Raw genomic sequence first — 55,484 nt, 5'->3', positions numbered from 1 at the left:
CCCGCATCGCGCATCCCCCTGTCAGACGCCAGTCGGCCAGAAGGGATACAGGAGTCGCGCACAAAAGTCACGGTGCGGCTTGCGCGCCGCGCTCACGTTGCAGCGAGCGCGGCGCGCCGGTCACAGGCCCTTGGCCTTGTAGCTTTTGGCGACCCGGTCCACCGCGACCAGAAAGGCGGCGGTGCGCAGGTCGGTGACGTCATTCCGCCCGTGCCAGACCTCGCGCATGGACTGATAGGCGGTGCGCATCGTGTCATCCAGACCCGAGCGCACCAGTTCCAGCTCGTCAGCGCCGCGCAGGTATTTTTCCTTGAACCGGGGATCAAGGCTCCAGCGGTCGCCCATCGCCACGTCGAGCCGTTCCAGCTCGTCCACCACAAGCTGGTGCCGCGACTCTTCCTGACGGCGCTGCATCCGGCCAAAGCGGATATGGCTCAGGTTCTTGACCCATTCGAAATAGCTGACCGTGACCCCGCCCGCATTGGCGTAAAGATCGGGGATGATGATGGTGCCGCGCGCCCGCAGCACCTCGTCCGCCCCGGCGGTGATCGGGCCATTCGCGGCCTCAAGGATCAGCGGCGCCTTGATGTGATGGGCATTGGTCAGGTTGATGACCCCTTCCATGGCGGCGGGGATCAGGATGTCGCAGTCTTCCTGCATCAGGCTGGCGCCATCGATGGAAAACTGCCCTTCGGGATAGCCCGACAGCCCGCCATGGCGCACCAGCCAGTCGCGCACCCGGTCCACATCCAGCCCGCGCGGATCGAACAGCGCGCCGTCGCGTTCGATGATGCCGGTGATCTTGGCGCCATCCTCCTCGGACAGGAAGCGGGCGGCGTGATAGCCGACATTGCCGAGCCCCTGCACGATGATGCGCTTGCCGTCGAGCTTGCCCGACAGCCCCGCCTTGGCCACATCCTCGGGGTGGCGGAAGAACTCGCGCAGCGCATATTGCACGCCGCGCCCCGTCGCCTCCACCCGGCCCGCGATGCCGCCCGCGTTCAGCGGCTTGCCGGTGACGCAGGCGCGGGAGTTGATGTCGGTGGTGTTCATCCGCGCATACTGGTCGGCGATCCACGCCATTTCCCGTTCGCCGGTGCCCATGTCGGGGGCGGGCACATTCTGGCTGGGGTTGATGAGGTCGCGCTTGATCAGCTCATAGGCGAAGCGGCGGGTGATCAGCTCCAGCTCGTGCTCCTCGTAAAGCCGGGGATCGACGCAGAGCCCGCCCTTCGATCCGCCGAACGGCGTTTCCACCAGCGCGCATTTATAGGTCATCAGCGCCGCCAGCGCCTCCACCTCGTCCTGATTGACCGCCAGCGAATAGCGGATGCCGCCCTTGACCGGCTCCATATGTTCGGAATGCACCGACCGGTAGCCGGTGAAGGTGTGGATGGTGCCGCGCAGCCGCACCCCGAAACGCACCGTATAGGTGGCGTTGCAGACGCGGATCTTCTCCTCCAGCCCGGGGGCCAGATCCATCAGCGCCGCAGCGCGGTTGAACATCAGATCCACGCTCTGGCGGAATGTCGGCTCGTTGGATGGTGCAGCGCTCATATGGTCCTCCGATCACGTCCGGCAAACGGCGCCGGCTTTCGGTCCGCGGCGGTCATCGGCCGCGCCCGCCCCCCGAGACAGAGCACGCCACCGCGCTCTGTCAAGCGGCGTGTCAGATCGAGTCGCATCGCGGTTTGGCCACAATCGCCGCGAGTCAAAGCCCGCAGTTCACCAACCTGACCCCTCATTGTTTCCAAATCCTTGCGATCTGCCCGCGCGCCCCGGCTTTTGTCCCGCAAATCCAGAAAGATAGCCGAAAATTCGATTAAACCGGCCCAAATTTGGCCATTTTGGGCGCCCATACAGGCTGCCATTGCACTGTAAATCTTGTGGGGCCTGTCCGGGAGTTTCTCCGGAAGAAAGGAATCGGGGAAATGAAAACGCAGTCTGACTTCGGAGACGCCTGTCCGCGCACCGAAACGGCCGCGTCCGCGCTTCTGTCCTACCTGCGGCGGTGGCGGCGCGACGAAAGCGGCTTTGTCTCCATCCTCGTGGTGGCGGTGATCATGGTCATGCTGGTCTTTGGCGGCATCGGCATCGACATGATGTATGCCGAACTGCAGCGCACGAAGCTGCAGAACACGCTCGACCGCGCCGTGCTGGCCGCCACCGATCTGGACCAGTCGCTGGATCCGGAAGCGGTGGTCACCGACTACATGGAACGGATGGCGCTTGGCGACGCGCTGGTGTCGGTCGATGTGGATGACGGCCTGAACTACCGCACCGTGACCGCCGAGGGCCGCATGACCGCCACCTCCAACGTGCTGCGCCTGCTGGGTGTCGACACGCTGCAGGTGGACGCGCTGGCGCAGGCCACCGAACGGTTCAACAAGGTCGAGATCTCGCTGGTGGTCGACATCTCCGGTTCCATGGATGATGGCGACAAGCTTGAAGAGCTGCAGGCCGCCGCCAAGGATTTTGTCGACACGCTGCTGGACGAGGGCAACGAGGATCTCGTCTCGATCTCGCTGGTGCCCTATTCCGAGCACGTCAATGCCGGGCCCGAAATCCTGAGCTACATGAACGTGAACTGGCGGCACGGCTATTCGCACTGCATCGAAATGCCCAACAGCGCCTTTGCCTCCACCACGCTGGATTACACCACCCGCTTTGACCAGATGCAGCATTTCCAGTGGAACTATAACGGTGCCAACAGCCGGTCAGACACGATCTGTCCGCGCTATGATTACGAACGCATCACCGCCTTCAGCCAGAACCGCACCGCGCTCAAGGCGCAGATCGACCAGCTGCAGCCCCGCGCCGGCACCTCGATCTTCATGGGGATGAAATGGGGCACGGCGCTGCTTGATCCCAGCGCACAGCGCATCGCCAGCGGCATGATCGCCAAGGGCAAGGTCGACCAGGTCTTTGAAGGCCGCCCCGTCGCCTATGACGACGAGGAAGTGCTCAAGACCGTGGTGCTGATGACCGACGGCCAGCATGACCGGTCCTACCGCATCCGCTCCGGCTATTACGACAGCGATTCCGAATATGCCCACTGGGACCGCTACAACCTTTGGTATTATCTGCAGAACTACGTCCGGTCGAGCAGCTGGGGCAACTTCTACTACCAGCGCTACGACTCCACGCTCGGCGACAGCCTGCTTGACGACATCTGCGACGCCGCGAAGCGGAAGGGCATCCTGATCTGGACCATCGGCTTCGAGGTGACGGATCACGGCGCCAATGTCATGCGCAACTGCGCCTCCTCGCCCTCGCATTTCTTCCGTGTCGAAGGGGTCGAGATCTCGGAGGCCTTCTCCACCATCGCCCACACGCTCAACCAGCTGAGGCTCACGCAATGACCGGATTTGTCAGAACCGCCCTCCGCCGTTTCTGCCGCAGCGAAGATGGCATGGCGCTGGTGCCCTTCGCGCTGTGGATGCCCTTCATCGTGGGCTTGACCCTTTCCGCCATCGAACTGGGCGCCAGCACCCTGCGCCAGAGCACGCTGGACCGGGCGCTGGACGAAAGCGTGCGCCATGTGAAGCTGGCCACCGGACGGCTTGTCACCCCGGAGCAGCTCAAGGCCGAAATCTGCGAACGCGCCCCCGTGCTGCTGAGCTGCGAAAGCATGCTGCAGCTGGAAATGGTGCGGCTGGACATGCGCGACTGGATCGTGCCCCCGGCACAGGTCGCCTGCGTGGATACCGGCCTGCCGGTCAACCCGCAGCGTTTCTTCGAGGCCGGACAGGGGCATGACGTGATGCTGCTGCGCGCCTGCTACAAATACCGCCCCATCGGCCCCGGGGGCTATCTGACGGCGGCGCTGTCCAAGGATGACGACGGCTATACCGCGCTGACCTCCACCACCGCCTTTGTGGCGGAACCGCTGTAAGGACAGAGGCCATGACCCTCAGACGCCCCATCGCCCGCCTCGCGCGCTTTGGCCGCGACAGCCGCGGCTATGTCACGCTGGAAATAATGATCTTTCTGCCGGTGGTCTTTCTGATCTTCGCCGCCTGCTGGGTCTTTTTCGACGTGTTCCGCCAGCAGTCCGTCAACCAGAAGGCCAATTACGCCATCGGTGACCTGCTGTCCCGCGAGACGCAGGAAATCGATGACACCTATATCGACAACACCTACCGCCTGCTGAAGCTGCTGACCCTGACCGATGACACGCTTTATTCGGCGGATCCGCTGGAGTCGCTGGCGCTGCCCGGTCTGGTGGGGGACACATGGTACAAGACCGATCTGCGGATCACCGTGGTCCGCTATGACGCCTCTGACAACCGCTACAATGTCGCTTGGTCGGCGGCGCGGGGCGATCATGCCTCGCTCAGCGGCAACCTGCCCGCTGACCTGACCCGGCTCATGCCGGAGATGACCGGCGGCACGCAGGTCATCCTCGTGGAAACGTGGGACGACTATCAGCCGACATTCTCTGTCGGGCTCGACCCGTTCGAGATTCACACCTTCAGCTTCACCCATCCGCGCTACGCTCCGCAGCTCGCTTGGGTGGGGGCTGCCAGCAGCGGCGGCGCGCCGCTGATCAGCACCGGCTGCAGCGGCAGTTGCACCAACGAAGATGGCAGCAACAACGTCGAACCCAGCATCAATTACCGCTGGGGCCGCGGCTGACGCCGCCACGCGCCCGCCATGACCGACGGGCGCGGCACAGCCTATTCGTCGGCGGGCGGCAGACGCCCGTCGCGGCGCATCAGCATCACGCTCAGGATGTCGGCCATGGGTTTGGTGTCGCGCGCAGCGGTCACGCCGCCAACCGCCACCCGGCGCCCGATCCGCCACCACAGGCCCGGAAACCACGCGCGCCGCCCCGGCACGCGCAGCGTCAGCGCAAAGCCGTTCGACGGTTTCAGCGCAAAGGCGCTGCGATCGACCTTCACCACATCGGCGACATGCGCGATCACCGCCCCCGAACTGTCGCTGAGCGTCTCTTCGGTCAGCAGGATCTCGCGCCCCGTGACCTGCCACATGCGCCACGCCATCACCAGCGCCACCACGCCCAGCACGATCAGGAAGACCTGCCAGATCACCTGCGCGGGCGGCTCGGTCACCGCAAGCCAGATCAGCAGCCCGCCCAGCCCGCCCAGCGTGCCCACGCCGATCAGCCGCCGCGGCGCGGTGGCCGCCGCGCGCGCCAGAACCTTGTCCTCGTTCAGCATCCGTCCCCCCTGCCCGGCGTCAGTCGCGCCGCGGATCGCGGGGATAGACGCCAAGGATTTCCAGTTTCTCGGTAAAATAGTCCAGCTCGTCCAGCGCGCGGCGCACCGCCGGATCCTCGGGATGGCCTTCGATGTCGGCATAGAACTGCGTCGCGGTGAACGACCCGTCCACCATGTAGCTTTCCAGCTTGGTCATGTTGACGCCATTGGTGGCAAAGCCGCCCATCGCCTTGTACAGCGCCGCCGGAATGTTGCGCACCTGAAAGATGAAGGTGGTCATCATGCCGTGATCGCCGCGCCGCGTCAGATCCGGCTCCTGCCCCATGATGAGAAAGCGCGTGGTGTTATGGGCGTGATCCTCGATATGGTGGGCGAGGATCTCGAGCCCGTAAGTCTCGGCGGCAAGATCGGAGGCCAGAACGCCGGTCTGGCGGCTGCCGCTGCGCGCCAGTTCGGCGGCGGCCCCCGCGCTGTCGGCGGCGGCTTCACCCTTGATGCCGTAGCTGGCAAGGAAGCTTGCCGCCTGCGGCAGCAGTACCAGATGCGCGCGCACCTTGCGCAGATCGGGCAGCGTCACGCCGGGCAGCGCCATCAGGCTGATATGCACCCGCACAAAAGCCTCGCCGACGATGCGCAGCCCGCTTTCCGGCAGCAGGCGGTGGATGTCGGCCACGCGGCCATAGGTGGTGTTTTCCACCGGCAGCATCGCCAGACGCGCCTCGCCGGAGCGCACCGCCGCGATCACCTCCTCGAAGGTGTGGCAGGGCAGCGCCTCCATGTCGGGACGGGCGTCCCGGCAGGCCTCGTGCGAATAGGCGCCGGGTTCTCCCTGAAAGGCGATGCGATCGGTCATGACAGTCTCACGATATTTTAGGCCCTTCGGGCTCTTGTGGGCGTTTCGTCGCGGGTAGTATACCTTGCCAGACATCAAGTGAAGCCGTAGATACCCCGCCAACGGATATCTTCAGGACACCCGAGCGACAGGATTAGCGACACATGTTCGACACGATGACGATGACGAAGGCCGTGGGTGGGTTCTGCGGCGCCTTCCTGATCTATCTTCTTGGGGGCTGGGCCGGCGAGTCACTTTACAGCGTGGGCGGACATGGCGGCGAAGAAGTGGCCTCCTACGTGATCGAGGTCGAGGATGCAGGCCCCGCCGAAGACGAGCCCGAGGTGGATTTCGCCACGCTGATGGCCTCCGCCGACGCCTCCGCCGGCGAGCGGGTGTTCGGCAAGTGCCGCGCCTGCCACAAGATCGATGGCTCCAACGCCACCGGCCCGCATCTGGACGGCGTCGTGGGCCGCGCCATCGATGCGGTCGACGGCTTCAGCTATTCCGGCGCGCTGCTGCAGGTGGGCGACACCTGGACCCCGGAAAACCTGTTCCACTTCCTTGAAAGCCCGCGCAACGCGGCCTCCGGCACGACGATGAGCTTTGCCGGTCTGCCCAAGCCGCAGGACCGCGTGGACCTGATCGCCTATCTGGACAGCCTCGACGGCTGACCCGTCCTTCCGGACCTCTGCATCAAGGGTCATGGCCGCAGGCCATGGCCCTTTTTCGTGCCGTTCCCGGGCAGGGCCGCGCGGGCTCGCGGGGAAATCGCGCGGGCTCACGCAAACGCCAGCAAGTTCGGCTTGAATGTGGTCTGCCCCGGCCCTTACCTTGGGCCAAATGTCAGGCAAACCGCCGACCACAGGGGAGAGCACATGAACCGGACGCCGCGCGCCGCAGCCCGAGCCACCAGTCTTCCGTCCTTCCGCCCGCTGATCTGTGCGCTGACCGCGCTGGGGCTTGCGCTGGCCGCCACCTCGCTCCGGGCGCAGGACACCGCAGCCCCCGCCACGCAGGAGGCAGAGGCGCAGCAGGTCATCACCTCGCACGGCTATTCCTATTTCGGCAATCTCGACTATCCCGCCGATTTCGACCATTTCCCCTTCGCCAATCCCGACGCGCCCAAGGGCGGCGAGCTGGTTCTGGGGGCGTCGGGCACCTTTGACAGCATGAACCCCTATTCCCGCAAGGGCCGGTCCGGGGCGCTGACCACCATCCAGTATGACCAGCTGATTCAGGACACCGAAGACTCGGTGGGCCAGTATTACGGCGTGCTGGCGGAACGCCTTGAATATCCCGAGGACCGGTCCTGGGTGATCTTCCATCTGCGCCCCGAGGCGACGTTCTGGGACGGAACCCCCGTCACCGCCGAAGATGTGGTCTATTCCCACAAGCTCTTCATCACGCAGGGCCTGCCCTCCTACGCTGCCGCCGTGTCTGAAATGGTCACCGGCGCCGAGGCGCTGGACGAGCATACGGTGAAATTCACCTTCAACCCCGAACTGACCAAACGCTCCCGGATCGAGACCGTGGGCGCGACGCCGGTCTTCAAGAAGGCATGGTTCGAGGAAGATCCCGAAAACCGCCGTCTGGACGAACCCCGGCTGGAGGTGGCGGTGGGGTCCGGCCCCTACATGCTCGACAGCTATGATGTGAACCGCCGCATCGTCTACAAGCGGCGCGACGATTACTGGGGCAAGGATCTGCCCTTCAACAAGGGCCGCTACAATTACGACCGCATCCGGGTCGAATATTTCGCCGACCAGACCGCGTCATTCGAGGCGTTCAAGGCGGGCGAATATACCTTCCGCGTCGAATCCGATCCGCGGCTCTGGGCCACGTCCTATGATTTCCCGCGCATTCAGGAAGGCACGGTGAAGAAGGAAGAGATTCTGGATGGCAGCCCGCCCAATCCCACCGGCTTCATCTTCAACCTTGCCCGCCCGCAACTGCAGGACAAGCGCGTGCGCGAAGCCATCGCCATGGCTTTCAATTTCGAATGGACCAATGAAAGCCTGCGCTACGGGCTTTATGCGCCGCGCAGTTCCTTTGTCGAAGGCACCCATGTGGAGGCGGAAGCCCTGCCCGAAGGCGCCGAGCTGGAGTTCCTGCAGTCGCTGGGCGACGTGGTGCCCGAGGAGATGCTGACCGAGGAGGTCTGGACCATGCATGAGTCCGATCCTTCCGATCTTCTGGGCCGCCGCACCCTGCGGCAGGCCATGGGCCTGCTGAACGAGGCGGGCTGGGAGGTGGATCAGGACGGGCTGGCGCGCAATGCCGAAGGCCAGACCCTGCGCCTGCGCATGATCATCCCCTCCAACATCGACAGCACGGTGGAGGCGATGCACGAGACCTATGTGCAGAACCTGCGCGGCATCGGCGTGGATGCGAGCTATACCAAGATCGATCCGGCGCAGTTCACCCTGCGCGAGCGCGACCGCGATTACGACATGATCTATTCCACCCGCTATGGCGCCTTCCTGTCCACCGGCGGCGGGCTCAGCCAGATGTATGGCTCGCGCGAGGCGGAGTTTTCGCTGTTCAACCCGGCGGGGCTGGCGAGCCCCTTGGTCGATGCCATCATCCGCGCCAGTTTCGAGGCGACCACGCAGGAAGAAACCGATGTGGCGCTGAAGGCGCTGGACCGCGCCCTGCGCTATGAATTCTTCATCGTGCCGGATGGCTATATCGCCGATCACTGGGTCGCCTATTACGACATGTATGAACATGCCGACATCCCGCCCTATGATCTGGGTTATCTCAGCCTGTGGTGGGTCAATCCCGACAAGGCACAGGCCCTGAAGGACACGGGCGTGCTGAACTGATATGGGCGCCTATATCCTACGCCGCCTGCTGCTGATCATTCCCACGCTGCTGGGGATCATGGTGGTCAATTTTACGCTGACGCAGTTCGTGCCCGGCGGCCCCATCGAACAGATCATCGCCCAGATCGAAGGTCAGGGCGATGTGTTCGGCGGCTTCTCCGGCGGGGCCGGCGATGGCGGCGTGTCGAATTACGGCATGGAAAGCGACAAATATGTCGGCGGGCGCGGCCTGCCGCCGGAATTCATCGAGAGTCTGGAAAAGGAATTCGGCTTCGACAAGCCGCCGCTGGAACGTTTCCTGACGATGATCTGGAATTACATGCGGCTGGATTTTGGCGAAAGCTATTTCCGCTCGATCTCGGTCGTCGATCTGGTGCTGGAAAAGATGCCGGTCTCGATCTCGCTGGGGCTGTGGTCCACGCTCATCGCCTATATCGTGTCGATCCCGCTGGGCATCCGCAAGGCGGTCAAGGACGGATCGGGCTTTGACACATGGACCTCCGGCGTCATCATCGTCGCCTATGCCATCCCCGGCTTCCTCTTCGCCATCGTGCTGCTGGTGCTGTTTGCGGGTGGATCCTTCTGGCAGATCTTTCCGCTGCGCGGCCTCACCTCCGACAACTGGGAGACGCTGAGCTGGCCGATGAAGATCGTGGATTACCTGTGGCATATCGCGCTGCCGGTCATCGCCTCCACCATTTCGGCCTTTGCCACGCTGACGCTGCTGACCAAGAACAGCTTTCTGGACGAGATCAAGAAACACTACGTGATGACTGCCCGCGCCAAGGGCCTGTCGGAAAGCCGCGTGCTTTATGGCCATATCTTCCGCAATGCCATGCTGATCGTCATTGCCGGTTTCCCGGCGGTGTTCATCGGTGTGTTCTTCTCCGGCAGCCTCATCATCGAGACGATCTTCTCGCTCGACGGGCTGGGGCGTCTGGGGTTCGAGGCGGCGGTGGCCCGCGATTATCCGGTGATCTTCGGCACGCTGTTCATCTTTGGCCTGATCGGGCTGGTGGTCGGAATCCTGTCCGACCTGATGTATGTGCTGGTCGATCCGCGCATCGACTTTGAAAAGCGCGAGGGCTGACATGACCCACATTCCCGATCCCGCGCAGCCCGGCCCCGGCCTGCAGCCCCAGCCGCAGCCCGGCAAACCCGTGGCGCCGCAGCCCGGACCGGGGCGCTTTGCGCTCAGCCCGCTGAACCAGCGCCGCTGGCGCAATTTCAAGCGCAACCGCCGCGCCTTCTGGTCGCTGTGGATCTTCGTGCTGCTTTTCGGGCTGTCGCTCTTTGCGGAATTCCTCGCCAATGACAAACCCATCCTCGTCAGCTACCGGGGCGAGCTGCGGATGCCGATCTTCAGCTTCTACCCCGAAACCGCCTATGGCGGCGATTTCCGCACCGAAGCCGCCTATCGCGACCCCGAGGTGCGCTGCCTGATCGCCACCGGCGGGCTGGAGACCTGTTTCGACGATCCCGACGGGCTGATCGAGACCGTGGAAGCGGGCGGCACGCCCGAGGGCGATTTTTCCAAGGGCTGGATGATCTGGCCGCCCATCCCCTACAGCTACACCACGCCGGTGGACCGGCCCGGTGCCGCCCCCCTGCCCCCCAGCGCGCAGAACTGGCTGGGCACCGACGACACCAAACGCGACGTGCTGGCACGGGTGATCTATGGCTTCCGGCTGTCGATCTTCTTCACGCTGGTGGTCACGCTGCTGTCTTCGGTGATCGGGGTGATCGCGGGGGCGCTGCAGGGCTTTTTCGGCGGCTGGCTGGATCTGATCTTCCAGCGCGTCATCGAGATCTGGAGCTCGACCCCGCAGCTTTACGTCATCATCATCCTCTTCGCGATCCTTGGCCGGGGCTTCTGGCTGCTGGTGGGGCTGATGGTGCTGTTCGGCTGGGTGGCGCTGGTGGGCGTGGTGCGGGCGGAATTCCTGCGCGCGCGCAATCTGGAATATGTCCGCGCCGCCCGGGCCCTGGGGGTGGGCAACATGACCATCATGTTCCGCCACATGCTGCCCAATGCCATGGTGGCCACGCTGACCATGCTGCCCTTCATCGTCACCGGCACGATTTCCACGCTGGCGGCGCTGGACTTCCTCGGCTTCGGCCTGCCCTCCTCTTCGCCCTCGCTGGGGGAGCTGACGCTGCAGGCCAAGCAGAACCTGCAGGCGCCATGGCTGGCCTTCACCGCCTTCACCGTGTTTGCCCTGATGCTGTCGCTGCTGGTCTTCATCTTTGAAGGGGTGCGCGACGCTTTCGACCCAAGAAAGACCTTTTCATGACGCCGCTTCTTACGGTCCGCGACCTGAAAGTCAGCTTCCGGCAGGACGGTGCGCTGACGCAGGCGGTCAAGGGCGTCAGCTTCACCCTGCACCGGGGCGAGACGCTGGCGCTGGTCGGAGAATCGGGATCGGGAAAATCGGTCACGGCGCTGTCCACCGTGTCGCTGCTGGGGGATGCGGCGCAGGTCGAAGGCTCGGTCGACTATGACGGGCAGGAGATGATCGGCGCCGATCTGGCGCGGCTGCGCAAGGTGCGCGGCAATGACATCAGTTTCATCTTTCAGGAGCCGATGACTTCGCTCAACCCGCTGCACACGCTGGAAAAGCAGATCGGCGAAAGCCTTGCGCTGCATCAGGGCCTGACCGGCGACGCGGCGCGGGCGCGCATCCTTGACCTGCTGACGCGGGTGGGCATCCGCGATCCCGAAAGCCGTCTTTCCGCCTATCCGCACCAGCTGTCCGGCGGGCAGCGGCAGCGGGTGATGATCGCCATGGCGCTGGCCAACGGGCCGGATCTGCTGATCGCGGACGAACCCACCACCGCGCTGGACGTGACCATCCAAGCGCAGATCCTCGACCTGCTCGCCGATCTGAAACAGGCCGAAGCCATGAGCCTGCTGTTCATCACCCATGACCTGACCATCGTGCGCAAGATCGCCGACCGGGTCTGCGTGATGAAGAATGGCGAGATCGTGGAACAGGGCCCCACCGCCGAGATTTTTGCCAACCCGCAGCATCCCTACACCCAGATGCTGCTGTCGGCGGAAAGCACCGGCCAGCCCGACCCCGTGGATCCGGACGCCGAAGAAGTGGCGCGGGCCGATCACCTCAAGGTCTGGTTTCCGATCCAGAAGGGGTTTCTGAAAAAGACGGTCGGCCATGTGCAGGCGGTGAACGACGCCTCCTTCGCGGTGCGGGCGGGTGAAACCGTGGGCATCGTCGGCGAAAGCGGCTCTGGCAAGACCACGCTGGCGCTGGCGGTGATGCGGCTCATCACCTCCGAAGGCGGCATCACCTTTCGCGGGCAGGACGTGCGGCGCTGGTCCACGCGGGATCTGCGGCGGCTGCGGTCCGAAATGCAGATCGTGTTTCAGGATCCGTTCGGCAGCCTGAGCCCGCGCATGACCTGCGAACAGATCATCGCCGAAGGGCTGGGCGTCCACGGATCCCCCGATGGCAAGCCGCACCGGCAGGCGGTGGAAGAGGTGATGACGGAGGTGGGGCTCGATCCTGCCACCATGCACCGCTACCCGCATGAATTTTCCGGCGGCCAGCGCCAGCGCATCGCCATCGCGCGGGCCATGGTGCTGCGGCCGCGGCTGGTGGTGCTGGACGAGCCGACCTCCGCGCTCGACATGACGGTGCAGGTGCAGATCGTCGATCTGCTGCGCGATCTGCAGCGGAAATACGATCTGGCCTATCTGTTCATCAGCCATGACCTGAAGGTGATCCGCGCCATGAGCCACAAGGTCATCGTGATGAAACAGGGCGATGTGGTGGAAATGGGCACGGCGGAGCAGATTTTTGCCGACCCGCAGAACGATTACACCCGCCGCCTGTTCGCGGCGGCCTTCGATCTGGCGGTCTGATCCGGCGGGTCCGGCGCGGCGTCAGATCGCCGCGCTGTGCCCCGCCTTGGACAGATCATAGGCATCGAAGCTGCGCGCGACGATGCGCGCCAGCGGTCGCGCCTCCTGCGGCAGATACAGCCCCGCCTCTGTCACCTGCGGCAGCCCCTCGAAAGCGCGGGACGTGTCCTCCAGCAGGCGGGCCAGCGCATCGGGGGTGATGGCGAAATCGCGCAGGATCTCTGCGGCATCGATGCGGAAATCGCACATGATCATTTCGATCATCCGCCCGCGCAGCCGGTCTTCGGGCGTGAAGACATGGCCGCGCGCCGTGGAAAACCGCCCCTCGCGGATGGCGGCGGTATGGGTCGAGGTGGCGGGGGCGTTCTGCGCATAGCCCTGCGGAAAGCGCGAGATCGACGAGGCGCCAAGCCCGATCAGCACATCGGAGGTGTCATCGGTATAGCCTTGGAAATTCCGCCGCAGCCGCCCCAGCTTCTGCGCCACCGCCAGCCCGTCATGGGCATGGGCGAAATGGTCGATGCCGATCTCGGCATAGCCGTCCCACAGGAACAGCCGCCGCGCGGTCTCGAACAGATCCAGCCGTTCGGCGGGGGTGGGCAGCGCGTCAGAGGGAATCATCTGCTGCCGCTTGGCCATCCACGGCACATGCGCATAGCCATAAAGCGCCACCCGGTCCGGCCCCAGCGACAGCAGCTTCTGCACCGTGTCGGTGATCCGCGCGCGGGACTGGTGCGGCAGGCCATACAGGATGTCGGCATTGAGGCTGGACACGCCGCGGTCGCGGATCATGTCCACCGCCGCACGGGTGATGTCATAGCTCTGGTCGCGGCCGATCGTGTGCTGGATCTGCGGGTCGAAATCCTGCACCCCCACCGAGGCGCGGTTCATACCCCCTTCTGCCAGCACGTCCAGCCGCGCGGCGTCGATCTCGTTGGGGTCGATTTCCACCGAAAACTCCGCGCCTTCGGCAAATTCCGCCAGCTCGCGGATCCGCGCGATCAGCCGCCGCATCAGGTCGGGCGACAGCAGCGTCGGCGTGCCCCCGCCCCAGTGCAGCCGCGACAGCTTTACCCCGCGCGGCAGGTGGCGGGCCAGCAGGTCAAGCTCTGCCAGCAGCGTGTCCACGTAGCTTTCCACCGGACCCAGCGTGGCGGTGCCCTGCGTGCGGCAGGCGCAGAACCAGCAGAGCCTGCGACAGAAAGGCACGTGCAGGTAGAGCGAAACCGTGCCATTCACGGGCACCGCTTCGATCCACGAGACAAAATCACCCGGTCTCACGGCATCGGAGAAATGCGGCGCCGTGGGATAGCTTGTGTAACGGGGCACCTTCGCGTCGAAAAGACCAAGGCGCGAGAGTTGTTTTCGTGTCATCATGCAGATACGCTTAAGGCAGGTATCGGATGCCGGGCCTTGACCCAGATCAACACGGTGCAGTTGTCATGCTGAATGAACGGAGCCTCGCGATCACGCAGGACTGCGAATCCTGCCCGATCCGACATCGCGCCGTGTGTGCACGCTGCGAGTCCGATGAACTGCTGCGGCTGGAAGAGATCAAGTATTACCGCAAGTTCGAAGCGGGCCAGACGGTGATCTGGTCCGGCGACCGCATGGATTTTGTGGGCTCGGTCGTCTCTGGCATCGCGACACTGACCCAGACCATGGAGGACGGGCGCACGCAGATGGTGGGCCTGCTGCTGCCTTCTGATTTTGTCGGGCGCCCCGGACGGTCCAGCGCCGCCTATGATGTGGTGGCCACCACAGATCTGGTGATGTGCTGTTTCCGCAAGGCGCCGTTCGAAGACATGATGAAACGCACGCCCCATATCGCGCAGCGTCTGCTGGAGATGACGCTGGACGAACTGGACGCGGCGCGCGAATGGATGCTGGTGCTGGGCCGCAAGACGGCGCGGGAAAAGATCGCCTCGCTGCTGTCGATCATCGCGCGGCGTGATTCGTCGGTGAACATGCGGCAGGTGACCGACCAGCTGACCTTTGATCTGCCGCTGACGCGCGAAGCGATGGCGGATTATCTGGGCCTGACGCTGGAAACCGTCAGCCGCCAGATCTCGGCGCTGCGCAAGGACGGGGTGATCGTGCTGGACGGCAAGCGCCATGTCACCGTGCCCGACATGGGCCGCCTGCTGGAAGAAGCGGGCGACGACGCCGACGGCGGCCTGTTCGACTGACCCCGGCGCGGCAGGGCGCGGCCCCCGCAGGGACCGCGCGGGCGATCAGGATTCGTAGACCGGCTCGAACCCGCCCCACATCATGCGCATGCCGTCAAACGGCATGTTGCGCATTTCGGCCCAGCGCGGATCGGTCTCGGTCGAGGCCCAGCAGCGGTCGGCGGTTTCCTTGTCGGGCCAGATCATCCAGCTGAACACGATGGCCTCGCCGTCCTTGCGCTTTACCGCCATGGGAAAGGACGTGACCTTGCCCTCCGGCACGTCGACCTCCCAGCATTCGTGAAGCGAGATCGCGCCATATTCCTTGAAGATCGCCCATGCCGCGCGGGCCATATCCACATAGGCCTGCTTGTTTTCCTGCGGCACGGGGGTCAGAAACCCGGAAACGTAGCTCATGACAGCAGCTCCTCTCTCTGCATCGGCAACCCGGTGTTGCTTGGCGGCAGGATAGGCGCAAGATTAAGTTGATATCAACGTGAATATGCCCATGGACCCCGAACTTCCGCTTGCCACCACGCTTGAGGTGCGCGACCGCTGCCTGTGCTTTCGGGCCCAGCGCGCCGCAAGGGCGCTGGGGCGGCGCTTTGACGCCGCGCTGAAACCGGTGGGGCTGACCAATGGGCAGTTTTCGCTTCTGATGTCGCTGAACCGGCCCGACCCGCCGCGCATTTCCGATCTGGCGCCGTTTCTGGCCATGGACCGCACCACGCTGACCGCCGCGCTGAAGGTGCTGGAACGGCGCGGGCTGGTGCTGCAGGGGACCGACAGCGGCGACCGCCGCAGCCGCCGCCTGCGGCTGAGCGACGACGGCAGGGCGCTGCTGAAGCAGGCGGTGCCGATCTGGCGGCGCACCCATGCCGAAATCGACGCGGCGCTGGACGGGCTTGATCTGGACCGGCTCCTGCGCGGTCTGGACGCGCTTGGCGAAATCTGAGGGGCCCAGACACAAGAGGGCGGCGCATCCCGCGCCGCCCTCCCGCCGGTCAGCCGGCCCCGTTTCCTCCCAGAACGCTCAGTGGGCCAGAAAGACCGGAACCGCAGCCTGTTCCAGCATGTGGCGGGTGGCCCCGCCCAGAATCGCCTCGCGGAAACGCGAATGGCCATAGGCGCCCATCACGATCATCTGCGCGTCCACGTCCCGCGCGTGCCGGTTCAGCACGTCCGACACGCGCGGCATGGTCTTTGACAGCACGTCGATTTCGGCGGCGACCCCGTGACGCGACAGGTATTGCGACAGCATCCCGCCCGGATCGGAGCGGTTGGCGCCATGCTGCGGCGGGTCGATCACCACCACATGCACCTGATCGGCGGCTTGCAGCAGCGGCAGCGCGGCCCGCACCGCGCGCAGCGCCTCGCTGCTTTCGTTCCATGCCACCACCACACGGGCGGGGCGGGCCACCGGTGTCGCACCATCTGGCACCACCAGCACCGGGGTCTGGCCGTCGAACAGCGCGCCCTCGACCACCGGCTCCAGCTCCACGCCGCGGCCTTCGCCATAGGGCTGCGGCAGCACCACCACATCGGCGAAGCGCGCGCGGCCCGCCACATGGCGCCCGATATCCACCAGCTGCGCCACGCCTTCTTCCACCGACCAGCGGGCGCTGGTGCGCTCCAGCGCGGTGCGGGCGGCAGCGGTCAGGCGCGAGGCGTCGGCGGTGGCGCGGTCCAGCGTTTCCTGCAGGATCATCGCATTGGCGCCTGCGTAGTAATAGCCGGTCTGGGTGCGGTCCACGCCGAAGCACAGCACCTCCAGATGCGCGTCCCAGTCAGAGGCGAGCGCTGCGGCATGGTCGATGGTGGACGGAACCAGCCCCTCGTCCGTCACAACGGTCAGAACGGTCTTGTAAGCCATGGGTGTCTCCTTGGTGGCGCCCGGTGCCCGGACCAGCGGCTGCCGGATCCGGGCTTTGGGCGACGTGTGATGATCAGACCATGCGCGGCACGACGCAGGCAAGCCTTGATGCAGATCAAGGAGCGCCACGCCCGAACCGTGGAAAAGCAGCTCAGTCTAGAACCGCTCGCGCGGCGACCGAATCGTGCGAGTCAGACGAAGGGACGAACAATGCTCAATTATATCAAGCTTCTGCTGCTTGGTGTGGTGGCGGTCTTCGCGCTGATCGCCGCCAATTACGCCCGCGACGTGGCCTATATGGTGCACGCGCTCATCATCTTTCTTGTGGCCTCGGGGCTTTTCCTCTGGACGCTGCGCAACACTGACGAACCGGTTCCCGCGCGGATACTGGAAACCTCCTATATGGATGACGTCATCCGGGCCGGGGTCATCGCCACCGCCTTCTGGGGCGTGGTGGGCTTCGCCGCGGGCACCTTCATCGCCGCGCAGCTGGCCTTTCCGGTGCTGAATTTCGACTGGGCGCAGGGCTACATGAACTTTGGCCGCCTGCGCCCGCTGCACACCTCGGCGGTGATCTTTGCCTTTGGCGGCAACGCGCTGATCTGCACCAGCTTTTATGTGGTGCAGCGCACCTCTGCCGCGCGGCTCTGGGGCGGCAACCTCGCATGGTGGGTGTTCTGGGGCTACCAGCTTGTCATCGTCCTTGCCGCCACCGGCTATCTGCTGGGCGCCACGCAGTCCAAGGAATATGCCGAACCCGAATGGCTGACCGACTGGCTGCTGACCGTGGTCTGGGTCGCCTATTTCGCCGTCTTCGTCGGCACGCTCGTGAAGCGCCGCGAGCCGCATATCTATGTGGCCAACTGGTTCTATCTTGCCTTCATCATCACCGTCGCCCTGCTGCACATCTTCAACAACCTCAGCATTCCGGTGTCGATCTGGGGATCGAAATCGGTGCAGGTCTTCTCCGGCGTGCAGGATGCCATGACGCAGTGGTGGTATGGCCACAACGCCGTGGGCTTCTTCCTGACCGCGGGCTTTCTGGGGATGATGTATTATTTCGTGCCCAAACAGGCCGAACGCCCGGTCTTCAGCTACAAGCTGTCCATCGTGCACTTCTGGGCACTGATCTTCATCTACATCTGGGCCGGTCCGCACCACCTGCATTACACCGCCCTGCCCGACTGGGCCTCGACCCTTGGCATGGTGTTCTCGATCATCCTGTGGATGCCCAGCTGGGGCGGCATGATCAACGGCCTGATGACGCTGTCGGGCGCATGGGACAAGCTGCGCACCGATCCGATCATGCGGATGCTGGTCATCTCCATCGGCTTTTACGGCATGTCGACCTTCGAAGGCCCGATGATGTCCATCCGCGCGGTGAACTCGCTGTCGCATTACACCGACTGGACCATCGGCCATGTGCATTCCGGCGCCTTGGGCTGGAACGGCATGATCACCTTTGGCGCGCTCTATTTCCTGACGCCGAAGCTGTGGAACCGCGAACGGCTCTATTCGCTGGGCCTTGTCAGCTGGCACTTCTGGCTCGCGACCATCGGCATCGTGCTCTACGCGGCCTCAATGTGGGTCACCGGCATCATGGAAGGCCTGATGTGGCGCGAGGTTGACGCCAACGGCTTCCTCGTCTGGAGCTTCGCCGACACCGTCTCTGCCAAGTTCCCCATGTATGTGGTCCGCGCTCTTGGCGGTGGCCTCTATATCGCTGGCGCAATCATCATGTGCTACAACCTGTGGATGACCGTGACGCGGGCCCCGGCTGTCGAAGCCAAGTCCCCCACGGCCAATGCCACGCCGGCCGAATAAGGAGGGCCGACCATGGGTATTCTCGACAAACACGGTGTCCTTGAAAAGAACGTCACCCTGCTGGCCACCTTCGCCTTTCTGGTGGTGACCGTGGGCGGCCTCGTGCAGATCGTGCCGCTGTTCTATCTGGAAAACACCATCGAGGATGTAGAGGGCATGCGCCCCTACACTCCGCTGGAACTGGCCGGGCGCGACATCTACCTGCGCGAAGGCTGCTATGTCTGCCACAGCCAGATGATCCGTCCGATGCGCGACGAGGTGGAACGCTACGGCCATTACAGCCTTGCGGCGGAATCGCAGTATGACCACCCGTTCCAGTGGGGATCGAAACGCACCGGGCCGGATCTGGCCCGGGTGGGCGGGCGCTATTCCGACGAATGGCATGTGGACCACCTGACCGATCCGCAATCGGTGGTGCCGGAATCGGTGATGCCGAAATACGGCTTCCTGTCGGCCCGCCTGATCGAGGGCGATCATATTCAGGATCTGCTGGCGACGCACCGCGTGGTCGGCGTGCCCTACACGCAGGAGATGATCGACAGCGCCGCCAGCGACTTTGCCGTGCAGGCCGATCCCAACAAGGATTACGACGGCCTGCTGGAGCGCTATGGCGAAAAGGTCAGCGTGCGCAATTTCGACGGGGCGCCGGGCATCACCGAAATGGATGCCCTGATCGCCTATCTGCAGATGCTGGGCACGCTGGTCGATTTTTCGACCTTCACGCCCGATGCCAGCCGCTGAGGAGACAGACATGGACACCTATTCCATCCTTCGGCATTTCGCGGACAGCTGGGGCCTGCTGGCGATGTTCGTCTTCTTTGTGGGCGTGATCCTCTGGGCCTTCCGCCCGGGCAGCCACAAGACCTACAGCGACGTGGCCGCAATCCCGTTCCGTTACGAAAACGCCCCGGCTGCCGCAGATCGCGGCACCACGCCACCCGCCGAGCAATGAGGAGGCGAGGATCATGAGCGACCCCAAGAAAAACGACGATTCTGACTACGAAACCACCGGCCATTCCTGGGACGGGATCAAGGAATACAACAAGCCGCTGCCAAGGTGGTGGGTGACGGTGTTCTACATCACCATCATCTGGGGCATCGGCTACAGCATCGCCTACCCCGCATGGCCGGGGATCCGCACCGCCACCGCTGGCGTGATGGGCTGGTCGACCCGCGCCAATGTCGCGGCAGAGATCGAGGCGCAGGAAGCCGCCCTTGCCCCGATCAATGACCGGCTGGCCTCGGTCGAGCTGAGCCAGATCGCCACCGATCCGGATCTGAACGGCTTTGCCCAGAACGCGGGCGGCGCCGTGTTCCGCACATGGTGCGCGCAGTGCCACGGCTCTGGCGCGGCGGGGGCCAAGGGCTATCCCAACCTGCTGGACGATGACTGGCTCTGGGGCGGCACGATGGAGGACATTCACACCACCATCACCCATGGCATCCGCAACACCGATGATCCCGACGCGCGCTATTCCGAAATGCCCGCCTTTGGCCGCGACGGCCTGCTGGAGCGGGACCAGATCGGACAGGTGGTGAATTACGTGCTCGATCTGGCGGGTGAGACGCCGCAGGATCCTTCGCAGGTCAGCGCGGGCGCCACGGTCTTTGCCGACAACTGCGCCGCCTGCCATGGCGAGGACGGCACCGGCGACCGCATGCAGGGTGCGCCCAACCTCACCGATGCCATCTGGCTTTACGGCGGCGATTACGCATCGCTGCACGAGACGGTGACCAATGCCCGGTTCGGGGTGATGCCCAACTGGAACACCCGCCTGTCGGAGGCCGAGATTCGCGCCGTGGCCAGCTATGTCCACGGGCTCGGCGGCGGCGAGATGTCCGAATAAGAGATACCTTCGGGCCGGAAGGTTCGAAGGTCTGACGCCGGTGCCCCACCTGTTCGCGCGTTTCCGGGGCACCGGCGTCTCTTTGTCTTCAGTGACGTGCCTGACACTTCCAACGAGGGATAGCTGTCAGTATGGCCCACGGCCGGGTGCCTTCAAGCCCGGTCTGCAAATATTTCCGGGAATTTACCTTCCGCGAGCGCCGCGGCGAGACGCCCCCAAGGCCCGCGACCTGCGGCGAGACGCCGCAAAGCTGAATAGCAGAGTCAGATTTGATGCAGGTCAAGGCCGCGCGCGGCCTGCGGCGCGACAAGTGCCCGGACAGGCAGTTCAGAACCGGAGAGTCTCCCGTGGCCGACACCAATCAAGGCGCCCCCTCGCTCTATGCGGCGCGCGAGCCGATCTTTCCCCGGCGCGTCAGCGGGAAATTCCGCAATCTCAAATGGATCCTGATGCTGGTCCTTCTGGGAATCTACTACATCACCCCGTGGATTCGCTGGGACCGGGGCCCCGCCCTGCCCGATCAGGCGGTGCTGGTCGATCTGGCCCACCGGCGGTTCTTCTTCTTCATGATCGAGATCTGGCCGCATGAATTCTACTTCGTCGCGGGCCTGCTGATCATGGCGGGGCTCGGGCTGTTCCTGTTCACCTCGGCGCTGGGGCGGGTCTGGTGCGGCTATGCCTGCCCGCAGACCGTCTGGACCGACCTTTTCATCCTTGTCGAACGCTGGATCGAAGGCGACCGCAACGCCCGGCTGCGCCTGCACCGGCAGAAACGCTGGGATCTGACCAAGCTGCGGCTGCGGCTGACCAAATGGCTGGCATGGCTGCTGATCGCCTTGGCCACCGGCGGCGCATGGGTGTTCTATTTCACCGATGCCCCCACGCTGCTGTCCGGCCTAGCCACCGGCACGGCGCATCCGGTCGCCTACACCACCATCGCGCTGCTGACCGCCACCACCTTTGTCTTCGGCGGCTTCGCCCGCGAACAGATCTGCATCTATGCCTGCCCGTGGCCCCGCATTCAGGCCGCGATGATGGACGAGGACACGCTGACCGTCGGCTATCGCGACTGGCGCGGCGAACCGCGCGGCAAGCACCGCAAGGCCGAAGGCGCCGGACAGCTGGGCGACTGCATCGACTGCCATGCCTGCGTCAATGTCTGCCCCATGGGGATCGACATCCGCGATGGCCAGCAGCTGGCCTGCATCACCTGCGCGCTCTGCATCGATGCCTGCGATGACGTGATGGACCGCGTCGGCAAGCCGCGCGGCCTGATCGACTATCTGGCCCTGTCGGACGAGGCGTCCGAACGCAGCGGCAAGCCCCCCCGCCCGATCTGGAAACACGTCTTCCGCCCGCGCGTGCTGGTCTATACCGCGCTCTGGGCGCTGGTCGGCGTGGGGCTGCTGGTGGCGCTGCTGCTGCGCCCGGAAATCGAGATGACCGTGGCGCCGGTGCGCAATCCCACCTTCGTGGTGCTGTCGGACGGATCGGTCCGCAACACCTATGACGTGCGCCTGCTCAACAAGCATGGCGAGGACCGGCCCTTCCGGCTGAGCCTTGTGGAGGGCGGCACGCTTGCCCTGACGCTGGAGGGCGAGCCCGCCACCACGGTGACGGTGACCGCCAACCAGACCCATCTGCAGCGCGTCTATGTCACCGCCCCGCAGGGCACAGCTCAGGCGCAGGCGGAACGCACCGCCGTGACCCTGCGGGTCGAGGACATGTCGAGCGGCGACATCGCCACCGAAGCCACGGTATTCAACGGACGGGACAACTGATGACACATCCCCGCAAACTCACCGGCTGGCATGTGCTGGCCATCTTCACCGCCGCCTTCGGCACCATCATCGCGGTGAACCTGACGCTGGCATGGAACGCCATCACCACCTTCCCCGGGCTGGAGGTGCCCAATTCCTACATCGCCAGCCAGACCTTCGATGCCCGCCGCGCCGCACAGACGGCGCTTGGCTGGACCGCCCATGCCGAGGCGGGCGATGGCCGGGTGATCCTGCGCCTGACCGACGCCACGGGCGCCCCGCTCCACCCCGCTGACCTGCGCGTGACCATTGGCCGGTCCACCAGCGTCCGCGACGACAGCGAACCCGCCTTCCTCTTCGACGGGCGGCAGTTCGTGGCCGATCTCAGCCTTGCCCCCGGCCACTGGAATTTCTGGGTCAAGGCCACCGCCCCCGATGGCACGCCGTTCGAACAGCGGCTGGAAACCTTTGTCAGGAACTGACCGATGACCGCCGCGCTGCATCCGCAGATCTCCGCCTGCCCCGCCTGCATGGCCGCCCCCGCCGCCGAGGCGCTGGCCACACCCCCCGCCCCCAAAGAGTCGCATGTGGTGCTGTCCCTGCCCACCATCCACTGCGCCGCCTGCATGGCGGGCGTCGAATCCGCGCTGCGCCAGCATCCCGGCGTGCGCGCCGCCCGCGTCAACCTCACCCGCAGGCGCGTCGCGATCGAGGCAGAGCCCGGCCTGACCGCCGCCGACCTGATCCCGGTGGTGGAGACGGCGGGCTATGAGGCGCATGAGCTTGACAGCACCGCGCTGTCGGCCCGCGCCAGCGACCGCGCCGGGCGTGACCTGCTGATGCGGCTCGCCGTCGCGGGCTTTGCCGCGATGAATGTCATGCTGCTGTCCATCGCGGTCTGGTCCGGCGCCGAAGGCCCGACGCGGGATCTGTTCCACTGGATTTCCGCCGCCATCGTGCTGCCCACCGTGGCCTTTTCCGCCCAGCCCTTCTTCCGCAACGCGGTCTCGGCGCTGCGGGCCGGGCGGCTGAACATGGATGTGCCGATCTCGCTGGCCATCCTGCTCGCCATCGTGACCTCGCTCTGGGAAACCTCGCTTTCGGGCGAACATGCCTATTTCGATGCCGCCGTGGCGCTGACCTTCTTCCTGCTCACCGGGCGCTATCTGGATCACCGCACCCGCGCCATCGCCCGCTCCGCCGCCGAAGAACTGACAGCACTGGAGGTGCCCCGCGCCACCCGCCTGACCGAGACGGGCGAGGAACAGGTGGCGACCATGGATCTGCGCATCGGTGATCTGGTGCTGGTCCGCCCCGGTGGCCGCATCCCCGTGGACGGAGAGATCACCCGCGGCCAGTCCGAGCTTGACCGCGCCCTGCTCACCGGCGAGACCCTGCCCGCCTATGCCGGGCCCGGCACGCGGGTCAGCGCGGGCGAGGTCAACCTGACCGGCCCGCTGACCCTGCGCGCCACCGCCGTGGGCCGCGATACCTCGCTCGCGCGCATGGCCGATCTGGTGGCGGTGGCGGAATCGGGGCGGGCCCGCTACACGCCGCTCGCCGACAAGGCGGCCAAGCTTTACGCCCCCGGCGTGCATATCCTGTCGGCGCTGGCCTTTCTGGGCTGGCTGCTCTGGACCGGTGATGTCCGGCTTGCGCTCAACATCGCGGCCGCCGTGCTCATCATCACCTGCCCCTGCGCGCTGGGGCTGGCCGTGCCCGCCGTGACCACCGCCGCCTCGGGGCGGCTCTTCCGGCAGGGGCTGCTGATCAAGGATGCCACCGCGCTCGAACGTCTGGCCGAGGTGGACACCGTGGTCTTCGACAAGACCGGCACGCTGACCACCGGCATGCCGGAGCCCACCAACACCGCCACCTTCTCCCGCCCGGAACTGGAGGTGGCGCTGGCGCTGGCGCAGGGCTCGGCGCATCCGCTGTCGCGCGCCCTGACTGCGACGCTGCGCGCGGATGGGATCACCCCCGCCACGGTCACCGAAATTGCCGAACGGCCGGGCCATGGCACGACAGGCCGCTGGCAGGGCCAGACCGTCCGGCTGGGCCGCTCCAGCTGGACCGGCGGCACCCCGCTCGCCCAGACCGCCACTTGGCTTAAGCTGGGGGAGGCGCCCTCCCGCGCCTTCACCTTCACCGACAGCCTGCGCGAAGGCGCTGCCGAAACCGTGACCACCCTGATTGCCAGCGGGCATCGGGTGATCCTGCTCTCGGGCGACAGCGCGCCCGCGGTGGACAGCATGGCGCGGCGGTTGGGGATCACCGACTGGCAGGCCGACTGCCTGCCGCAGGACAAGGCCGCCCGCATCCAGATCCTGCGCGAACAGGGGGCAAAGGTGCTGATGGTGGGCGACGGGCTCAACGACACTGCGGCACTGGCAGGCGCGCATGTGTCGATCTCGCCCGCCTCGGCGCTGGATGCGGCCCGCGTCGCCTCGGACATCGTGCTGCTGGGCCGCTCGCTGGCACCGCTGCCGCAGGCGCTTGCCACCGCGCGCACGGCCACGCGGCGCATCCGCCAGAACTTTGCCATCGCCACATGGTATAACGTGATCGCGGTGCCGCTTGCCGCCGCCGGGCTCTGCTCGCCGCTGATCGCGGCGCTGGCCATGTCCCTCTCCTCCATCACCGTGTCGCTCAACGCGCTCAGGCTCAGGTAATCCGATGAACGTGCTCGCCTTCCTGATTCCGATCTCGCTGCTGCTGGGCGGGCTTGGCCTCGTGTTCTTCATCTTCACCGTCAGATCGCGGCAATATGACGATCCCGATGGCGACGCGCAACGCATCCTGTCCGGCCAGTATGACAAGGCCCCGCCGCCGGATTGACAGCCCGGCCCGCCGCTTCATCTTGCCCCTGAACTCCGGGGGTGAATGCGGCAAAGCCGCAGAGGGGGCAGCGCCCCCTCTCTTGCCTCTCAGCCGCGCACGCGCTCGATCAGCGCGCCCGCCGGGCCGCCCGTGCCCAGATCGGTATAGGCGCGCAGCTCGGTCCGGGTCAGCCGCCCGTCGCCATTGGCGTCAAAGCTCATGATCGCCTCCCGCGCCGCAGGGCCAAAGGCCGCGCGGATCTCGGTGGGCTCCAGCACGTTGCTGCGGTTCACATCCATCACCGAAAACAGCTTCACCGGGCCGGTGACCCCGGCGGGCAGCGCGTCTTCATAGACCGTAAAACTGTCGGCAAGGGCCGGGCCCGCACAAAGCAGCAGGCCGCACAGGGGCAGGATTTTCATTCTCTCTCTCCGGTCAGGGCAGCATCAGGCTCAACCCGCGCCAGTCTATCAGGTTCCCGCGCCGGGATGCAGCATCATCTCCGCCGCCTTTTCGGCGATCATGATCGTCGGCGCGTTGGTGTTGCCCGACGGGATGCGCGGCATGACGCTGGCATCCACCACGCGCAGGCCGTCAACGCCACGCAGCCGCAGCGCCCCGTCCAGAGGGGCTGCCGCATCGGTGCCCATGCGCAGCGTGCCCACCGGGTGAAATATCGTGGTGCCCACCCGGCCCGCCGCCTGATGCAGCTCTGCCTCGGTCTGGAACTCCAGCCCCGGCGCCATCTCCTCGGGTCGGTAGCGCGCCATGGCGGGCTGACCCATGATCCGCCGCACCTGCCGGATCGCATCCGCCGCCACCCGCAGATCCCCCGGCGTCGACAGGTAATTGGGCGCGATCACCGGGGCCGCCCGCGGATCCGCCGAGGCCAGCCGCACCTCGCCCCGGCTTTCCGGGCGCAGATTGCAGACGCTGGCGGTCAGCGCGGGCCAGCGATGCAGCGGCGAGCCGAAGGCATCCAGCGACAGCGGCTGCACATGATATTCCAGATCCGGCGTCTCCAGCCCCTCGCGCGAGCGCGAGAAGGCCCCCAGCTGCGACGGCGCCATCGACATCGGCCCCCGGCGGCGCAACACATAATCCAGCCCGATCAGGCCCTTGCCCCAAAGCGAATTGGCCAGCGTGTTGAGCGTGCGCGCCCCCGTCAGCCGCCACGCGCAGCGCAGCTGCAGATGGTCCTGCAGGTTCTGGCCCACACCCGGCATGTCCTCAACCACCGCGATGCCCTGCGCGCGCAGATGCTCGGCAGGCCCGATGCCCGACAGCATCAGCAGATGCGGCGACTTGATCGCCCCCGCCGACAGGATCACCTCCGCCTCTGCCCGCACCTGATGGGTGACGCCGTCCTGCAGGTATTCCACGCCGACCACGCGCCGCCCCTCCAGCAGCAGGCGGGTGGCTTCGGCGTTCACCTCCACCTTGAGCCGGTCGCTGCGGGTGCTGCGGGTGCTGCGCAGGAACGCCTTGGCGGTGTTCAGCCGCCAGCCGTTGCGCTGGTTCACCCGGAAATAGCCGACGCCCTCGTTGTCGCCGGTGTTGAAATCGCGGGTCTTGGGCAGACCCTCCTGATGGGCGGCCTCGCGCCAGTCGTCCAGAACCTGCCAGCGCAGGCGCTGGTTCTCCACCCGCCACTCGCCGCCCGCGCCGTGAAACTCGCTCTCGCCCTCGACAAAATCCTCGGACCGGCGGAACAGCGGCAGCACGTCCTCCCAGCCCCAGCCGGTCAGGCCCATCTGCCGCCAGCCGTCATAATCCGCCGCCTGCCCGCGCAGATAGAGCATGCCGTTGATCGACGAACAGCCGCCCAGCACCTTGCCGCGCGGATAGAGCAGCGACCGCCCGCCCAGACCCGGCTCTGGCGCGGTGCGGAAACACCAGTCGGTGCGCGGGTTGTTGATGCAGTAAAGATAGCCCATGGGGATATGGATCCACGGATAGCTGTCGCGCCCGCCCGCCTCCAGCAGCAGCACCCGGCGCCCGCCTTCGGCCAGCCGCTTGGCCAGCACGCAGCCCGCGCTGCCCGCGCCGACGATGATGTGATCCCAGCTCATGTCCCCTCCTCCCGTGATGCGCTCAGACCGGCAGCGCCGTGGTCTTGAACACCGTGCGCAGCGCAAAGCTTGACTGCATCTGCGCCACGCCCGGCAGCCGGGTCAGATGCTGCCGGTGGATGCGGGCAAAATCCTCGGTATCCTCGGCCACCACCTTGAGGATGTAATCCGCCGTGCCCGCCATCAGGTGACATTCCAGCACGTCCGGCACCCGCGACACCGCCTTTTCAAAGGCGTCCAGCACCTCGTCCGCCTGCGCGCTCAGCGTGATTTCCACAAAGACCGTGGTGGGCAGGTTCAGCTTGCGCGCATCCAGCAGCGCGACATAATCGCGGATATAGCCTTCGCTTTCCAGCCGCTGCACCCGGCGGTGGCAGGCCGAGGCCGACAGGTTCACCTTGTCCGAAAGTTCGGCATTGGACATGCGCCCGCTCCGTTGCAGCGCGCGCAGGATGCGCAGGTCGGTTTCATCCAGCGTCATGACAGCTTCTTTCGTTCAAGGGACGGTCCATCGAAGATCCTTCGAGGAACCTCGCGCCCTACGCAGCAAATCCGCAAGGAAATTGCAAGCCACGCGGCGCATCCTGACAGGCACAACAGCCCCACGGGAGGAGAAACACCATGAAGATCGGATGTCCGGCAGAAATCAAGCCGCAGGAATACCGCGTCGGCCTGACGCCCCATGCCGCGCGCGAGGTGGTGGCCCATGGCCATCAGGTCATCGTGCAGGCGGGCGCCGGGCTTGGCGCGGGATTCACAGATGAAGATTACACCGCCGCAGGCGCGCAGATCGCCGACAGCGCCGCGCAGATCTGGGCCGAGGCCGAACTGATCGTCAAGGTCAAGGAGCCGCAGGCGCCAGAGCGCGCGCAGCTGTCCGAAGGCCAGCTGCTGTTCACCTATCTGCACCTTGCCCCCGATCCCGACCAGACCCGCGACCTGCTCGCCTCCGGCGCCACCTGCATCGCCTATGAGACGGTGACCGATGCCCGGGGCGGGCTGCCGCTGCTGGCGCCCATGTCCGAGGTGGCGGGGCGGCTTGCGCCGCAGATGGGCGCTTGGGCGCTGCAGAAGGCCAATGGCGGACGCGGCGTGCTGATGGGCGGCGTGCCCGGCGTCGGGCCTGCGCAGGTCGTGGTGCTGGGCGGCGGCGTGGTCGGCACCCATGCGGCGCGCATCGCCGCCGGAATGGGCGCGGATGTGACCGTGCTCGACCGGTCGCTGCCCCGGCTGCGGCAGCTTGACGAGGCCTTCGGCAGCCTGTTCAAGACCCGCTATTCCACCGAAGGCAGCACCGCAGAGCTGGTGTCGGGCGCGGATATGGTGATTGGCGCGGTGCTGATCCCCGGCGCCGCCGCCCCCAAGCTGGTGACCCGCGACGGGCTGCGCGACATGAAGCCGGGCGCGGTTCTGGTTGATGTGGCCATCGATCAGGGCGGCTGTTTCGAGACCTCGCGCGCCACCACCCATGACGATCCGGTCTATACCGTCGACGGCATCCAGCATTACTGCGTGGCCAACATGCCGGGCGCCGTGCCGCGCAGTTCGACCCTCGCACTGGGCAATGCCACCCTGCCCTTCCTGCTGGCCCTGGCCGACAAGGGCTGGCGCACCGCCTGCGCCGAGGATCCGCATCTGCGCGCGGGGCTGAACGTGCATGCGGGCCAGCTGACCAATGCCGCCGTGGCCGCGGCCCTGTCCCTGCCCGCGATCACGCCCGAGGAGGCGCTGGCCTGAGGCCGCCAAGGCCCCGCGGCGACGCGGGGCCACCCCCCGTCACGGCGTCTTCGGACGGCGCAGATGCGAAGGGCTGCGGCCATAAAGCCGCAGGAAGGCGGCGTTGAAGCTGCGGACGCTGCCGAACCCGGACTGAAAGGCGATGTCGGTCAGCGGCAGATCGGTGGCATCCAGCAGGCGCTTGGCCCGCCCGATGCGCAGCGTCAGGGCGGTCTGGACCGGCGACGCCCCGACATGCCGCAGGAACAGCCGCGACAGATGGCGGCTGCCGATCCCGAGCCGCAGCGCCAGCGCCTCGACCGACCCGCGGTCCAGCGCCCCCTCCTCGATCATCTTCAGCGCCCGCTCCACGGTGCTGCGCGTGCCCTTCCATGCCGGGCAGAACGGCGCGGTTTCCGGGCGGCAGCGCAGGCAGGGCCGATAGCCCGCGCGCTCGGCGGCGGCGGCGCTGGGAAAATAGCTGACATTCCGGGTCAGCGGCGGCTTTACCGGACAGACCGGACGGCAGTAGATGCCGGTGGTCCGGACGGCGGTGAAGAACACCCCGTCATAGGTCGGATCGCGCCGCAGCCGGGCCTCGTTGCAGGTGTCGAAATCAAGCATGGGTGCAGATTACGCCCGCCCCGCCGCGCTGACGAGCCATGCCGGAGGATGAGGTCCGAAAACGGCCAGACCACAGGCGGCAGAGCGGGTAAGCCCTGCGCAACGACACGGACGGGGACAGACAGGATGCGGATGGGACTACGGGACTGGGGGCTGCTGCTGCTGCTGTCCTTTCTCTGGGGGGGCGCGTTCTTTTTCGCCGCCGTTGCGGTGACGGAACTGCCGCCCCTGACGGTGGTGCTGGCCCGGACCGGGCTTGCGGCACTGGCGCTGGTGGGGGTGCTGCGGCTTGGCGGCGAGCGCTGGCCGTTCCGGGGCCGGACCATCCCCATCTTTCTAATCATGGGGCTGCTGAACAACCTCCTGCCCTTCAGCCTGCTGTTCTGGGCACAGACGGTGATTCCCAGCGGTCTTGCCTCGATCCTGAACGCGACCACGCCGATTTTTGCCATTCTCGCCGCGCATCTGCTGCTGGCCGACGAACGGATGGCCACGAACAAGGCGGCGGGCATCGGCTTCGGCTTTGCCGGGGTCGTGGTGCTGATGGGCGGCGGGCTGCTGGAGGGCACGGGCTTTGCACTGGCCGGGATGCTGGCCTGCCTTGGGGCGGCGCTGTCCTACGGGCTTGCCGCCACCTATGGCCGCAGGTTCCGGACCATGGGGCTGAGTGCGGCGCAGGTGGCGCTTGGCCAGCTTGTCGCGACAACGCTGATGATGGCCCCGGTGGCGGCGCTGGTCGACCGGCCATGGACCCTGCCCGCCCCCAGCCTTGCCGTGGTGCTGGCGGTGGCGGCGCTGGCCTTCGTGTCCACCGCGCTGGCTTATGTGATCTTCTTCCGGCTCTTGGCCTCGGCGGGGGCGGTCAACACGGCCCTTGTCACCCTGCTGATCCCGGCCAGCGCCATCCTGCTGGGGGCGCTGTTCTTGGGCGAAACCCTCGCCGGGCGGCACTATGCCGGGCTGGCGCTGATCGGTGCGGGGCTTCTGGCCATCGACGGGCGGCTTCTGGCCCGGCTCCGGCGGTAGCGCGCCAGACAGGCCAACGCCCCCGCAGCCGCTGCGGGGGCGTCAGATCTTGCCGGAAACCGGGGTCAGCCGCGGCCAATATAGGGCATGGCGCTGGCCATCACGGTGACGAACTGCACATTCGCCTCCAGCGGCAGCGAGGCCATGTGCATGACGGTGCTGGCCACGTGATCCGCGTCCATCACCGGCTCCACCGCGATGGAGCCATCGGCCTGCGGCACGCCTTGGGTCATCTTCACCGCCATGTCGGTCAGGGCGTTGCCGATGTCGATCTGGCCGCAGGCGATGTTGAAGGCGCGCCCGTCCAGCGACAGCGACCGGGTCAGGCCGGTGACCGCGTGTTTCGACGTGGTATAGGGCGCCGAGCCCCAGCGCGGCACCTGCGCGGAGACCGAGCCGTTGTTGATGATGCGGCCGCCCTGCGGATCCTGACGGCGCATCGCGCCAAACGCGGCGCGGGCACACAGGAACATGCCGGTGATGTTGATGGAACAGAGGTTCAGCCAGTCCTCCGCCGGCACCTCGTCGATCATGCCCGCCTTGACGTTGACGCCGGCATTGTTGAAGAGCGCGTCAATCCGGCCCCATGCCTGCACCGCCTGATCGAAGCCCGCCTCGACCGCTGCCGGATCGGAAACGTCGAAGGGCAGGATCAGCGCATTGTCATGGCCCTCTGCGGTCTCGGCCAGCGGCGCCTCGCGGCGGCCCACCAGACCGACCTTCCAGCCCTCGGCCAGAAACCGGCGGGCGGTCAGACGACCGATGCCGCTGCCCGCACCCGTGATAATGATGGTTTTCATTCAATCCTCCCAAAGGGTTGCGGGCTGGACAAGCCAGCCCGCATCACGTTCAGTGGTTGTCGCGCGGCAGCACGCGGGCGACTTTCTGATAGGCGGTCGCCAGTTCCAGACAGCCGCCATCCGACAGCTGGCCCACATGCTTGCGATAGATCTCCTGCCACGGCGTCTGGTTGACGATCTCGGGCGGGGTCCATGCGTCCTTGCGGGCCTGCCATTCGGCATCGTCCACCAGCGCGTTCATGGTGCTGGCGTTCAGATCCAGCCGCACGGTGTCGCCGGTTTTCAGATAGGCGAGACCACCGCCCACCACCGCCTCGGGCGAGGCGTTGAGGATCGACGGGCTTTCCGAAGTGCCCGACTGCCGCCCGTCGCCCACGGTGGGCATGTGGTTGATGCCCTGACGGATCAGCGCATCTGGCGGCTGCATGTTCACCACCTCGGCAGAGCCGGGATAGCCCACGCAGCCGACATTGCGGATGAACAGGATGCAGTGCTCGTCGATCTCCAGCGACGGGTCGTTGATCCGGTCGTGGTAATCCTCCGGCCCCTCGAAGACGATGGCGCGGGCTTCAAGGACGCCCTCCTGCCCCGGCTGCGACAGGAAGCGTTCCTGAAAGTCCTTGGAGATCACGCTGGTCTTCATCAGCGCGGAGTCGAACAGGTTGCCCGACAGCACCTTGAACCCGGAATTGAGCCGCATCGGCGCATCATAGGTCTTGATGACATCGGTGTCTTCGCTGTCCAGACCCCGGATGTTGTCGCCCATGGTCTTGCCGGTGGCGGTCATCGCCCCCTCATGGATGCGGCCCGCCTTGCGCAGCTCTTCCATCACCGCAGGCACGCCGCCCGCCCGATAGAAGGATTCGCCCAGATATTCGCCCGCAGGCTGCATGTTGACCAGCAGCGGCACGTCAAAGCCCACCGTCTCCCAGTCCTTCACGTTCAGCTCGACCCCGGCATGGCGCGCCACGGCCTGAAGATGCGGCGGGGCGTTGGTGGAGCCGCCGATGGCCGCGTTGACCACGATGGCGTTTTCGAACGCCTCGCGGGTCAGGATGTCGGAGGGTTTCAGATCCTCCAGCACCATGTCCACGATGCGCTTGCCGGTGTGATAGGCCATCGACATCCGCTCGCGGAACGGCGCCGGAATGGCGGAGTTGCCGGTCAGCGACATGCCAAGCGCCTCGGCCATGGCGTTCATCGTGGACGCGGTGCCCATGGTGTTGCAATGGCCCAGCGACGGCGCCGAGGAACAGACCCGGCTCATGAATTCTTCGTAGTCGATCTTGCCTTCGGACAGCAGGCGGCGCGATTCCCACACGATGGTGCCGGATCCGGCGCGCTTGCCCTTCCACCAGCCGTCCAGCATCGGACCGCCGTTCAGCGCGATGGCGGGAATGTCCACCGTGGCGGCCCCCATCAGCATGGCAGGCGTGGTCTTGTCGCAGCCGGTGGTCAGCACGACCCCGTCGATCGGATAGCCGTGCAGCACCTCGACAAGGCTCAGATAGGCAAGGTTGCGGTCCAGCGCTGCGGTGGGGCGCTTGCCGGTTTCCTGAATCGGGTGCACCGGGAATTCCATGGGAATCCCGCCCGCCTCGCGGATGCCCGCCTTGATCCGGTCCATGAGAAAGACGTGGATCTTGTTGCAGGGCGCGATGTCGGAGCCGGTATTGGCGATGCCGATGATCGGCTTTCCCCCCTGCAGTTCGTCGCGGGTGTATTCCTGATTCTGGTAGCGCTCGACATAGAGCGCGGTCATCCCCGGATTGTTGGGGTTGTCGAACCACTCCTGAGAGCGGAACCGCTTGTTGGCGCGTGTATCGGACACGATTGGCTTCCTCTGGCTAGGTCTCCTCCGCGCGCCCCTCCCGGCGCGCTCGTTCTTGCAGCAGCTTCCCAATTTGGTATACCAAATGCAAGAGCATTCGTGGGAGGGAGGCCAGCGCATGCAGGACCGCCAAAGACACAGGGCGTGCAACGCCCTGATCCAGAACAGTTTTGCCATTGAAAATACCACTCGCGACCGAAAGCGCCCCGCATGAGGCGGGCCGCGTTCTGGCAGGGCTATCGCGACTGCGCGCCCTTCATCGCGGTGGTCGTGCCATTTTCCATGCTGTTCGGCGTGGTGGCGCGCGATGCCGGGCTCGACATCCTGCAGGTCATGGCCATGTCGGTGCTGGTCATCGCGGGCGCGTCGCAGTTCACCGCGCTCGCCCTGCTGCAGGAACAGGCGCCGGTCTTCGTGGCGCTGGCCGCAGCGCTGGCGGTGAACCTGCGCATGGCGCTTTATTCCGCCGCACTGGTGCCGCATGTGGGCCACGCGCCCTTGGGAACGCGCGCGCTCATGGCCTATCTCATGGTGGATCAGGCCTATGCCGTGGCGGTCAAGACCTATGAGGACCAGCCGCGCATGAGCCGCGACGACAAGGTCGCGTATTATTTCGGCGTCATGGCGCTGATCTGCCCGTTCTGGTACGGCTGCACCCTGCTGGGCGCGGTGATCGGCGAGGCGATTCCGCCGCAACTGTCGCTCGATTTTGCCGCCCCCGTCTGCTTCATCGCCATCACGGCACCGCTGCTGCGCTCGCTGCCGCATATCCTTGCCGCCGCCGTCTCGGTGCTCTGCGCCATCCTCTTTGCGGGCTTTCCCTCGGGGCTGGGCCTGATCGCCGCCGCCATCGTGGCCATGCTGGTCGGCGCACAGGCCGAACTGGCGCTGCGCCGCCGCAATCTCCGGAGCGCCCCATGATCGACACCACCACCTTCTGGACCCTGACCGCCCTGCTGGGCATCGGCACCTTTCTGGTGCGGTTTTCCTTTCTGGGCTTTCTGGGCGGGCGGCAGCTGCCGGACTGGTTCGTGCTGCACCTGAAATATGTGGGCGTGGGGGTTCTGCCCGCCATGGTCACGCCGCTGGTGCTCTGGCCCGCCGCCACCGGGGGCGAAACCGACCCCGCCCGGATCATCGCGGCCCTCGCCACCTTCTTCGTCGCCTTCCGGCTGTCGGTGGCGGGTGCGCTGGTGGCGGGAATGGGCACGCTTTACCTGATGCAGTCGCTGTTCTGAGGAGAACCAAGATGATTGAAGAACCCCCCCTCCTGACCATCCGCCGCGATGCGCCGCGCCCGACGCCCGAGCAGATCGCAGCCTTTCAGGGGGTGCCCACCAGCTTCGTCTGCGACGCCATGGGCGGCGGCGGCGCGCTGTCCCCGGCGATCCAGCCGATCGGCTTCGGACGGGACATCGACTGCACCGCCGCGGGCCCCGCATGGTGCGCGGAAAATGGTGCGGCCGATCTTCTGGCCACGCTCGCGGCCCTGCAGACCATCACCCCCGGTGACATCCTCGTGGCAGGCGCGGACGGACACCAGACCTGCGCCGCCGCCGGGGACCGCGTCATGGGCATGCTGAAGAACCGCGGCGGCGCGGGCTTCGTGACCGATGGCCCGCTGCGCGATTACGCGGGCATCGTGAAGGTGGGCCTGCCCGCATGGTGCACGGGGCTGGTGCCCTCCTCGCCCTTCGGCAAGGGACCGGGCACCGTGGGTGGCACCGTCGCCATCGGCGGGCGCACGGTCTGCACCGGCGACATGATCGTGGCCGACCGCGATGGCGTGGTGGTGGTGCCCTTCGCCCGGCTCGACGAGGTCATCGCGCGGCTGGAAAAGGTCAAGGCCGCCGAATACGCGCTGGATGCCGAGGTGGAAAAAGGCTTCTGCAGCCCGCTCGACCTCGAGGCGATGCTGGCCGATGGCCGCGCGGTAGAAGCGGGCTGACCCGGCCCGGGGATCCCCTTAAAGGGGATCCCTCGCGCATAAAAAGGGGCCGGCTCCCTCCTCGAAGCCGACCCCGCGCAGGGTGCCACCGTAGTGAGGGCGGCGGCGCCCCGCGATCTCAGCGGAAGGCGCTTTTGGCGCCCGCCGATTCCTGCATCCGGAAGATCGACCCGGTATCGGGCGCGGGCGGCAGCGGCATGGTCACCGGCACGGGCTCCAGCCGCGGCGTCAGGCAGGGGCTGCCGGTGATGGTCCGCTCCTGCAGATCCTCCCAGAATTTCGCCTGCCCCAGCGCGTGGAAATAGGAATTGCTGCCAAGGATCGGCCAGGCGTCGCCCTTGGCGATCTCGTAGAACAGCAGAAGCCGCGCCCGGTCCGACACGTTCGGCGCCGAGCCGTGCAGGATGCGGGCATGATGCACCGTCATGCTGCCCGCGCGCCCGGTCAGCGTCACCGCCTTCTGCTTCTCGAACAGCGGATCCTCCGGATCGATCGCCCCGGCAAAGACGCCATTGGCCATATGGCTCAGCAGCGGTCCCTTATGGGTGCCGGGAATGACCATGAGCGGGCCGGTATCTTCCTGCACGTCCTCCAGCATGATGCCGAAGGCCAGAAGGTCGTCATTGGTATGCGGATAAAACGCCCAGTCCTGATGCCATTCCACCGCTGCGCCGCCGCCCGGCGCCTTGGTGTTGAGCTTGGAAGTCAGCAGCGTGGCATCCGGCCCCAGCAGATCACCCAGCACCTCGGTGATGCGCGAGTTGCGCAGGATCTCCCAGAAATAGGGATCGCGCTTGTGCGGCAGCTTGATCCGCGTCAGCTTCGGCGCCTCCGCCGAATGGCCGCGGTCAAGGTCATAGACCTCGTTGCTCTGGCTCACCTCGCGCGAGCCGTCGATCAGCCCATAGGTGATGTCCTGCAGACGCTTCAGCTCCTCCGGGCGCAGCACGTCCTCCACCATCAAATAGCCGTTCTCGGCGTAAAACGCCTTCTGGTCTTCCGTCAGCATCGCTTCTCCTCCTCGCGACTCGGGTTGGGGTCAGATGGTGGTATCGATACCATGATTGCATGGTATCGATACCACCATTATGCCGGAGAGGTCAACGGAGCACCGAGATGTCAGAGGCGCGGAAATGGGTCACCATGGGGGATGTGGCGGCGCGGGCGGGCGTCGGCACCATCACCGTCAGCCGCGCCCTGCGCACCCCCGGCAAGGTCAGCCAGACCACGCTCGCCAAGGTGCAGAAAGCCGTGGCGGAACTGGGCTATGTGCTGGACGAAACCGCGGGGGCGCTCAGTTCGCAGCGCTCGCGCATTGTCGGCGCGCTGGTTTCCACGCTGGAGGAATCGGTGTTCGCCACCACCCTGCGCGGTCTGTCGGAAGGGCTGGCGGAGGGCGGGCTGCAGCTTCTGCTCAGTGCCACGCAATATGACCCCGAAACCGAGGCGGCCCTGATCCCCACCCTTCTGGGCCGCAGGCCCGAGGCGCTGGTGCTGACTTCGGACCGGCACACGCCCGACGCGCGCGCCCTGCTGGAGCGGGCCGCCCTGCCGGTGCTGGAGCTTTGGGATCTGCCGGAACGGCCCGTGCATGTGGCGGTGGGGTTTTCCAACCGGGCCGCCGGATCGGCCATGACCCGCCACCTGATCGACACCGGGCGGCGGCGCATCGCCTTTGTCGGGCTGGACCGCGCGCATGACAGCCGTGGCCATCTGCGGCTGGCGGGCTATCGCGACTGCCTGCGCGAGTTGTCGGAGGAACGGGTGCTGCTGCTGCCGCCGCGCCGGGGCGCCACCGGCCCGGATTACGGCGCGCAGGGCCTGCGCGAGGTGCTGCGGCGTTGGCCGGACACGCAGGCGCTGATCTGCGTCAGCGACACGCTGGCCGCGGGCGCCTGGTGCGAGGCGATGCGCGCGGGCCTTTCGGTGCCGGACCGCATCGCCCTTACCGGCTTTGGCGATTTTGACATGGCAGGGTCAAGCGGGCTGGCGCTGACCACCATCCGCATCGACGGCGCGGCCATCGGGCGCCGCGCCGCCGAACTGATCCTCAGCGGCGACATGGAGCGTGGCACGCGGATCGATCTGGGCTTCAGCCTGATCCGCCGTGCCAGCAGCTAGGGCTCAGGCCCCCTTCGCCACCTCTGCCGCCAGATCGATGCCGCCGAACTCCGCCACACGGTCGGCAATGGTCGGCACATAGTCGCCGCCATGGCCCATGGCCTCGGCCATTGCGAAATACTGCCGCGTGGCAGAGGCGATGAAGGACGGCGCGTTCACCTCATTGGCCAGCGCATTGGCATAACGCACGTCCTTGCCGCCATTGGCGATGGCGAATTTATGCGCCTCGCGGTCGCGGTCCACGGCATAGGTCATGAAGGTCTCGAAGAACCCGTTGGACAGCCGGCTTGATCCGATCACCTGCCGCACCGTCTGCGGACTGATGCCGGACTTGGCCGCCAGCACCAGCGATTCCGCATAAAGCGCCGCATAGCTCATGGAGATGAGGTTCATCACCAGCTTCATCTTGTGCCCGGCGCCCACCGGACCCACGCGGTTGATGTTGCCCGCCCAGCACTGCAGCACCGGCAGCACCTTGGCAAAGCTCGCGTCATCGGCGCCGACCATGGCATCAAGCGTGCCCGCCTCGGCCTCTTTCGGGGTGCGCCCCAGCGGCGCATCCACAAGGCTTGCGCCCTTTTCCGCCAGTTCCGCCGCCAGCTTCAGGGTCGAGGCCGGATCGGCGGTGGAACTGTCCACCACCACCAGCCCCGGATGGGCGCCCGCGATCACGCCGTCGGGGCCGCGCATCACCGCCTCGATCTGCGGCGAGTTTGACAGGCACAGATGCAGGATGTCGCAGGCCTGCGCCATCTCGCGGGCCGATGTGGCCTCCTGCGCGCCCTGCGCCAGCAGATCCTCCACGGGGGCGCGGTTGGTGTTGCCCTTGACCCAGAGCGGATAGCCGCCCTTGAGGATGTTCTTGGCCATGCCGTGACCCATCAGGCCCACGCCGATGAAACCCACTACGGGGGTGTTGCTCATATCCGTTCCTCCCAGAGATTGCGCCGTCAGAGCGACGCGGTAATGCCGCCATCCACGAACAGCACATGGCCGTTCACAAAGCTGGACGCAGGCGCGCAGAGAAAGACGCAGGCCCCCACCAGTTCCTCGACCTCGCCCCAGCGGCCCGCCGGGGTGCGCTTTTCCAGCCATGCGCTGAAGTCGGGATCCGCCACCAGCGCGGCGTTGAGCGGCGTCTTGAAATAGCCCGGCGCGATGGCGTTGCAGTTGAGCCCGTGTTTGGCCCAGTCCGTCGCCATGCCCATGGTCAGGTTGCTGATCGCGCCCTTGGACGCGGTATAGGGCGCGATGCCGGGCCGCGCGAGCTTGCTCTGCACCGAGGCGATGTTGACGATCCGCCCCGCCTTGCGGGGGATCATGTGCCGCGCGCAGGCCTGCGCCACGTAGAAGGCGGAATAGACATTGGTGCGCATCAGCCGGTCAAAGGCCTCGGGGTCGAAATCTTCGAGCGGGCCGCGATGCTGCATGCCGGCATTGTTGATGAGGATGTCGATGGGCCCGTGCTCGGCCTCATGGCCGTCCACCGCCGCGCGCACCTCGGCCACGTCGGTCACGTCAAAGCCAAGCGCCGCTGCGGTGATGCCTTCGGCCTGCAGCCCTGCCACGGCCTCGGACAGCCGGTCGGGGTTGCGGCCATTGAGCAGCACGCTGGCCCCCGCCTGCCCCAGCCCGCGCGCCAGCGCCAGACCGATGCCCATGGTAGAGCCCGTCACCAGCGCGGTGCGGCCCGAAAGATCGAACAGTTCCATAAAGTCTTCCCTCTCCCTCCGCCCGTTGCGGGTCCGCGCAGGGCGCGCGAAACCATTGACAATCCGGGGCGGGACCGTATTCCTGAAAATGGTATACCAAACACGGACGGATGCAAGCGACAGCATCCGGGGCGGAGGACTGACGATGGCGCGGCGCGCGGCAGCAGGGGATGATCGGGGCGGATGCTGAGCTTTACCGCCGCCGTGATCCTTCTGCTTATCACGCCGGGGCCCGGCGTGCTGTCCATTGCGGGCGTGGGCGCCGCCTATGGCTGGCGCGACGGGCTGCGCTACGCCATCGGGCTGTTCCTTGGCACCAACATGGTGATGACCGCCGTGCTGACCGGGCTTGCCGCCATCGTGCTGTCGGTGCCTGCGGTGCGCACGGTGCTGATGGTGGCCTCGGTCGCCTATCTGCTCTATCTCGCCGCCCGCATCGCGCTGGCCGGAAGCCGCATCGCCTTCATCGAGGCGAAATCGGCCCCCGGCATCCGCGCGGGCCTGCTGCTGCAGGCGATCAACCCCAAGGCCTATGCGGTGAACACCGCGCTGATGACCGGGTTTTCCTATGCGCCCGGCAATCTGGCCTTTGAAACGCTGACCAAGATCCTGATCCTGAACGCCATCTGGATCCCCATCCACATGGGCTGGCTCTGGGCGGGGGTGACCCTGCACCGGCTGAACCTCAGCCACCGGACCCAGCGTCTGATCAATTTCGGCATGGCCACCGCCATGCTGGCCGTCGTCGCGCTGGCGCTTGTGTCGGCCTTCGGCGCCCCCTGACCCTGTCTCATCACTCCCGGGAGGATTATCCATGACCACTTACACCGGCTGCTGGCCCGTTGTTCCCACCCCGTTCCACGACGATGGCACGCTGGATCTGGAAGGCATGAAGCGCGTTCTGGACTGCACCATCGACATGGGCGTCGACGGCATCTGCATCCTTGCCAACTTCTCCGAACAGTTCCTGATCTCGGACGAGGAACGCGCCATCCTGACCAAGCTCTGTCTGGAGCATGTGGCGGGCCGGGTGCCGGTCATCGTCACCATCTCGCATTACGCGACACCCATCGTGGTCAAGCGCGCGCAGGAGGCCAAGGATCTGGGCGCCGCCATCGTCATGATGATGCCGCCCTATCACGGCGCCCTGCTGAAAGGCAGCGCCGAGCAGACCTTTGAACAGTTCCGTCAGGTCGGCGAGGTGGGCATTCCCATCATGCTGCAGGACGCGCCGCTGTCGGGCGTCGATCTGCCAGTGCCGCTGCTGGTCAAGATGGCGCAAGAGATCGAGATGCTGAAGCTCTTCAAGATCGAATGCCCGCAGGCCGCCGCCAAGCTGCGCAGCCTGATCGCCGAAGGCGGCGCCGCTATCGAGGCCCCCTTCGACGGCGAGGAAGGCATCACCCTGCTGGCCGATCTGGACGCGGGCGCCACCGGCTGCATGACCTCTGCCATGATCCCCGACCAGATCCGCCCGGTGGTGATGGATTTCCTTGCCGGTCACCGGCAGAAGGCGTTTGACGGTTATGCCCGCGTGCTGCCCGCCATCAACCACGAGAACCGTCAGTGCGGTTTCCGGTCGGCCAAACATGCGATGGTGGTGGGCGGGGTCATCAAGTCGGCCTTCTGCCGTCACCCCATTGCCCCCTTGCATCCCGACACCGCTTCGATGCTTATCGAGCTCATCAAACCGCTTGATCCGCTGGTCCTCAACTGGGGTAAATGATGGCTGCCTTCGACACGCTTGCGACGCTTCTTGGTCCCCGCTTCGCCACCAGCGACGCGGCCCGGGCGCAGAACGGGCGCAACGAGGCACATTTCCCCGAGGCCCTGCCCGATGCGGTGGCCTATCCACAGACCACGGCGGAGGTGGCGGCGATTGTCGCCGCCTGCGCGGCAGAAGGCATTCCCGTCACCGCCATCGGTGCCGGCACCTCGCTGGAGGGGCAGCATCTGGCGGTGCGGGGCGGCATCAGCCTTGATTTCTCGCGCATGGACCGGGTGCTGGCGGTCAATGCCGAGGATCTGAACGTGGTGATCCAGCCCGGCATCCCCCGCACCGCCCTCAACGAGGCGCTGCGGGCCACCGGGCTGTGGTTCCCCATCGACCCCGGCGCCGATGCCTCCCTCGGCGGCATGGCTGCCACCCGCGCCTCCGGCACCACGGCGGTGCGCTATGGCACCATGCGGGAAAACGTGCTGGCGCTGGAGGCGGTGATGTCCGACGGCACGGTGATCCGCACCGGCACGCAGGCGCGCAAATCCTCGGCGGGCTATGATCTGACCCATCTGCTGGTCGGATCCGAAGGCACGCTGGGGATCATCACCGAACTGACGCTGCGCCTGCATGGCCAGCCCGAAGGCGTGCTGGCCGCCATCTGCCGTTTCGACGATGTCGAGGCCGCGGTGAACTGCGTGATCCTCACCATCCAGAGCGGCCTGCCCATGGCCCGGATCGAGTTTCTGGACGAGATGATGGTGCGCGGCTTCAACCTGCATTCGGGCGGCACCCTGCCCGAGACGCCGCATCTGTTCGTGGAATTCCACGGCACCCCCGCCGGTGTCGCGGAACAGGCGCAGAGCTTCCGCGAGATTGCCGAGGATTTCGGCATGGCCGACTGGCAGGAAGCCACCACCACCGAGGACCGCAGCGCGCTGTGGAAGATGCGCCATTCCGCGCATTATGCCTCTGCCGCCCTGCGCCCCGGCGTGCGGACGCTGGCCACCGATGTCTGCGTGCCGATCTCGCGGCTGGTCGAGGCCATCACCAAGGCCAAGGCTCTGGCCACCGAAATGGGCATCATCGGCACCGTGGTGGGCCATGTGGGCGACGGCAACTTCCACTATGCCGTGCGCTTCGATCCTGCCGATCCGCAGGATCTGGCCCGGACCCATGATTTCGCCGGACGGCTGAACGAACTGGCGCTGGCGCTTGGCGGCACCGTCAGCGGCGAACATGGCATCGGGCTTGGCAAGCAGAAATACATGGGCGCCGAACATGGCGCCGCTCTTGACTGGATGCGCCGGGTGAAGGACGCGCTTGACCCGAAGGGCATTCTCAACCCCGGCAAAATGCTGCCGCCGGTCGCGTGACCGGCCAAGCGAAAGGACTGACCATGCTTCCCCATTCCAACCCTACCCCTGACGCCCTGTTCGTGGGCCGCGTCTGGCGCCCCGGCATCGGCCCGGCACTGGTGGCCCTGCGCGGCGACACGCTGGTGGACATCACCAGCAAGGCCCTGCCCACCATGCGCGACCTGCTGGAACGCGACGATCCCGCCGGCGCCCTGCGCGCCGCCGCCGGTGAAACCATCGGCACGCTGGCCGATCTGGTCGCCGGATCCGACGAGGCGGCGGGCGATGACGTGCTGCACCTGCTGGCCCCCTGCGACCTGCAGGCGGTGAAGGCCAGCGGCGTGACCTTCGCGCAGTCCATGGTCGAACGCGTGATCGAGGAACAGGCGGCGGGCGATCCCGACAAGGCCGAGGCGATCCGCGCCAAGGTGACTTCGGTCATCGGCACCTCGCTGTCGGGGATCGAGCCGGGCTCGGAAAAGGCCATGGAGGTCAAGCGCGTGCTGCAGGCCGAAGGCATGTGGTCGCAATATCTGGAAGTGGGCATCGGCCCCGATGCCGAGGTGTTCACCAAGGCGCAGCCCATGGCCGCAGTCGGCTGGGGTGCCACCGTGGGCCTGCATCCCATCAGCAAGTGGAACAACCCCGAACCCGAGATCGTGCTCGCCATCAATTCGCGCGGCGACATCGTGGGCGCGACGCTGGGCAATGACGTGAACCTGCGCGACGTCGAGGGCCGGTCGGCCCTGCTGCTGGGCAAGGCCAAGGACAACAACGCCTCCTGCGCCATCGGGCCGTTCCTGCGGCTGTTTGACGGCGAGTACACGCTGGATGACGTGCGCAAGGCCGAACTGACCATGACCGTCAAGGGCACGGACGGCTTCGTGCTGGATGGCGCCTCTTCGATGAGCCAGATCAGCCGCGATCCGGCCTCGATCGTGGCGCAGACCATCGGGCGGCATCACCAGTATCCTGACGGCTTCTTCCTGTTCCTTGGTACGCTCTTTGCCCCGACCAAGGACCGCGACGCGCCCGGTCAGGGCTTCACCCATCACGTCGGCGACACGGTGACCATTTCCGAGCCGACGCTGGGCGCGCTGCACAACACCGTGCGCCTGTCCACCGAAGCGCCGGAATGGACCTTCGGCACCTCTGCCCTGATGCGCAACCTCGCGGAGCGGGGCCTGCTGTGAGCGCGTTCCTGTCCCTTGGCGAATGTATGGTGGAACTGGCGCAGGCCGGGGACGAGATGTACCGCCGGGGCTTCGCGGGCGACACGTTCAACACCGCGTGGTATGCGCGCCGCCTGCTGCCCGATGACTGGACGGTAAGCTACGGCAGCTGCGTGGGCGAGGATGCGGTCAGCGCCGAAATGGTGGCGTTCATGGAGGCGCAGGGGGTGGACACCTCCACCCTGCGCCGCCTGCCCGACCGCACCGTGGGGCTCTACATGATCTCGCTCGACAAGGGCGAGCGCAGCTTCTCCTACTGGCGCGGACAGTCGGCGGCGCGGATGCTGGCCGATGACCTGAGCTGGCTTGATGGCATCCTCAAGGACCGGGAGATGATCCATTTCTCCGGCATCACGCTGGCGATCCTGCCGCCAGAACAGCGCGAGCTGTTCTGCGGGGCGGTGTCGCGGGCCCGCACCCGGGGCGCCATCGTCTCCTTCGACACCAACCTGCGCCCCCGGCTCTGGGGCAGCGCCGAGGCCATGCGCGAGGGCCTGACCATGGGCGCGCGCACCGCCGACATCGTGCTGCCAAGCTTTGACGAGGAAGAGCAGGTGTTCGGCGATGCCAGCCCCGAAGCGACGGTGGAACGCTATCGCGATCTTGGCGCCGATCTGGTCGCGGTGAAACAGGGCGGCGGCGCGCTGAAGCTCTGGCAGCGCGAGGCGGGCATGCACGAGGTGCCCGCCGTGAAGGTCGAGAACGTCGTCGACACCACCGCCGCGGGCGACAGCTTTGCCGCCGGTCTGCTGACCGGGCTCGCGCAGGGCAAATCCCCGCAGGATGCCGCAGCCGAGGCGATGCAGCTTGCCGCGAAGGTCATTCAGGCGCGCGGTGCGCTGGTGCCCGGCATCTTCGCCTGAGCCACGCCCATACCGGATGCAAAAGGCCCGGGGGACATCCTCCGGGCCTTTTTCGTGTCAGTTGACCGGGGTCAGCAGCGCCTCGCCCTTCAGGAAGGCGGCGATGTTGTCGCGCTGCAACTGGCCCATGGCGGTGCGGGTTTCCCGCGTGGCCGAGGCCTGATGCGGCTGCAGCACGGCATTGTCGAGCGTGCGGAAGCGCGGATCGATCTTCGGCTCGTTCAGGAACACGTCGAGCCCGGCACCGCCGATCTTCTTCTGCTCCAGCAGGTCCAGCAGCGCCGCCTCGTCCACCGTGGTGCCGCGCGAGATGTTGATGAGGATGCCATCCGGCCCCAGCGCCTCCAGCACCTCGCGGGTGACATAGCCCGCCGTCTCGGGGCCGCCCACCAGCGCCACGATCAGGAAATCCACCTCGCGCGCCAGCGCCACCGGATCGGCGTGATAGGTCCAGCCCGGCGTCTCCTTTTCAGAGCGCGAATGGTAATGCATCTCCATCTTGAAGGCGGCAAGCCGGTCGGCAATCTCGCGCCCGATGCGGCCCAGCCCCAGAATGCCGGTCTTGGCGCCGCTGACCTTGCGCTGCAGCGGATAGGCGCCCTGTTCCCCCCATGCGCCAGAGCGCACATGCGCCTCGGCGCCGCGGGTGTCGCGGCAGAAATCCAGCAGCATGGCCACGGCCAGATCGGCCACGTCATCGTTCAGCACGTCAGGCGTGTTGGTGACCTTGATGTTGCGCGGGCTCGCCTCGCTGACGTCGATGGCGTCATAGCCCACGCCAAAATTCGCGATCAGCCCCAGCGCCGGAAAGGCATCCATCGCCTCGCCGCCAAAGGGCGAATGGCCAAAAAACGCGATGGCCTTCACGCCCTTGCGGGTATCCTCGGGCAGTGCGCGCGCCTCGTCAAGCGTCGCACAGGCCGTCCAGCCAAGACCCGCAAGTGCGTCGCGGCTCATCTGGTCGGGTTTGCCGACCGCCAAAACTTCCGTCATTCCGTCTGTCCTTTTCCGTTCAGGTCAATGCCGCGCGCAGGGGCGCCAGCCAGCCAAGGCCCGCTTCCGTATCCCCGCCGCGCGGCTTGTATTCGGCCCCCACCGGCGCCTTCCAGCCTGCCGTGGCAAAGGCCGCCAGCAGACGCTCGAAACAGATCTCGCCGCCATCGGGTTCGCCCCGGTCGGGCACGGCGGCGATCTGCACATGGCCCACCAGCGGCAGATGCGTCTGGAACCGCCGGATCAGATCGCCCTGCATGATCTGCGTGTGATAGCAGTCGAACATGATGCGCAGGTTGTCGCGCCCCAGCGCCGCGATGGTCTCTGCCGCCTGTTCCACATGCGCCAGATGATAGCCCGCCACGTCGCGGCGGTTGATGGGCTCGATCAGCACGGTCATGCCCTTTTCGGCGGCAAGATCACAGGCCAGCCCCAAGGTCGCGCGATAGGCCTGCTCTGCCGCGGCACCGCCATCGGTGCGCCCGGCCATCACATGCACATTGGCCGCCCCCATGGCCGCGCCATACTCCACCGCCTGCCGCACCGCCGCCGCCGCCTCCTCCGCCCGGTCGGGAAGGGCGGCAAGGCCGAAATCCCCCGCCGCCGGATTGCCCGGCACGGTGTTCAGCCCCAGCATGGGCAGCCCCGTCTCGTCCAGCGCCGCGCGCATCTCGGCCACGGGCACGTCATAGGGGAAATGACATTCCACCGCGTCGAACCCCGCGCGCTTGGCGGCGCGGATGCGGTCGGGCAGCGGCAGGTCGGTGTAAAGAAAGCCGATATTGGCGGAAAACAGCATAGGTCAGTCCCATTCCACGTCGAATTTGCGCACCACCGCCTGCACCTGCCCCTGGGTCAGCATACGCGGCTGGCGTCCCTCCAGCAGAAGCGCCAGCTTCGCCGTCTCCTCCAGTTCCTCCATGGCATAGACGGCGGCCTCCAGATCCTTGGCCGCGACCACGGGGCCATGATTGGCCAGCACCACCGCCGACCGCCGACCCGCCAGACCGCGCACCGCATCGCCCATGGCCGGATCACCGGGCACGAAGAAGGGCAGCAGCTTGACCTTGCCAAGACGCATCACCGCATAGGGGGTCAGCGGCGGCAGCAGGTTGTCCGGTTCCACATCCGGCATCATCGACCACGCGACCGAATGGCTGGAATGCAGATGCACCACCGCACCGGTCTTGGTCCGCGTCTCGTAGAACGCCTCGTGCAGGGGCATTTCCTTGGTGGGCCGGTCGCCGGACAGGAACCGCCCCTCTGCATCGAATTTCGACAGGCGCGCCGGATCCAGCCGCCCAAGGCTCGATCCGGTCGGCGTGACCAGCAGCCCGCCATCCTCGGTGCGCACCGAGATATTGCCCGACGCCCCGCCGGTCAGCCCCCGGTCGAACAGCGAGGCGGCGTGATAGCACAGCTCCTCGCGCAGGCGGGTTTCGGTCATTGATCCCGCTCCATCACCCGCGCCGCCTTGGCAAAGAAATCCTCGGCGCCGAAATTGCCGGATTTCAGCGCCAGCACCATGTCGCCCGCGCGCATCACCGGCACGCCGGGATCGATCTCGGGCCCGATCTCCAGCGCGTCGGGCGCCAGCGCCTCCACCACCGCGCCAGAGGTCTCGCCCCCGGCGGAGATCAGGCGCCGGATGCCGCGCGCGGCCAGCACCCGCGCCGTGGCCCCGAACAGCCCCTCCAGCGCTGCGGCCACCTTTTCGCGGCCATGCGCCTTCTGCGCCGCCGCAACCGTCTCCGGATCGGCAGAGGAATAGATCAGCGGCAGCCCGTCCTGCGCCAGCGCCCAGTCGGCGAGTTCTTCGGGCGCAAGTCCCGCCAGCGCCTCCTCGGCGGTCACCTCGCGCTTGGGCCCGTCATGTGCGGCCACCTGTCGGCGCGTGGCGGTGGAACACGACCCCGACAGCGCCACGACGCGCCCGCCCTGCCCCGTCCATGCGCCCGCCTGACCCGACAGCGGGAAATTGCCGGGCAGACCAAGGGCGATGCCGGATCCGCCGGTGATCAGCCGCTGCCCGGCCAGCGCGCGGCCCCAGCTCAGCAGATCCTCGTCGCGGATCGCATCGGCGATGACAAAGCGGCGCCCGGCCTGCGCCTCTGCCGCAAGGGCTGCGCGGATCGCCTCCGGCCCCTGCCAGACGGTGGCGGCGGGCACATGGCCCACGCCGCCGCCGATCTGCGCCGCCAGCACCCGCCGCAGGTCGGGATCGGTCATCGGCGTCAGCGGATGGTGCTGCATGCCCGATTCGGACAGCAGATGGTCGCCCACGAACAGATGGCCCTGATAGATCGTCCGCCCCGTCGCCGGAAAGGCCGGGCAGAAGATCACGCTCTCCGCCCCCAGCGCCTCGGCCAGCGCTTCCGCCACCGGGCCGATATTGCCCTCTGCGGTGGAATCGAAGGTGGAGCAGTATTTGAACAGGAACTGCGTGCAGCCCTGATCGCGCAGCCAGTCCAGCGCGGCGAGCGACAGGCGCACCGCCTCGGAGGCCGGGATCGAGCGGGACTTGAGCGCGACCACCCCCGCCTCCACCGCCGGATCGGCAGGCCCCTGCGGCACGCCCACATATTGAACGGTGCGCATGCCCTGCTTGACCAGCGTGTTGCCCAGATCGCTGGAGCCGGTGAAATCGTCGCCGATACAGCCCAGATACATCAGCTTTCTCCCGGCAGCGACAGGCCCGCGGCGCGGGCATAGACCCGGATCACCGCCGCATCATCGATCTGGGCATCGCCCGCCTCCACCGCGGCGCGGAACTGCGCCAGCGCGGTCTCGGTCATCGGCACGGGCAGGCCCGCGCTGGCGGCGATGCCGCCGACGATGCCCAGATCCTTGGGCCAGATCGCCACGGCAGAGCGCGGGGTGTAATCCCCCTCCACCACATGCGGGGCGCGGTTCTCGAACATCCACGAGGTGCCCGCCGAGGCGGAGATCACCTGCACGATGCGCGCCGGATCCAGCCCCTGACTGATCCCCAGCGCCACCGCCTCGCCCATGGCCGCGATATGCACGCCGGCAAGCAGCTGGTTCACCGCCTTCATGGCGCTGCCCGCGCCGGGCTCCGCGCCCAGGTCGTGCACCGTGGCCGCCATCGCCTCCAGCGCGGGACGCGCCGCGGCAAAAGCCTCCGCCGCGCCCGAGGCCATGATCGACAGCTGCCCCTGCGCGGCCTTGGCCGCCCCGCCGGAGATCGGCGCATCAAGATAACGCAGGCCCCGCCCTGCCGCCGCTTCGGCAAACTCCCGCGCCTCGGCAGGGGCGATGGTGGCGCAGGACAGGATCACCGCGCCAGGGCGCAGATGCGCCGCCGCGCCGTCCGCGGCAAACAGCACCTCGCGCGTCTGCGCCGCGTTCAGCACCACGCAGACCAGCACGTCGCTTGCCGTCGCCGCCTCGGCCACGCTGCCCGCCGCGCCGCCCTCGGCCTGAAACGCCGCCATGCGCGCCTCGGAAATGTCGAGCCCATGCACCACATGCCCCGCCCGCAGCAGCGATTGTGCCATGCCCATGCCCATCGAGCCGAGCCCGATCACCGTGATCGTCGCCAAAGGAACTCCCCCCAGATTTGGTATACCAAATCAGGATGGAGCCTTGGCGCGCGCGTGTCAATGTATCGAGTGCGTCAGGACCAGCGCCCGTGTCGGCGGACGGCCAGCGAGGGGCCAGCCCCTCGCGCTCCCCGGGATATTTCCGCCAAGAAGAAAGAGCGGACCGGCCCCTTCTTCTTGGTAAAAATATCCCCGCCGGAGGCAGGCCGGACGCCGCGGATCAGTGCTGCGCCGGGGCAAGGGTGGACCCAAAGGGTCTGGCGGTCAGGTGTTGAACAGGAAGTGCAGCACGTCACCGTCCTGCACCACATAGGACTTGCCTTCGGCGCGCATCTTGCCCGCCTCCTTGGCCCCCTGTTCGCCGTTGCTGGCGATAAAATCGTCATAGGCGATGGTTTCGGCGCGGATGAAGCCGCGTTCGAAATCGCCATGGATGACGCCTGCGGCCTGCGGCGCCGAGGTGCCCTGACGGATCGTCCAGGCGCGCGCCTCTTTCGGACCCACGGTGAAGTAGGTCTCCAGATGCAGCAGCTCGTATCCGGCGCGGATCAGTCGGTCGAGCCCGGCTTCCTCGAGCCCGAGTTCCGACAGGAACATCTCGGCCTCTTCGGGGTCGAGCTGGCTGATCTCTTCCTCGATCTTGGCAGAGATCACCACATGCGAATTGCCCTGCGCCGCCGCCATCTCGGCCACCCGGGCCGAAAGCGCGTTGCCGGTGGCGGCCTCGTCCTCGGACACGTTGCAGACATAAAGCACCGGCTTCGAGGTCAGAAGCTGCATCATGCGCCATGCCTTGGCGTCTTCGGCATCGACCTTGACCAGACGCGCGGGCTTGCCCGCCTCCAGCATCTCCAGCGCGGCGCGCATCAGGCGTTCCTGCTGCACCGCTTCCTTGTCGCCGCCGCGCACCTTGCGCAGGATGTTCTGCAGCCGCTTTTCCAGCGATTCCATGTCGGCGATGATCAGTTCGGTCTCGATCGTCTCGGCATCGGCGACGGGATCGACGCGGCCATCCACATGGGTGACGTCGTCATCCTCGAAACAGCGCAGCACATGGGCGATGGCATCCGTCTCGCGGATATTGGCCAGAAACTGGTTGCCCAGCCCCTCGCCCTTGGAGGCGCCTTTGACCAGACCGGCGATGTCGACAAAGGTCATCCGGGTGGGGATGATCTGCTTTGACCCGGCAATGGCCGCCAGCCGGTCCAGCCGGGCATCGGGCACCGCCACCTCGCCCACATTGGGCTCGATGGTGCAGAAGGGGAAGTTGGCCGCCTGCGCTGCGGCGGTCTTTGTCAGCGCGTTGAACAGGGTCGACTTGCCCACGTTGGGCAGACCCACGATCCCCATGCGAAATCCCATATCCCGGTCCTTTCCTGTGCTCCCGCGCCTTCTAGGCAGAGCGGGGGCCAAGCGCAAGATGGCGGCTCAGCCCGGCTGCGCCATCGCGGGCACGGCGCGCGCCCAGAAGCGGCGCAGGAGCAGCAGCGCCGCCATGCCGAGCCCGATCACCAGCCCCGACCAGATGCCGACAGCGCCCCAGTCTGCCCAGAAGCCCAGACCCAGCGCCACCGGCAGGCCCAGCCCCCAGTAGGAGAAGCCCGCGATCAGCATCGGCACCCGCGTGTCCTGCAGCCCGCGCAGCAGGCCCAGCACCACCACCTGCGCCGCATCCACCAGCTGGAACACCGCCGCCACGATCAGAAGCTGGCTGCCCAGCCGCAGGATCGCCTCGCGCTGCGGCTCGTCGGGGGACAGGAACAGGGCCAGCAGCGGCTCCGGGATCAGCAGGAAGGCGGCGATGGTGGCGATGACCGCGACGCCGGACAGCGCCAGCACCGCCCACGAGCCGCGCACCAGATAGGTGACATCGCCGCGCCCGCGCGCCTGCCCGGCCCGCACCGTGGCCACGTTGGAAAAGCCCAGATGCACCATGAAGGTGGCCGCCGACAGCTGCAGCGCGATGCCATGGGCGGCCAGCGGCACGGTGCCGATCCAGCCCATCAGCACGGCGGTGGCGGCAAACAGCCCTACCTCGGCCAGCGTGGTGAGCCCGATGGGCCAGCCCAGCGCGAAGACCTCGCGCAGCATTTCGGTATCGGGGCGCCAGAAGCGCTGCCAGAGCGGGTATTGCGGCAGCTTCATCCGCGCATAGACGATGACCCCCGCCAGCGCGCTGAGATGCGCCGCGACCGAGGCCAGCGCCGCGCCGCGGATACCCAGTTCCGGCGCGCCCCATTCCCCGAAGATCAGCGCGTAATTGGCGACGGCGTTGATGATGGCGGCCAGCACGGTCAGCCAGAGCACGGCGCGGGTATGTTCCAGTGCTGCAAGGTAGCTTTTGAACACCATGACGCCCAGCGCGGGCAGCAGCCCCACGCCTGCGATCCGCAGATAAAGCTGCGCGTCCAGCGCCACCTGCGGCGTCTGCCCCAGCGCCTGCAGCAGCGTGCCCGACCACCAGAACAGCGGCAGGCACAGCAGGAAAAACGCGGTGGACAGCCACAGCCCCATGCGGGTGGCGCGGCGGATATGGGTCAGATCGCCCTGCGCCGCGAACTGCGCCACCATGGGCATGACCGCGAAGGCGAAGCCCGAGCCGAAAAGGAACAGCACCATGAACAGCGTGGAGGCGAGCGTCAGCGCCGCCAGTTCCGGCACGCCATAGCGCCCCATCATCAGCGTGTCGGTCAGCCCGATGGTGAGCTGCGCCAGATGGCCACCGATCAGCGGCAGGCCCATTACCAGAACGGCGCGGAAATGGGCAGAATAGGTCATCGACTGGGTCATAATCGGGCTTTAGGCGGAGCCTGCGGCAGAGGCAAGATCAGAGCGCGCGCAGCAGCAACTGAGAGGCGAGCACAGTGACCAGAATACCCGCCCCGGCCTCTATCGCCGCCAGAGCGCGCGGCGCGCCGGGACCGGAGGCCAGCCGGGTCAGCGCGCCTTCGCGCAGCGTGACCGAGGCCAGCGCCACCGCCAGCGTCACCGAGGCGGTGCCAAGCCCTATGGCGAAGGCGCCAAGGATGCCCGCCGCATCGATCCCCATGCGCCATGTCAGGATCAGCAGGAACAGCGCGCCGGTGCAGGGCCGGATCGCGATGGCCCCCACCAGCAGCAGCCCGTCGCGCAGGCTGTGCACCTGCGCCGCCTGTTCCGGGCTGGGGCCATGGGCATGGCCGCATTGCGCACAGGTGGCGGGATCATGGGCGTCGTGGGGGTGGTGGTGGTGGTCATCCCGGGCGGCCCGCAGATCCCGCCAAAGTTTGCGCCCGCCGCGCCAGACCAGCCACAGCCCGATGGCGGCGATGGCGGCGTAGCTGGCCGGCTCGAACACCGCTTCGGCGGCGCCGGTCATCTGCTCGCGGCTCCAGCCGAGGATCCAGACCCCGGCATAGACCAGCAGCACGGCGGCGGCGGATTGCGCAAGGCTGGAAACCAGCGCCAGCAGCGACAGCCGCCCCAGTGCCACCCGCCGCCCCAGCCCGTAGCCGCCGATCAGCAGCTTGCCATGCCCCGGCCCCACCGCGTGAAAGAACCCATAGGCGAAACAGACCCCCATCAGCGCCAGCAGTGCCCCCGGCTCGCCCGCCCGCAGCGCCCGCAGCCCGCGCGCCATGGCCTGCTGCGCCGAACGCTGGCCTTCGGCGGCAGCCTGCACCACCTGCGCCTCGCCGCCGAACCCCCAGAGCCAGACCGCCAGCGCCAGCACCAGCGCGGCACCGGTCAGGGCAAGGGCGCGCATGTCACGTCGATCCGGTCGGCGAAGGTCTCGCCCATCTCGATGACCTCGAACTGGTCCTCGGGCACCTTGGCAAGCTCGGCCTGCAGGGCGCGGTCCGCCGCGTCGAGATCGGGCTTGGTCACGCGGGCGCTGCAGCGCTCGGGCAGCGTGACGGGCAGGTTTGCGGTGAAGGCGATGTAATAGGTGGGATCGTAAGGCCGGATCACCAGCCCGTGGGCGGGGGCGGGATCGACGCTGCGGCGATGCACGGATTCGATCTGTCCGCCCACCATGCGCACGTCCACGAAATCGGGCGCGCCCAGATCCAGCTTCTGGCCGCCGGAATACAGGTAAAGGTCGCCCTCGAATCCCTCATACCAGTTGTCGAGATCGAAGCGCGCCAGCTGGTCCAGTTCCGCCCCGGTCAGCACCCCGTCGCCATCGGGATCAAGCCCCATATCCTCGAGGATCAGCAGCGAGAAGAAATCGTCATAGCGCCATGTCACGTCCACCGACACGACACGGTCGCGCGCATCCAGCGTCAGCGCCAGCCCCACATCGCCGAAGACATGCGGATGGGCGCCTGCCGGAAGGGCGGGCAGCAGGGCCAGAACAAGGGCGGTCAGGCGTGTCATGACGGCGGACCCTACCCGGTTTCGCGCAGGGGGCAAGCGGGAGCACGCGACTTTCGGCGGGTTCGCGCTAGGTCTGCGTCACCACGCATGAGATCGGGAGACGTTGATGCCCAGCAAGATCGACCTGACCGGATTCGCCTCTCGGGGGCGCGCCTTTCTTGCCGATCTGGCAGACCATAACGACCGCGGCTGGTTCCGCGCCCAGAAGGGCCGTTATGACGCGGAGGTGAAGCGCCCCGCGGAACGTCTGATCGAACAGGTCACCCCCCAGCTTGAGGCGCGGCGCGGCGAGGCGCTGCGCGCCAAGCTGTTCCGCCCGCATCGCGACGTGCGCCACAGCGAGGACAAGACCCCCTATCACACCCATCTGCACGCGCTCTGGTCCGCAGGTGACGGGCGGGCGTGGTTTTTCGGGCTGGCGCCCGATTACGCCACCGCCGGGGCGGGCATCATGTCCTTTGATCCCGGCCAGCGCGCCGCATGGGCGCGGGCCGTGGCGGGGCCTGCGGGCGCGGATCTGCTGGACCGGCTGGCAGCCCCCGGGCTGCGCCCCGCGCCGCCGCTGGACCGCGACTCCTCCGGCGGGCCGCTGGCGGATCGCGTCGGGCTGGTGGTCTGGATCGACGGGCTGGAGGAGGCGCTGGACGCCGATCCGGTGGCGGCGCTGCTTGAGGCCTATGCCCGGCTTGACCCGGTGCAGGACTGGCTCGCCACGCATCTTTGACCGCCCGCGCCGCAGCGCCTGTCACGGATTGATTTTCCCCCGCCGTTCCGGCAGACCGACCGGGACCAAGGGAAAGGGACGCCATGACTCGCATCGACGCCAAATTCGCCGACCTCCGCGCTGCGGGGAAAAAGGCTTTCGTGTCCTATGTGATGGCGGGGGATCCCGACTATGACGCCTCGCTGGCGGTGGTCAAAGGCCTGCCCGGCGCCGGGGTCGACATCATCGAACTGGGCCTGCCCTTCACCGATCCCATGGCGGATGGCGAAACCATCCAGCTTGCCGGGCAGCGCGCGCTGGCGGGCGGCATGACGCTGGAGCGCACGCTGCAGCTGGTGCGGGATTTCCGCGCGGGCGACGACACCACCCCCATCGTGCTGATGGGCTATTACAACCCGATCTACAGCCGCGGCGTCGACAAGTTTCTGGCCGATGCGCGCGAGGCGGGGATCGACGGGCTGATCGTGGTCGACCTGCCCCCCGAAGAGGATGACGAACTGTGCATCCCCGCGCAGAAGGCGGGGCTGAACTTCATCCGGCTCGCCACCCCCACCACCGATGACAAGCGCCTGCCCAAGGTGCTGCAGAACACCTCGGGCTTTGTCTATTACGTCTCCATCACCGGGATCACCGGGGCTGCGGCGGCGGAGGCGGGCGATGTCGCCCCCGAAGTGGCGCGGATCAAGGCGCAGACCGACCTGCCGATCATCGTGGGCTTCGGCGTGCGCACCCCCGAGACGGCAGAGGCCATCGCCTCGGTCGCGGATGGCTGCGTGGTGGGCTCGGCCATCGTCGGCGCCATCGCCTCGGGCAAGCCGGTGGACGAGGTGCTGGCCTTCGTGAAATCGCTGTCGGACGGCGCGCACCGCGCCTGACCGCTGTCATGGCGGTGTCATCCGTGGCGGGTAGCTGCGCGGGCAGACATGCCCGCTGCACCCGACACAGGAGCCTCCGCCATGACCGACCTTCCCCTGCTGGGAGCGGCGATGCCGCTCGACACGCTGGACAGCCTGCGCGACTGGATCCTTGCCGATCACCGCGATCTGGAACTGCAGGATTTTATCGATGCCGAGGTGCTGAACGGCGACTGGCAGCCGCAGGTGGCCCGCGCCCGCGCCCTGCTGGACGGCTATGAAGGACGGCTTGGCATCCACGGGCCGTTCTGGGGCCTGAGCCTTGCCAATCCCGATCCCGACCTGCGCGCGCTGGTGACCCGGCGCATGGGTCAGGGCCTGTCGGTCTGCGCCGCGCTTGGCGCCACGCAGATGGTCATCCACAGCCCCTACAGCACATGGGATTACAACAACCTCGACAATTACCCCGATGCCCGCGACCGCATGGTGGCGCTGGTGCATGACACGCTGGATCCGGTGATCGCGCAGGCCGAAGATGCGGGCGTGACCATGGTGCTGGAGAATATCGAGGACAAGGATCCCGATGCCCGCTGCCTGCTGGCCGACAGTTTCAGCAGCCCCGCCGTGGCGGTGTCCATCGACACAGGCCACGCGCAGTACGCCCATGGCAGCACCGGCGCGCCGCCCGTGGATTATTACGTGCACCGCGCGGGCAACCGGCTGCGGCACATCCACCTGCAGGATGCCGATGGCTATGCCGACCGGCACTGGGCCATCGGTCAGGGCACGGTGAACTGGCACGCGGTGTTTGCGGCCCTCGCCCCGCTCACCTCGCGCCCGCGTCTGATCATGGAACTGCGCGATCCGGCGGGCATCCTGCCCTCGCGCGACTGGCTGGAGGCGCAGGGCCTCGCCCGATAGGCGGCACGGGCGGGCGCCGGGATCCGGCGCCC

Annotated in this window: 56 protein-coding genes; 32 read left to right on the top strand and 24 right to left on the bottom strand. The window is 66.8% G+C overall.

Annotated features, from left to right (window positions below):
• Positions 1-120: 120 nt before the first annotated feature.
• Positions 121-1,557, bottom strand: a complete 1,437-nt coding sequence (locus tag VK682_RS13875; protein WP_089846886.1) for a Glu/Leu/Phe/Val family dehydrogenase — start codon at positions 1,555-1,557, stop codon at positions 121-123.
• 374 nt (positions 1,558-1,931) lie between these two features.
• Here VK682_RS13875 and VK682_RS13870 point away from each other — a divergent pair, with 374 nt between their 5' ends.
• The 3 genes from VK682_RS13870 to VK682_RS13860 are packed head-to-tail and all read left to right on the top strand — an operon-like array spanning position 1,932 to position 4,638.
• The gene (locus VK682_RS13870) at positions 1,932-3,362 is read left to right on the top strand and encodes a TadE/TadG family type IV pilus assembly protein (RefSeq protein WP_089846884.1); all 1,431 of its coding nucleotides are present in this window, start codon (positions 1,932-1,934) and stop codon (positions 3,360-3,362) included.
• Positions 3,359-3,895, top strand: a complete 537-nt coding sequence (locus VK682_RS13865) for a TadE/TadG family type IV pilus assembly protein (protein ID WP_230795160.1) — start codon at positions 3,359-3,361, stop codon at positions 3,893-3,895. The genes VK682_RS13870 and VK682_RS13865 overlap by 4 nt, the downstream gene beginning before the upstream one ends.
• An 11-nt stretch (positions 3,896-3,906) precedes the next feature.
• Positions 3,907-4,638, top strand: coding sequence for a TadE/TadG family type IV pilus assembly protein (locus VK682_RS13860; protein WP_230795162.1), 732 nt, complete (start codon positions 3,907-3,909; stop codon positions 4,636-4,638).
• A 41-nt stretch (positions 4,639-4,679) separates the two neighbouring features.
• On the opposite strand, the gene VK682_RS13855 is transcribed toward VK682_RS13860, so the two are convergent.
• Positions 4,680-5,183: a hypothetical protein gene (locus tag VK682_RS13855; protein WP_230795163.1), complete on the bottom strand. Its 504-nt coding sequence runs from the start codon at positions 5,181-5,183 to the stop codon at positions 4,680-4,682.
• Positions 5,184-5,202: 19 nt separating this feature from the next.
• Positions 5,203-6,036 carry a prephenate dehydratase gene (locus tag VK682_RS13850; protein ID WP_230795164.1) on the bottom strand — a complete coding sequence of 278 codons (834 nt, stop codon included), beginning with the start codon at positions 6,034-6,036 and terminating at the stop codon, positions 5,203-5,205.
• Positions 6,037-6,179: 143 nt separating this feature from the next.
• Between VK682_RS13850 and VK682_RS13845 the strand changes: the two genes are divergently transcribed.
• From VK682_RS13845 to VK682_RS13825, 5 genes are all read left to right on the top strand, one after another.
• Entirely contained in the window at positions 6,180-6,689 is a 510-nt protein-coding gene (locus VK682_RS13845) for a c-type cytochrome (RefSeq protein WP_230795166.1), read from the top strand.
• 204 nt (positions 6,690-6,893) lie between these two features.
• Complete coding sequence (locus tag VK682_RS13840) at positions 6,894-8,843, top strand: extracellular solute-binding protein (RefSeq protein WP_230795167.1); 1,950 nt, start codon at positions 6,894-6,896, stop codon at positions 8,841-8,843.
• Position 8,844: 1 nt separating this feature from the next.
• Positions 8,845-9,933 (top strand): microcin C ABC transporter permease YejB, encoded by a 1,089-nt coding sequence (locus tag VK682_RS13835; protein WP_230795168.1) that lies wholly within the window; start codon positions 8,845-8,847, stop codon positions 9,931-9,933.
• A gap of 1 nt (position 9,934) precedes the next feature.
• Positions 9,935-11,137: an ABC transporter permease gene (locus VK682_RS13830; RefSeq protein WP_230795169.1), complete on the top strand. Its 1,203-nt coding sequence runs from the start codon at positions 9,935-9,937 to the stop codon at positions 11,135-11,137.
• Entirely contained in the window at positions 11,134-12,726 is a 1,593-nt protein-coding gene (locus VK682_RS13825) for an ABC transporter ATP-binding protein (protein ID WP_089846869.1), read from the top strand. Before VK682_RS13830 ends, VK682_RS13825 begins: the two co-directional genes overlap by 4 nt.
• Before the next feature lie 21 nt (positions 12,727-12,747).
• Here the strand turns inward: VK682_RS13825 and hemN are convergent, their stop codons facing one another.
• Positions 12,748-14,103: an oxygen-independent coproporphyrinogen III oxidase gene (hemN, locus tag VK682_RS13820; RefSeq protein ID WP_230795171.1), complete on the bottom strand. Its 1,356-nt coding sequence runs from the start codon at positions 14,101-14,103 to the stop codon at positions 12,748-12,750.
• Positions 14,104-14,168: 65 nt separating this feature from the next.
• On the opposite strand from hemN, the gene fnrL reads away from it, so the two are divergent.
• Positions 14,169-14,915 (top strand): transcriptional regulator FnrL, encoded by a 747-nt coding sequence (fnrL, locus tag VK682_RS13815; protein WP_089846865.1) that lies wholly within the window; start codon positions 14,169-14,171, stop codon positions 14,913-14,915.
• Between the two features lie 45 nt (positions 14,916-14,960).
• On the opposite strand, the gene VK682_RS13810 is transcribed toward fnrL, so the two are convergent.
• A complete protein-coding gene (locus VK682_RS13810; RefSeq protein ID WP_230795172.1) occupies positions 14,961-15,311 on the bottom strand; it encodes a DUF1428 domain-containing protein in 351 nt (116 codons plus the stop codon).
• A gap of 91 nt (positions 15,312-15,402) precedes the next feature.
• Here VK682_RS13810 and VK682_RS13805 point away from each other — a divergent pair, with 91 nt between their 5' ends.
• Positions 15,403-15,849, top strand: a complete 447-nt coding sequence (locus VK682_RS13805; RefSeq protein ID WP_230795173.1) for a MarR family winged helix-turn-helix transcriptional regulator — start codon at positions 15,403-15,405, stop codon at positions 15,847-15,849.
• Positions 15,850-15,927: 78 nt separating this feature from the next.
• Here the strand turns inward: VK682_RS13805 and VK682_RS13800 are convergent, their stop codons facing one another.
• Positions 15,928-16,767: a universal stress protein gene (locus tag VK682_RS13800; RefSeq protein ID WP_089846859.1), complete on the bottom strand. Its 840-nt coding sequence runs from the start codon at positions 16,765-16,767 to the stop codon at positions 15,928-15,930.
• A 210-nt stretch (positions 16,768-16,977) separates the two neighbouring features.
• On the opposite strand from VK682_RS13800, the gene ccoN reads away from it, so the two are divergent.
• From ccoN to ccoS, 8 genes are all read left to right on the top strand, one after another.
• Positions 16,978-18,591 (top strand): cytochrome-c oxidase, cbb3-type subunit I, encoded by a 1,614-nt coding sequence (gene ccoN, locus VK682_RS13795; RefSeq protein ID WP_089846857.1) that lies wholly within the window; start codon positions 16,978-16,980, stop codon positions 18,589-18,591.
• A gap of 12 nt (positions 18,592-18,603) precedes the next feature.
• A complete protein-coding gene (gene ccoO, locus VK682_RS13790) occupies positions 18,604-19,332 on the top strand; it encodes a cytochrome-c oxidase, cbb3-type subunit II (protein ID WP_089846855.1) in 729 nt (242 codons plus the stop codon).
• A 10-nt stretch (positions 19,333-19,342) separates the two neighbouring features.
• Positions 19,343-19,543 (top strand): cbb3-type cytochrome c oxidase subunit 3, encoded by a 201-nt coding sequence (locus VK682_RS13785; RefSeq protein ID WP_089846853.1) that lies wholly within the window; start codon positions 19,343-19,345, stop codon positions 19,541-19,543.
• A 13-nt stretch (positions 19,544-19,556) separates the two neighbouring features.
• A complete protein-coding gene (gene ccoP / locus VK682_RS13780; RefSeq protein WP_230795174.1) occupies positions 19,557-20,438 on the top strand; it encodes a cytochrome-c oxidase, cbb3-type subunit III in 882 nt (293 codons plus the stop codon).
• Positions 20,439-20,785: 347 nt separating this feature from the next.
• Complete coding sequence (ccoG, locus tag VK682_RS13775; protein WP_230795175.1) at positions 20,786-22,219, top strand: cytochrome c oxidase accessory protein CcoG; 1,434 nt, start codon at positions 20,786-20,788, stop codon at positions 22,217-22,219.
• A complete protein-coding gene (locus VK682_RS13770; protein WP_324782068.1) occupies positions 22,219-22,680 on the top strand; it encodes a FixH family protein in 462 nt (153 codons plus the stop codon). The genes ccoG and VK682_RS13770 overlap by 1 nt, the downstream gene beginning before the upstream one ends.
• 3 nt (positions 22,681-22,683) lie before the next feature.
• The gene (locus tag VK682_RS13765) at positions 22,684-24,870 is read left to right on the top strand and encodes a heavy metal translocating P-type ATPase (RefSeq protein ID WP_324782067.1); all 2,187 of its coding nucleotides are present in this window, start codon (positions 22,684-22,686) and stop codon (positions 24,868-24,870) included.
• Between the two features lie 4 nt (positions 24,871-24,874).
• The gene (gene ccoS, locus VK682_RS13760) at positions 24,875-25,036 is read left to right on the top strand and encodes a cbb3-type cytochrome oxidase assembly protein CcoS (RefSeq protein WP_089846844.1); all 162 of its coding nucleotides are present in this window, start codon (positions 24,875-24,877) and stop codon (positions 25,034-25,036) included.
• Positions 25,037-25,125: 89 nt separating this feature from the next.
• Here the strand turns inward: ccoS and VK682_RS13755 are convergent, their stop codons facing one another.
• The 3 genes from VK682_RS13755 to VK682_RS13745 are packed head-to-tail and all read right to left on the bottom strand — an operon-like array spanning position 25,126 to position 27,571.
• Positions 25,126-25,440, bottom strand: coding sequence for an EF-hand domain-containing protein (locus VK682_RS13755; protein WP_230795178.1), 315 nt, complete (start codon positions 25,438-25,440; stop codon positions 25,126-25,128).
• Positions 25,441-25,488: 48 nt separating this feature from the next.
• Positions 25,489-27,090, bottom strand: coding sequence for a GMC family oxidoreductase (locus VK682_RS13750; protein ID WP_324782066.1), 1,602 nt, complete (start codon positions 27,088-27,090; stop codon positions 25,489-25,491).
• 22 nt (positions 27,091-27,112) lie between these two features.
• On the bottom strand, positions 27,113-27,571 hold the full coding sequence (locus VK682_RS13745) for an Lrp/AsnC family transcriptional regulator (protein ID WP_089846838.1): 459 nt from the start codon (positions 27,569-27,571) through the stop codon (positions 27,113-27,115).
• Between the two features lie 140 nt (positions 27,572-27,711).
• On the opposite strand from VK682_RS13745, the gene ald reads away from it, so the two are divergent.
• Positions 27,712-28,827, top strand: coding sequence for an alanine dehydrogenase (gene ald, locus VK682_RS13740; RefSeq protein ID WP_230795180.1), 1,116 nt, complete (start codon positions 27,712-27,714; stop codon positions 28,825-28,827).
• 39 nt (positions 28,828-28,866) lie between these two features.
• Here the strand turns inward: ald and VK682_RS13735 are convergent, their stop codons facing one another.
• On the bottom strand, positions 28,867-29,430 hold the full coding sequence (locus VK682_RS13735; RefSeq protein ID WP_230795181.1) for a bifunctional transcriptional activator/DNA repair enzyme AdaA: 564 nt from the start codon (positions 29,428-29,430) through the stop codon (positions 28,867-28,869).
• A 132-nt stretch (positions 29,431-29,562) separates the two neighbouring features.
• Between VK682_RS13735 and VK682_RS13730 the strand changes: the two genes are divergently transcribed.
• On the top strand, positions 29,563-30,456 hold the full coding sequence (locus VK682_RS13730) for a DMT family transporter (protein WP_324782065.1): 894 nt from the start codon (positions 29,563-29,565) through the stop codon (positions 30,454-30,456).
• Between the two features lie 65 nt (positions 30,457-30,521).
• On the opposite strand, the gene VK682_RS13725 is transcribed toward VK682_RS13730, so the two are convergent.
• Positions 30,522-31,256, bottom strand: coding sequence for an SDR family oxidoreductase (locus VK682_RS13725; RefSeq protein ID WP_324782064.1), 735 nt, complete (start codon positions 31,254-31,256; stop codon positions 30,522-30,524).
• A gap of 49 nt (positions 31,257-31,305) precedes the next feature.
• Positions 31,306-33,087 (bottom strand): IlvD/Edd family dehydratase, encoded by a 1,782-nt coding sequence (locus VK682_RS13720; protein ID WP_230795184.1) that lies wholly within the window; start codon positions 33,085-33,087, stop codon positions 31,306-31,308.
• A gap of 210 nt (positions 33,088-33,297) precedes the next feature.
• Between VK682_RS13720 and VK682_RS13715 the strand changes: the two genes are divergently transcribed.
• Genes VK682_RS13715 through VK682_RS13705 form a run of 3 tightly spaced genes read left to right on the top strand, consistent with a single transcriptional unit; the run spans position 33,298 to position 35,035 of the window.
• The gene (locus VK682_RS13715; RefSeq protein WP_089846826.1) at positions 33,298-34,008 is read left to right on the top strand and encodes an AzlC family ABC transporter permease; all 711 of its coding nucleotides are present in this window, start codon (positions 33,298-33,300) and stop codon (positions 34,006-34,008) included.
• A complete protein-coding gene (locus VK682_RS13710; RefSeq protein ID WP_324782063.1) occupies positions 34,005-34,325 on the top strand; it encodes a branched-chain amino acid transport AzlD family protein in 321 nt (106 codons plus the stop codon). The genes VK682_RS13715 and VK682_RS13710 overlap by 4 nt, the downstream gene beginning before the upstream one ends.
• Positions 34,326-34,336: 11 nt before the next feature.
• Positions 34,337-35,035: an RraA family protein gene (locus VK682_RS13705; RefSeq protein WP_324782062.1), complete on the top strand. Its 699-nt coding sequence runs from the start codon at positions 34,337-34,339 to the stop codon at positions 35,033-35,035.
• A 118-nt stretch (positions 35,036-35,153) separates the two neighbouring features.
• On the opposite strand, the gene VK682_RS13700 is transcribed toward VK682_RS13705, so the two are convergent.
• Complete coding sequence (locus VK682_RS13700; protein ID WP_230795188.1) at positions 35,154-36,044, bottom strand: phytanoyl-CoA dioxygenase family protein; 891 nt, start codon at positions 36,042-36,044, stop codon at positions 35,154-35,156.
• Between the two features lie 107 nt (positions 36,045-36,151).
• Here VK682_RS13700 and VK682_RS13695 point away from each other — a divergent pair, with 107 nt between their 5' ends.
• On the top strand, positions 36,152-37,156 hold the full coding sequence (locus tag VK682_RS13695) for a LacI family DNA-binding transcriptional regulator (protein ID WP_230795189.1): 1,005 nt from the start codon (positions 36,152-36,154) through the stop codon (positions 37,154-37,156).
• A gap of 3 nt (positions 37,157-37,159) precedes the next feature.
• Here VK682_RS13695 and VK682_RS13690 read toward each other — a convergent pair whose 3' ends face one another.
• Together VK682_RS13690 and VK682_RS13685 are read right to left on the bottom strand one after the other, a co-directional pair.
• Entirely contained in the window at positions 37,160-38,080 is a 921-nt protein-coding gene (locus tag VK682_RS13690; RefSeq protein ID WP_230795191.1) for an NAD(P)-dependent oxidoreductase, read from the bottom strand.
• A 26-nt stretch (positions 38,081-38,106) separates the two neighbouring features.
• Positions 38,107-38,868 (bottom strand): SDR family oxidoreductase, encoded by a 762-nt coding sequence (locus VK682_RS13685; RefSeq protein ID WP_230795192.1) that lies wholly within the window; start codon positions 38,866-38,868, stop codon positions 38,107-38,109.
• 183 nt (positions 38,869-39,051) lie between these two features.
• Between VK682_RS13685 and VK682_RS13680 the strand changes: the two genes are divergently transcribed.
• From VK682_RS13680 to VK682_RS13660, 5 genes are read left to right on the top strand one after another with little or no spacing between them, the layout of a single operon-like run.
• The gene (locus tag VK682_RS13680; protein ID WP_089846814.1) at positions 39,052-39,651 is read left to right on the top strand and encodes a LysE family translocator; all 600 of its coding nucleotides are present in this window, start codon (positions 39,052-39,054) and stop codon (positions 39,649-39,651) included.
• A 31-nt stretch (positions 39,652-39,682) separates the two neighbouring features.
• The gene (locus VK682_RS13675; RefSeq protein ID WP_089846812.1) at positions 39,683-40,594 is read left to right on the top strand and encodes a dihydrodipicolinate synthase family protein; all 912 of its coding nucleotides are present in this window, start codon (positions 39,683-39,685) and stop codon (positions 40,592-40,594) included.
• The gene (locus VK682_RS13670; protein WP_230795194.1) at positions 40,594-41,961 is read left to right on the top strand and encodes an FAD-binding oxidoreductase; all 1,368 of its coding nucleotides are present in this window, start codon (positions 40,594-40,596) and stop codon (positions 41,959-41,961) included. The genes VK682_RS13675 and VK682_RS13670 overlap by 1 nt, the downstream gene beginning before the upstream one ends.
• A 23-nt stretch (positions 41,962-41,984) precedes the next feature.
• Complete coding sequence (locus tag VK682_RS13665) at positions 41,985-43,136, top strand: fumarylacetoacetate hydrolase family protein (RefSeq protein ID WP_089846808.1); 1,152 nt, start codon at positions 41,985-41,987, stop codon at positions 43,134-43,136.
• The gene (locus VK682_RS13660) at positions 43,133-44,038 is read left to right on the top strand and encodes a sugar kinase (protein WP_324782061.1); all 906 of its coding nucleotides are present in this window, start codon (positions 43,133-43,135) and stop codon (positions 44,036-44,038) included. Before VK682_RS13665 ends, VK682_RS13660 begins: the two co-directional genes overlap by 4 nt.
• A gap of 57 nt (positions 44,039-44,095) precedes the next feature.
• On the opposite strand, the gene VK682_RS13655 is transcribed toward VK682_RS13660, so the two are convergent.
• The 9 genes from VK682_RS13655 to VK682_RS13615 form a co-directional block, all read right to left on the bottom strand.
• Entirely contained in the window at positions 44,096-45,031 is a 936-nt protein-coding gene (locus VK682_RS13655) for a 2-hydroxyacid dehydrogenase (RefSeq protein ID WP_230795197.1), read from the bottom strand.
• Between the two features lie 19 nt (positions 45,032-45,050).
• On the bottom strand, positions 45,051-45,830 hold the full coding sequence (locus VK682_RS13650; protein ID WP_230795198.1) for a hydroxypyruvate isomerase family protein: 780 nt from the start codon (positions 45,828-45,830) through the stop codon (positions 45,051-45,053).
• Between the two features lie 3 nt (positions 45,831-45,833).
• The gene (otnC, locus tag VK682_RS13645; protein ID WP_230795199.1) at positions 45,834-46,478 is read right to left on the bottom strand and encodes a 3-oxo-tetronate 4-phosphate decarboxylase; all 645 of its coding nucleotides are present in this window, start codon (positions 46,476-46,478) and stop codon (positions 45,834-45,836) included.
• A complete protein-coding gene (otnK, locus tag VK682_RS13640; protein WP_230795201.1) occupies positions 46,475-47,701 on the bottom strand; it encodes a 3-oxo-tetronate kinase in 1,227 nt (408 codons plus the stop codon). Before otnK ends, otnC begins: the two co-directional genes overlap by 4 nt.
• Positions 47,701-48,594, bottom strand: a complete 894-nt coding sequence (gene ltnD / locus VK682_RS13635) for an L-threonate dehydrogenase (protein ID WP_230795203.1) — start codon at positions 48,592-48,594, stop codon at positions 47,701-47,703. The genes otnK and ltnD overlap by 1 nt, the downstream gene beginning before the upstream one ends.
• Before the next feature lie 264 nt (positions 48,595-48,858).
• Positions 48,859-49,956 (bottom strand): redox-regulated ATPase YchF, encoded by a 1,098-nt coding sequence (gene ychF / locus VK682_RS13630; RefSeq protein WP_089846794.1) that lies wholly within the window; start codon positions 49,954-49,956, stop codon positions 48,859-48,861.
• Between the two features lie 66 nt (positions 49,957-50,022).
• Positions 50,023-51,384, bottom strand: coding sequence for an MATE family efflux transporter (locus VK682_RS13625; protein ID WP_324782060.1), 1,362 nt, complete (start codon positions 51,382-51,384; stop codon positions 50,023-50,025).
• 37 nt (positions 51,385-51,421) lie between these two features.
• Entirely contained in the window at positions 51,422-52,339 is a 918-nt protein-coding gene (locus VK682_RS13620; RefSeq protein WP_324782059.1) for a nickel/cobalt transporter, read from the bottom strand.
• Complete coding sequence (locus VK682_RS13615) at positions 52,321-52,953, bottom strand: DUF1007 family protein (protein ID WP_230795206.1); 633 nt, start codon at positions 52,951-52,953, stop codon at positions 52,321-52,323. The genes VK682_RS13620 and VK682_RS13615 overlap by 19 nt, the downstream gene beginning before the upstream one ends.
• 106 nt (positions 52,954-53,059) lie before the next feature.
• Between VK682_RS13615 and VK682_RS13610 the strand changes: the two genes are divergently transcribed.
• The 3 genes from VK682_RS13610 to VK682_RS13600 all read left to right on the top strand — a co-directional run bounded on the left by VK682_RS13610 (position 53,060) and on the right by VK682_RS13600 (position 55,452).
• Complete coding sequence (locus VK682_RS13610; protein ID WP_230795207.1) at positions 53,060-53,677, top strand: DUF2461 family protein; 618 nt, start codon at positions 53,060-53,062, stop codon at positions 53,675-53,677.
• Between the two features lie 83 nt (positions 53,678-53,760).
• Positions 53,761-54,552: a tryptophan synthase subunit alpha gene (gene trpA / locus VK682_RS13605; protein WP_089846784.1), complete on the top strand. Its 792-nt coding sequence runs from the start codon at positions 53,761-53,763 to the stop codon at positions 54,550-54,552.
• An 81-nt stretch (positions 54,553-54,633) separates the two neighbouring features.
• The gene (locus VK682_RS13600; RefSeq protein WP_230795208.1) at positions 54,634-55,452 is read left to right on the top strand and encodes a sugar phosphate isomerase/epimerase family protein; all 819 of its coding nucleotides are present in this window, start codon (positions 54,634-54,636) and stop codon (positions 55,450-55,452) included.
• Positions 55,453-55,484: the final 32 nt, after the last annotated feature.

The organism is Salipiger marinus (assembly GCF_035481585.1).
GTDB classification, from domain to species: Bacteria; Pseudomonadota; Alphaproteobacteria; order Rhodobacterales; family Rhodobacteraceae; genus Salipiger; species Salipiger marinus.
The sequence above is the reverse complement of the archived record's forward strand: the minus strand, read 5'-3'. Positions and strand labels throughout refer to the sequence as shown.

Coding starts and splice junctions, on each gene's coding strand:
- VK682_RS13875 (WP_089846886.1), bottom strand. CDS start 1,557: ATGAGCGCTGCACCATCCAACGAGCCGACATTCCGCCAGAGCGTGGAT.
- VK682_RS13870 (WP_089846884.1), top strand. CDS start 1,932: ATGAAAACGCAGTCTGACTTCGGAGACGCCTGTCCGCGCACCGAAACG.
- VK682_RS13865 (WP_230795160.1), top strand. CDS start 3,359: ATGACCGGATTTGTCAGAACCGCCCTCCGCCGTTTCTGCCGCAGCGAA.
- VK682_RS13860 (WP_230795162.1), top strand. CDS start 3,907: ATGACCCTCAGACGCCCCATCGCCCGCCTCGCGCGCTTTGGCCGCGAC.
- VK682_RS13855 (WP_230795163.1), bottom strand. CDS start 5,183: ATGCTGAACGAGGACAAGGTTCTGGCGCGCGCGGCGGCCACCGCGCCG.
- VK682_RS13850 (WP_230795164.1), bottom strand. CDS start 6,036: ATGACCGATCGCATCGCCTTTCAGGGAGAACCCGGCGCCTATTCGCAC.
- VK682_RS13845 (WP_230795166.1), top strand. CDS start 6,180: ATGTTCGACACGATGACGATGACGAAGGCCGTGGGTGGGTTCTGCGGC.
- VK682_RS13840 (WP_230795167.1), top strand. CDS start 6,894: ATGAACCGGACGCCGCGCGCCGCAGCCCGAGCCACCAGTCTTCCGTCC.
- VK682_RS13835 (WP_230795168.1), top strand. CDS start 8,845: ATGGGCGCCTATATCCTACGCCGCCTGCTGCTGATCATTCCCACGCTG.
- VK682_RS13830 (WP_230795169.1), top strand. CDS start 9,935: ATGACCCACATTCCCGATCCCGCGCAGCCCGGCCCCGGCCTGCAGCCC.
- VK682_RS13825 (WP_089846869.1), top strand. CDS start 11,134: ATGACGCCGCTTCTTACGGTCCGCGACCTGAAAGTCAGCTTCCGGCAG.
- hemN (WP_230795171.1), bottom strand. CDS start 14,103: ATGATGACACGAAAACAACTCTCGCGCCTTGGTCTTTTCGACGCGAAG.
- fnrL (WP_089846865.1), top strand. CDS start 14,169: ATGCTGAATGAACGGAGCCTCGCGATCACGCAGGACTGCGAATCCTGC.
- VK682_RS13810 (WP_230795172.1), bottom strand. CDS start 15,311: ATGAGCTACGTTTCCGGGTTTCTGACCCCCGTGCCGCAGGAAAACAAG.
- VK682_RS13805 (WP_230795173.1), top strand. CDS start 15,403: ATGGACCCCGAACTTCCGCTTGCCACCACGCTTGAGGTGCGCGACCGC.
- VK682_RS13800 (WP_089846859.1), bottom strand. CDS start 16,767: ATGGCTTACAAGACCGTTCTGACCGTTGTGACGGACGAGGGGCTGGTT.
- ccoN (WP_089846857.1), top strand. CDS start 16,978: ATGCTCAATTATATCAAGCTTCTGCTGCTTGGTGTGGTGGCGGTCTTC.
- ccoO (WP_089846855.1), top strand. CDS start 18,604: ATGGGTATTCTCGACAAACACGGTGTCCTTGAAAAGAACGTCACCCTG.
- VK682_RS13785 (WP_089846853.1), top strand. CDS start 19,343: ATGGACACCTATTCCATCCTTCGGCATTTCGCGGACAGCTGGGGCCTG.
- ccoP (WP_230795174.1), top strand. CDS start 19,557: ATGAGCGACCCCAAGAAAAACGACGATTCTGACTACGAAACCACCGGC.
- VK682_RS13770 (WP_324782068.1), top strand. CDS start 22,219: ATGACACATCCCCGCAAACTCACCGGCTGGCATGTGCTGGCCATCTTC.
- VK682_RS13765 (WP_324782067.1), top strand. CDS start 22,684: ATGACCGCCGCGCTGCATCCGCAGATCTCCGCCTGCCCCGCCTGCATG.
- ccoS (WP_089846844.1), top strand. CDS start 24,875: ATGAACGTGCTCGCCTTCCTGATTCCGATCTCGCTGCTGCTGGGCGGG.
- VK682_RS13755 (WP_230795178.1), bottom strand. CDS start 25,440: ATGAAAATCCTGCCCCTGTGCGGCCTGCTGCTTTGTGCGGGCCCGGCC.
- VK682_RS13750 (WP_324782066.1), bottom strand. CDS start 27,090: ATGAGCTGGGATCACATCATCGTCGGCGCGGGCAGCGCGGGCTGCGTG.
- VK682_RS13745 (WP_089846838.1), bottom strand. CDS start 27,571: ATGACGCTGGATGAAACCGACCTGCGCATCCTGCGCGCGCTGCAACGG.
- ald (WP_230795180.1), top strand. CDS start 27,712: ATGAAGATCGGATGTCCGGCAGAAATCAAGCCGCAGGAATACCGCGTC.
- VK682_RS13735 (WP_230795181.1), bottom strand. CDS start 29,430: ATGCTTGATTTCGACACCTGCAACGAGGCCCGGCTGCGGCGCGATCCG.
- VK682_RS13730 (WP_324782065.1), top strand. CDS start 29,563: ATGGGACTACGGGACTGGGGGCTGCTGCTGCTGCTGTCCTTTCTCTGG.
- VK682_RS13725 (WP_324782064.1), bottom strand. CDS start 31,256: ATGAAAACCATCATTATCACGGGTGCGGGCAGCGGCATCGGTCGTCTG.
- VK682_RS13715 (WP_089846826.1), top strand. CDS start 33,298: ATGAGGCGGGCCGCGTTCTGGCAGGGCTATCGCGACTGCGCGCCCTTC.
- VK682_RS13710 (WP_324782063.1), top strand. CDS start 34,005: ATGATCGACACCACCACCTTCTGGACCCTGACCGCCCTGCTGGGCATC.
- VK682_RS13705 (WP_324782062.1), top strand. CDS start 34,337: ATGATTGAAGAACCCCCCCTCCTGACCATCCGCCGCGATGCGCCGCGC.
- VK682_RS13700 (WP_230795188.1), bottom strand. CDS start 36,044: ATGCTGACGGAAGACCAGAAGGCGTTTTACGCCGAGAACGGCTATTTG.
- VK682_RS13695 (WP_230795189.1), top strand. CDS start 36,152: ATGTCAGAGGCGCGGAAATGGGTCACCATGGGGGATGTGGCGGCGCGG.
- VK682_RS13690 (WP_230795191.1), bottom strand. CDS start 38,080: ATGAGCAACACCCCCGTAGTGGGTTTCATCGGCGTGGGCCTGATGGGT.
- VK682_RS13685 (WP_230795192.1), bottom strand. CDS start 38,868: ATGGAACTGTTCGATCTTTCGGGCCGCACCGCGCTGGTGACGGGCTCT.
- VK682_RS13680 (WP_089846814.1), top strand. CDS start 39,052: ATGCTGAGCTTTACCGCCGCCGTGATCCTTCTGCTTATCACGCCGGGG.
- VK682_RS13675 (WP_089846812.1), top strand. CDS start 39,683: ATGACCACTTACACCGGCTGCTGGCCCGTTGTTCCCACCCCGTTCCAC.
- VK682_RS13670 (WP_230795194.1), top strand. CDS start 40,594: ATGGCTGCCTTCGACACGCTTGCGACGCTTCTTGGTCCCCGCTTCGCC.
- VK682_RS13665 (WP_089846808.1), top strand. CDS start 41,985: ATGCTTCCCCATTCCAACCCTACCCCTGACGCCCTGTTCGTGGGCCGC.
- VK682_RS13655 (WP_230795197.1), bottom strand. CDS start 45,031: ATGACGGAAGTTTTGGCGGTCGGCAAACCCGACCAGATGAGCCGCGAC.
- VK682_RS13650 (WP_230795198.1), bottom strand. CDS start 45,830: ATGCTGTTTTCCGCCAATATCGGCTTTCTTTACACCGACCTGCCGCTG.
- otnC (WP_230795199.1), bottom strand. CDS start 46,478: ATGACCGAAACCCGCCTGCGCGAGGAGCTGTGCTATCACGCCGCCTCG.
- otnK (WP_230795201.1), bottom strand. CDS start 47,701: ATGTATCTGGGCTGTATCGGCGACGATTTCACCGGCTCCAGCGATCTG.
- ychF (WP_089846794.1), bottom strand. CDS start 49,956: ATGGGATTTCGCATGGGGATCGTGGGTCTGCCCAACGTGGGCAAGTCG.
- VK682_RS13625 (WP_324782060.1), bottom strand. CDS start 51,384: ATGACCCAGTCGATGACCTATTCTGCCCATTTCCGCGCCGTTCTGGTA.
- VK682_RS13620 (WP_324782059.1), bottom strand. CDS start 52,339: ATGCGCGCCCTTGCCCTGACCGGTGCCGCGCTGGTGCTGGCGCTGGCG.
- VK682_RS13615 (WP_230795206.1), bottom strand. CDS start 52,953: ATGACACGCCTGACCGCCCTTGTTCTGGCCCTGCTGCCCGCCCTTCCG.
- VK682_RS13610 (WP_230795207.1), top strand. CDS start 53,060: ATGCCCAGCAAGATCGACCTGACCGGATTCGCCTCTCGGGGGCGCGCC.
- trpA (WP_089846784.1), top strand. CDS start 53,761: ATGACTCGCATCGACGCCAAATTCGCCGACCTCCGCGCTGCGGGGAAA.
- VK682_RS13600 (WP_230795208.1), top strand. CDS start 54,634: ATGACCGACCTTCCCCTGCTGGGAGCGGCGATGCCGCTCGACACGCTG.